This window comes from Neobacillus rhizosphaerae (assembly GCF_937468385.1).
GTDB classification, from domain to species: domain Bacteria; phylum Bacillota; class Bacilli; order Bacillales; family Cytobacillaceae; genus Neobacillus; species Neobacillus rhizosphaerae.
This window is the reverse complement of the sequence record NZ_CALBWS010000007.1, coordinates 1-56855: the sequence shown is the minus strand read 5'-3', so window position 1 is coordinate 56855 and position 56855 is coordinate 1. Positions and strand designations below refer to the sequence as shown.

Genomic DNA, 56855 nt, shown 5'->3' with positions numbered 1-56855 from the left:
GTATTTCATGACACAGGCTATTAACGTTGATGAACATCGCTTAACTGCTCTTCATGCGGCACTTGTGAATGGCGGGGTATTCTTATACGTTCCTAAAAATGTGGAAATTACTGAACCGATTCAAGCTGTTTATGTCCACGATGATGCTGAAGCCAATCTATTTAATCATGTTATTGTTGTCGCAGATGACAACAGTTCAGTAACATACGTAGAAAATTACATTTCTACAATAGAAACATCCAATACTTTAGTCAACATCTTGACCGAAGTGATTGCGAATGTGAATGCGAAGATTCAATATGGTGCTGTTGATACTTTGGCTAAGGGAGTTACCACTTATGTCAATCGCCGCGGTGTTGCCGGCAGAGATGCTAACATTGAATGGGCACTTGGTTTGATGAACGAGGGAAATACGATCTCGGAAAACACAACCAATTTACTTGGCGATGGTTCTAATGGCGATACAAAAACGGTTGTTGTCGGACGCGGGGAGCAAACACAAAACTTCACTACGAAGGTTGTTCATTTTGGCAAACATACAACTGGGACTATCCTAAATCATGGTGTTGTGAAGGATAGTGCAACTTCTATCTTTAACGGAATTGGGAAAATTGAACACGGGGCCTCTAAATCTGATGCAGAACAAACTTCACGTGTATTAATGCTCAGTGAAAAAGCACGCGGTGATGCCAATCCTATTCTCTTGATTGATGAAGATGATGTTGTGGCTGGTCACGCCGCTTCTGTTGGGCGTGTTGACCCAGTACAGCTGTATTACCTAATGAGCCGCGGGATTTCAAAAACAGAAGCAGAACGTTTGGTCATTCACGGCTTCTTAGCTCCTGTGGTGAAACAGCTACCAATTGAAGGAGTAAAGAAACAATTAACAGAAGTGATTGAAAGGAAAGTTCGCTAATGAATATCCAGGATATTCGCAAACAATTTCCCATTTTAGACCAAGAAGTGAACGGCAACAGGTTAGTGTATTTAGACAGTTCTGCTACATCACAGAAGCCACTCCAAGTAATTGAAACGATTGAAAAATATTATCGTGAAATCAATTCCAATGTTCACCGTGGTGTGCATACATTAGGAACAAGAGCAACGGATGCTTACGAAGGTGCACGGGAAAAGGTTCGTAAGTTTATCAATGCCAAATCGACTCAAGAAGTTATTTTTACAAAAGGAACGACGACATCCCTTAATACTGTTGCAGCGAGCTATGCTGCAGCAAACTTAAAAGAAGGCGATGAAATAGTCATTACTTATATGGAGCACCATAGTAATATCATTCCGTGGCAGCAGGTGGCAAGAAGGACGGGAGCTCAATTGAAATACATTCCACTTCAAGAAGACGGAACGATTTCACTGGATGATGTCCGTGCGACCATTACGGCTAACACGAAGATTGTGTCTGTTATGCATGTATCGAATGTCCTTGGCGTGATCAATCCTGTTAAAGAAATAGCTCAGATTGCCCACGAAAATGGCGCTATCATGGTCGTTGACGGGGCGCAAAGTGCGCCGCATATGAAAGTAGATGTTCAAGATTTGGACTGTGATTTTCTTGCTTTTTCAGGACACAAAATGTGTGGTCCTACTGGAATTGGCGTCCTATATGGAAAAAAACATCTGCTTGAAAACATGGAACCAATTGAATTTGGCGGCGAAATGATTGATTTTGTACAATTGTATGAATCAACCTGGAAGGAACTGCCGTGGAAATTTGAGGGCGGAACACCTATCATTGCCGGTGCCATCGGTCTTGGAGCTGCCATCGACTTTTTAAATGATATTGGTTTAGACAATATTGCCGAGCATGATCATAAGCTTGCTGCTTATGCGTTAGAAAAAATGTCTACTATTGAGGGCATGACCATTTATGGTCCACTCGATCAGGCCAAACGAACTGCGATGGTTACGTTTAATTTAGCGGATGTTCATCCGCACGATGTGGCAACTGTTTTGGATGCGGAAGGAATTGCTGTCCGCGCTGGACATCATTGTGCTCAGCCGCTGATGAAGTGGCTTAAGGCTTCAGCAACTGCACGTGCAAGTTTCTATTTATATAATTCGGAAGAAGATATAGATAAATTAGTTGAAGGACTTGTCAAAACAAAGGAGTATTTCAGCGATGTCTTCTAATAATTTAGATACATTATACCGGCAAGTAATTATGGATCATTATAAAAATCCCCGCAATCGCGGTATTCTTGAAGATGGCAGTCATACCATTAATATGAATAACCCGACTTGTGGTGACCGCATTCAATTGACTCTAAAAGTGGAAAATGGAATCGTGGTTGACGCAAGGCAAGAAGGGGAAGGCTGCTCGATTTCGATGTCATCTGCTTCGATGATGACGCAAGCAATTAAGGGAAAAAAAATCGAAGAAGCTTTAAAACTAGCGAAGATCTTTTCTGATATGATGCAGGGAATCGATTACGACGATGATGATCTTGATTTAGGTGATATTGAAGCACTTCAGGGTGTTTGTAAGTTTCCAGCCCGCATTAAATGTGCCACACTAGCGTGGAAGGCCATGGAAAAAGGATTGAAGGAAGAGGAACAAGAATAGGATGAAATAGGACATTTTTAGGTCCTATTCGTTTAAGAAATGGAGGAACTCGACGATGGCGAAAAAAATGCCTGATATCGGTGATTATAAATATGGTTTTGCCGATAAAGACGTTTCCATATTCCGGTCTAAGCGTGGTTTGACACGTGAAATTGTTGAAGAGATTTCAAAGCTGAAAAACGAACCGCAATGGATGCTCGACTTCCGCTTAAAATCACTTGAGCATTTTTACAAGATGCCAATGCCACAATGGGGCGGAGATATGTCTTCTTTAAACTTTGATGAAATTACGTATTATGTAAAACCATCTGAGAAATCTGAGAAGTCATGGGATGAAGTACCTGAGGAAATTAAGGCTACATTTGATAAGCTTGGTATTCCAGAAGCTGAGCAAAAATATCTTGCTGGGGTTTCGGCTCAATATGAATCCGAAGTGGTTTACCACAATATGAAGGTAGAACTAGAAGAGTTAGGTATCGTTTTTAAAGATACGGATTCTGCTTTAAGAGAAAATGAAGATATTTTCCGTGAGCACTTTGGAAAAACCATCCCACCAACAGATAACAAGTTTGCTGCCTTGAATTCTGCCGTTTGGTCTGGCGGTTCATTCATCTATGTACCACCAGGTATTAAAGTGGATACGCCGTTACAAGCCTACTTCCGGATTAACTCCGAAAACATGGGACAATTCGAGCGGACGTTAATCATCGTGGATGAGGGAGCACATGTGCATTATGTAGAGGGCTGTACAGCTCCGGTTTATACAACGAATTCCTTACACAGCGCCGTTGTTGAAATCATTATTAAAAAGGATGCTTACTGCCGTTATACAACGATTCAAAACTGGGCAAACAATGTCTTTAACCTTGTTACTAAGCGCGCGGTTTGTGACGCAAACGCAACAATGGAATGGATTGATGGCAACATCGGTTCTAAGCTGACAATGAAGTATCCAGCTGTTATTTTAAAAGGTGAAGGCGCCCGCGGCATGACGTTATCGATTGCGATTGCCGGTAAAGGCCAGCACCAGGATGCTGGAGCAAAAATGATTCATTTAGCTCCAAATACGTCTTCCACGATTGTATCGAAATCGATTTCTAAGCACGGTGGTAAAGTTACTTATCGTGGTATCGTTCAATTTGGCCGTAAAGCAGATGGGGCCCGTTCTAATATTGAATGTGATACATTAATTATGGATAATCAGTCGACATCCGATACGATTCCATATAATGAAATCTTAAATGACAACATTTCTCTTGAGCACGAAGCAAAGGTTTCTAAAGTGTCTGAAGAGCAGCTCTTCTACCTAATGAGCCGCGGTATTTCTGAGCAAGAAGCGACAGAAATGATTGTTATGGGCTTCATCGAGCCATTTACAAAAGAATTACCAATGGAATATGCCGTTGAAATGAATCGTCTCATAAAGTTTGAGATGGAAGGCTCTATCGGCTAAGGATAAGCAAGATTGTATCAAACCAAATATATATAAACAGTTATTGAATCCGTATATTTTTTCTGCGGATTCTTTTTTTATGGAAAATGGGGTTGGGATTGGGTTTATTTGGTAAAAAAGCCAATAATCCAAGAAAATGAGCCAATATCGTGAAGAAATGAGCCAAACCCATTGAAAAATGAGCCAATAACTTGTAAAAATGAGCCATAATCATCGAAAATTGAGCCAATCAATTTTTCCAAAAGGAATCTGGCCATATTTTAATCAAAAATTGTTTTGCAAACGCGCAAATTAGTGAGTAGTACAAGTAATTCCTTATAAATAACATAAAAAAATATAGAGGTGATGAATAATGACTCAAATTAAAGGAATCGACGTTTCCCATTGGAATGGAAATATCGATTGGAACAAGGTAGCAGGAGATGGGGTTAAATTTGCATTCTTGAAAGCAACAGAAGGAACATCTTATTCGGTTGTATCTTGGTTTAATGAAAACGTACCAAAAGCAATTAGTGCAAGCATCGATGTTGGGGCCTATCATTATGCAAAGTTTGGGACTATAGCTGAAGCTAAAGCTGAAGTAGCCTATTTTCTAAGTGTTATAAAAGGAAACCAGCTTACCTACCCAGCTGTATTAGATCTTGAAGAAAATAAAAGTGGGGCAAGTAAAACGGTCCTAACGGATGCTGCTATTGCTTTCCTTGATGCGTTAACAAATGCAGGCTATGTTGCAATGCTTTATACCGGTAAGGCTTTCTTAGATGAGCAATTGGATGAAAGCCGACTTACCACATATGCGTTGTGGATTGCCCGTTATAATAGCACTCTGGGGAGAAATGCTGATATTTGGCAATATACGAATTCCGGTAAGGTTAACGGTATTATTGGGGATGTAGACCTGGACTGGTCTTACCGTGACTTCGTAGCCTCCAAACCAAATCAAAAACCGCCTACTTCCATCGTTGCCTACCCTGGTTATTTAATAAAAAAAGGTTCAAGGAGTAAAGACGTGGAACGAATTCAACGAGCAGTTGGTGTTACTCCAGATGGTATTTTCGGACCGATAACAGATGCGGCAGTGAAAGCTTACCAAAAACGAAAAGGACTAGTGGTTGATGGAATTGTTGGTCCTAGGACATGGGCAGTCATGTTTTGATTTGGTTATAGCACATCATTTAAAACTATCTAGGCTTGTACAATATTAGAGATGTGTAAGGCTTATACTAATTAATCAGGTTATTATCATTATTTATTGCCCTAGCAGATAGAAGTAAAAAAGTTATGCTAATATTAGTTATGGGGGGGACAGTTATGATCTACATCGGTGTAACAGGCTGGGGCGACCATGACAGCCTATATTCAGGTCAAATCTCTTCTAGAGGTAAATTAAAGGAATATGCAGGCCATTTTCCGATAGTGGAAGTGGATTCGGCTTTTTATGCGATTCAGCCAAAAAGAAATGCTGAGAAGTGGGTCAATGAAACACCAGCAGGCTTCCAGTTTATCGTCAAAGCCTACCAAGGAATGACCGGGCATTTGCGTGGTGAAATCCCATTTGAAAACAGACAAGCGATGTTTAATGCCTTTAAAGAGTCATTGGAACCCTACATAGAAACAAATAAATTGGCCATGGTCCTCTTCCAATTTCCACCCTGGTTTACATGTAAACGAGAAAATGTTGAATACTTAAGATGGTGTAGGAATGAAATGGGGGACACCCCCTGTGCCTTGGAGTTCAGACACCAATCTTGGTTCGCGCCTCAATTTTATCAAAAAACACTTGATTTTATAAAAACACAAAACTGGATTCATAGTATCTGTGATGAACCGCAATCTGGGGAGGGCTCCATTCCAACGGTATTAGAGAACATCAATCCTGATAAAGTTTTGGTAAGATTTCATGGCCGAAACGTTCATGGCTGGCAAAAACGGAATGCCGAAAATTGGCGTGAGGTACGCTATCTTTATCGCTATAACCAACAAGAACTGCAACAATGGGCAAATTCAATTCGAAAATTAGCCAAGGATAGCTTAAATGTTTATCTCCTGTTTAACAACAACTCCGGCGGGGATGCGGCCGATAATGCCAAGGAAATGATGAATCTTTTGCAAATAGAATACCAAGGACTTGCTCCAAGACAGCTGGATTTATTTAAAAGATAAGAAAGTATAAAATTTTCGACTTTGAGAATTGTCCAGCTCCAGCGCCCAGCGGCTAGTGTACTTCGCCCTTTTCCCTACGATAAGTCAACATCGGATCGCTTTCGCTCTCCGTGTTTCCTTTATCTCAGTCAAAGAGCTCCAGTCCATACGCCGCTAAACGGGCGCTTGCGCTTTTCTTATAGGAAGCCGTCCTATCCAAGAAAGGCATGCATTAATATAGGAAGCCGTCCTATTCAAGAAAAGCATGAATTAATTTAGGAAGCGGTCCCATCCAAGACAGCATGATTTATTTTAATAGCCGGCCGCCTGACCTAGACGCCGACTTTTTTTAGTGTTAAGTTACTTAAAGACGTCTTGAGACAGTTGGACAAAACATAAAGCTTCACAACACAGATTTAGAGGGTGAAAACATGGAATGGATTATCTTAGTTATTGTAGGGCTGATAGCGAGCTCACTAGGTTCATTGATCGGCATGGGAGGAGGAATTATTATTGTTCCTACCTTACTTTATTTAGCGACATTATCAACTTTCAGCCATCTTACACCACAGGTGGTAGTAGGAACCTCCCTATTTACAATGATTTTCACAGGGCTATCTTCAACGTTATCCTACATGAAACATAAGACAATTGATTATAAAAGCGGCTTGATTTTCCTAATAGGAAGCGGTCCGGGGAGTATCTTAGGTGCCTATGTCACTGAAAAGCTGGATTTGCACTCGTTTAATATTTATTTCGGAGTTTTTATTCTTTTTGTATCGCTAGTTTTGGTAGTTAAAGAAAAATTAAAACCGATTCCCTATCGAAAAGATAAGGGCATTGTCCGTACTTTTACCGATAATAGCGGCATGAGCTTAGAATATGGTTTTAGTCCGTTCATAGGAATTCTTATTTCCTTTGTTGTTGGATTTTTGTCAGGGATATTTGGAATTGGCGGCGGTTCGTTAATGGTGCCAACGATGATTTTATTGTTTTTCTTCCCTCCGCACGTGGCCACAGCTACATCGATGTTTATGATTTTACCAACATCTATCTTAAGCTCGATCACACATATTGCCTTAGGAAATGTGAATTGGCTCTACGCTTTAGCATTAGTTCCTGGAGCTTGGATTGGCGCAAAGGTTGGTGTATTTTTAAACACGAAGTTAAAAAGTAAAACGATTGTCTGGATCATCCGAATTATTCTTATCGTTGTTGGTATCCGTTTAATCTACCAAGGGATTACAGGGTAAAGCAAAATGGAAACGATCCATATTTATCATACAAATGATGTTCACAGCCACTTTGAAAATTGGCCTCGCATTCAACAGTTTTTATCACAGAAAAATGCCATGCATCAAGAAGAGGGAGAAGATGTTTTCCTGTTTGACATTGGTGATTTTATTGATCGCTGGCATCCATATACAGAGGCGACGAAAGGGCAGGGGAATATTACCCTGTTAAATGAGTGCGAATTTACAGCCGTCACAATTGGCAATAATGAGGGGGTTAACCTTCCCTATGAAAATTTAAATCACCTATATGACGAAGCTGAGTTCGATGTCCTGGTTGCGAACCTTCATAAAAATAAAGAGGAATATCCTAGTTGGATAAAACCTTACAACATCTATCATACGAAAAAGGGTACACGGATAGGCGTTATCGGTTTAACGGCCCCCTTCGTCCAGCTTTATGAATTGCTCGGCTGGAATCTGACAGAACCGCTGTCTGAGCTGAAAAAATGGCTTAATTCATTAAAGGACGATGCTGATGTCATCATACTACTCTCTCATCTGGGGCTTCATGAGGATGAACAAATCGCTGTAGAATTTCCTGACATCGATGTTATTTTGGGTGCCCATACCCATCATATTCTAGAAGAAGGAAAGCAAATAGGCAATACACTCCTCGGGGCTGCAGGGAAGTATGGTTATTTTGTCGGTCATATTACCCTTAGCTTAGATGAACAAAAAGCAATAAAGAGCAAAAGCGCCATACTCTATGACGTTAAGGAGCTACCTCTTGTTCCAAATGAACAAGAGCAAATTGATGCTTATTTAAAAAAAGGGAAGGAACTGTTAAATCAAAAAGTCACTTCTCTTATTAAACAAATGCCGAATGATCCTTTCCAGGAAACGGAGCTATCACTTTTTCTTTGCAAGGCGTTAAGAGAATGGTGTAGCGCCGATTGTGCCATGATTAACGCAGGCTTGCTATTAGGCCCATTAGCAGGCGATGTTACTGATTATGACCTACTTACGATTTGCCCCCATCCGATTAATCCGTGTGTGGTTGAACTGACAGGCAAGGAGTTATTTGAGATTTTGAGGGAATCGAAGGATGAGGGTATACACCATAAGCATATAAAAGGCCTAGGTTTCAGAGGAACGATCTTGGGGGTATTTGTATATGATCGGATTAGCTTTCAAGGGAACACGATTTTTGTAGATGGTAGTGAATTAAACTATGAAAAGACCTACACATTAGCCCTTCCAGATATGTTCACGTTTGGCCATTTTTTTAAAGAAGTCCTTCCATATAAGCAAAAAAAATACTTTCTGCCGGAATTTCTGCGGGATATTTTAAAATGGAAATTGCAAAGGGACCTATGACTTGCCTAGCTTCAACGCCAAGGCGCTGGAGCTTTTATTGTAATACACGCTTTTTTAACTATTATCATAAAGTGGTAGGGAGGAAAGGAGTGTGTGAACCTTTGATTGATCTTTTACCTATTGAAATTAATGGCCATACTTTTTTGGCGGTTTCGGTTTTACTTCCAAAAACAACCTTGCTTGCAGTCTCAAGCGATAAGGGATATATCATGTGCGGTGCCTTAGACGTTGGCTTATTAAATGAAAAATTAAAGGATCGCAAGATTATTGCCGGCCGGGCTGTCGGAGTAAGAACGATTGATCAGCTTCTTAATGCTCCGTTAGAGTCAGTTACCTTGGAGGCAGAGGAATTAGGTATTCATCAGGGTATGATCGGTAAGGATGCATTACTGAAAATGATTTAAAAGTCTGCTTGGGTAGCAGGCTTTTTTTGATATGTTGAGATAAAGGGTGCCGTTTTTTATCATAAAATTTAATAGGCTAGTTCCTCTTCTTCAAGCATACATATAGCAAGAAGGGGTGATTTTCTTGGCGAAGTTTCGTAGACGGCGCAAGTGGCGTGGACAACTGCCTTTCCGCTATGTCCTTCTGTTATCATTTGTTTTTTTTCTTTTCTCCACTGCTACCGGTTTATGGCTCGTCAATAAAGGCATCGAGCCAATACTCATGGGATATGCTGAGTCACAAACCAGAAAAATAGCTTCATTGGTAATAAATAAAGCGATTAGTAAAAAGGCAGTGGACTTTGGGGATGTTAATAATGTAATTGAAATAACTCCAGGCCCTGACGGAAGTGCACCAAGTGCTAATTTAAAAACAGAGATCGTCAATCGGAAATTATCTGAAATAACAAGTCAGATCCAAAAGAACTTAACAGCTGCAGAAAAAGGCGACCTTTCATCGTTAGAGCATGTAACCGATGTGGAAATTGAAACAAACGTCACGAAACACTCAGATGGGATTGTTTGGTATGTCCCAATCGGTCAAGCAACCAATATTGCCTTATTCGGTAATTTAGGTCCTAAAATTCCGGTGAAATTTAATGCCATTGGTGATGTCCGTCCGGATGTAAAAATAGATCCTAAACCTATCGGGATTAATAATACATGGATAGATGTTTCCATTCATTTAGAAGTGTCTGTTCGAATCATTACGCCCTTTGCTACAAAAATAACCAAACTGGACCAAAGCATTTTTGTGGGTGGAACGTTAGTACAGGGAGTTGTCCCACAATATTATAATGGAGGAAACAGCTCTCCACCTTCTCTTCAACTCCCTAAAGATAAGTCTGGAAATTAATAAGGACTGTCCACCGATGGAAGTCCTTATTTCTTCTTCGTATTCATCCGTTCAAGACGCTTCCATTTGGCCAAATGCGGGTAGGGGTCAAACGACCATTCTGTAATCCCATTGTCTTTGTACATCCCATAATGTAAATGGGGCGGGAATTTCCCTGAGGTTCCTGGTGGACCGTACCCGGAGCTACCGACACCTCCAATGACCATGCCTGGCTCGACGATTTGTCCGACCTTCAAATCCTTCGCAAAGCCACTGAGATGAGCAAAATAATGATACGTGTTATTAATGTCACGGATACCGATTCTCCAGCCGCCGAACTTGTTCCAGCCTTTCATTTCAATAATCCCATAGCTGGTAGCTCGAACAGGGACCCCATAGCCGGCAAAAATATCAGTCCCTTCATGGATCCTTCTTCCGCCCCAGCCACGTGCATCCCCCCAGGTACTGCGATAGCTGTGATTTGAGCGAATCGGCACAGGGAATACTTGTTTATCTAAATTAATCCGGCCAAAATGACGATATATTTTTGCCTTTCCCACGATAATTCCTACGGTCTTATCACGGTGATAGTAATTCCATAATCCAATTTTTAGATTATCATCATCGACCCCATATGAAAGAAGATATTTGGCAAACGAATATAAAACATCCTCGTCATTCTTTAAACTCGCTTTTCCATCCCCATCCCCATCGCCACCAATCCCATCAAAAAACTGGATAACAGCAGGTTTTTCCTCCTTAATATTAGGGTTCGTTAAACCGGCCCATTGTTCAGGTCTAAAATAAATGGCAATTGTGCTTTCTGGTTTTGGCAAATCGCGACGGGCAAAGCGGATACTTCTTTCATATTGATCAACGGCTGCTAAGTAATACCAAGGAATTTGCGTAACCGTTTCAATCTTTTGATAAAGCATCATTCTTTCCTGATAGGGAACAGATTCTTTTGCATGAGCATCTCTAACAGCCAATGAAAAGAAAAAGAATAAAAGGAAAGTTCCAATTATGACAGCAGTACGCACCAGGAATCCTCCTTCTAGTTAATGTACAAGTTTAGTTTATGACTTCTAAGCAATTTCATTAGGGTTAATAATTGGTAATCCGAAAGTAAAGCTAGCCTGCTTGTCGTTCTATTTGCAGTATGTTAAAGTGATTCAGAAGAACTCACTTATCCATAAGTAATAATAGAAATTCAAGGGGTGTAAGAATGAGTAAGAAAGAAGAAATATTAAGAAAGCCGGATTGGCTAAAAATAAAGCTGAACACGAATGAAGCTTACACTGGATTAAAGAAAATGATGCGTGAAAAAAATCTTCATACCGTGTGTGAGGAAGCTCGCTGCCCTAATATTCATGAATGCTGGGCCGAAAGAAGAACGGCAACCTTCATGATTCTAGGGGATACATGTACCCGTGCTTGTCGCTTTTGTGCGGTAAAAACAGGGCTGCCGACTGAACTGGATTTGCAGGAACCAGAGAGGGTTGCAGACTCTGTTCAATTGATGAACCTTAAGCATGTAGTTGTTACAGCAGTTGCCCGTGATGATTTAAAGGATGGCGGGGCCGCTGTTTTTGCAGAAACCGTTCGCGCGATCCGTCGCAAAAGTCCATTTACTAGTATTGAAGTTCTTCCTTCCGATATGGGCGGCAAAGAAGAAAATTTACAGCTGTTAATGGATGCTAAACCAGATATCTTAAATCATAATATTGAGACGGTAAGACGCTTGACCCCAAGAGTAAGGGCGCGTGCAAAATATGACCGTTCACTTGAGTTTCTCCGCCGAGCAAAGGAGATGCAGCCAACGATCCCGACAAAATCAAGCTTAATGATTGGACTTGGTGAAACAAAAGAAGAAATTATTGAAGTGATGGATGATTTACGAACAAACAATGTAGATATCATGACCATTGGACAATATTTACAGCCAACAAGGAGTCATTTAAAGGTTGAAAAATATTATTCCCCTGATGAATTTAAGGAATTGCAGCAAATTGCTCTTAGCAAGGGCTTTAGCCACTGTGAGGCAGGTCCGCTTGTTCGTTCTTCCTACCATGCTGACGAGCAGGTTAATGCCGCGGCAAAGCATAAACAATTATTAGGTGAAAAAGAAGCAAAAGAAGCATAAATAGTAAAGAGTTCAGCCCAAAACCTTGGGTCTGAACTCTTTTGATTAGCGTCTTTTTATATTATGGTCATCTGGGGTGAGACCATTTTCATCTTCACTCGCGTTCATTCGCAATCCTTGTGGAGATTTTTTCATTTGGGTAATCAGCCCACTGACCAAATTGCGGGAATTCCTGCTTGTTGAATCCAGATTAGCGAGATTTTCCACATCCCGTATTAACACTTTATTGTCTGTGACGTAAACGTGGTAATATCTAGGAACAATTGACATCGCGGTTTTCTTCACCTGATCCGCTGTTAAATTCCTATCCTTTGAATCGGTTTGATAGGCAATAAGTACTTCCTGATCGGTGACAAGTGTTGCTACATCGTTCACATGGGGAATATTGGTACTGTATTTACTAATGGCATTAGCAACCTGCTCACGGTCTAACGCTGTATAGTGGTTATTAGCTGAATTATCATTCATCAACGGACTCTTTTGGTGACGGACAAAGCCGTAGTTATTGCTAACATTCCGAACGCCACGGCTGGCTCCTTCATTATAAAGATCATGCCTTTTATTGTTGACGTTAATGGTGTTGCCGCTTTCCTCATATACATCACGACCCGCCATATCCTTTGAGCAGCCGGTTAAGGCTGTTAAGGTACATAATCCCATGATTATGATTAATTTTTTCAACTTATTCACCTCCTCTTATTAGAATAGCCAAAGGGAAGATTTTTTTTCTTAGCAATTGATGGGGAATTGGTTATAATGATAGTAGGAATTGTTTGGTAAAAGAGGTGTGAGAAGGTATGTTTGTAATTAATAATACGATGTATGAAATAGTGCAGGAACATCGGAACGGTTTTAATGAAGAAGCTCTTAAAGCAAGGTATAGTGATATATTATCGAGATATGATTATATCGTCGGGGATTGGGGTTATGGACAGCTCAGGTTAAAGGGTTTTTTTGATGACCAAAATCAAAAGGCAACCTTTGATTCAAAAATAAGTACATTAAGTGAGTACCTTTATGAGTACTGTAATTTCGGCTGTGCTTATTTTGTATTGAAAAAAGTAAAAAAATGAAACGAAGGGACTGAACCCTTCGTTTTTTTTGATTCAATTATTTGTCATACGGTTCCTGTTCATCTTTATCCGGGTCATCATGTGTGGGGTGTGCCCCATCCATCTGCCTTGGTAAATCCTGGTGCAGGGATTTGGTTTCATAATTGAAAGCACTATAAGAACGCTGCCCTTCCTTCCATGGAGTGCTTTTATTTTGAACAGGATCGTTAACTCTAATCGATGAACTATAAGGTCCTTCTGGAAATTCTTGTGCAGTCAAGAAATTTTGCTGCTTCTCCACATTCGATAATTCAGTGGATATTTTTGAATCTTTTTCTGTCATGTTTTCACGCTCCTTTTTACCTACTAGTATGCCGGATGCCGCGAAAAACATGAACGGACATTAGACTAATTCCATTAAGAAGGAGCGTAATTCCTCGGCATCTGCTTCATTTAATTGAAACGCATGCTCTAAATAGCCTTCCTCTTGTAAATCATCGTGACCAATAATCGCAAAGCGATTTCCCTGAATATCTAAGACAAGTTGCTTCCCGTAATGGCGATTGCTTTGAACGATGGCTAAATCAAATCGTTGGTTTTCTCCGACAAAGCTGACAAATCTTGTTTTTGTATCCTCTGTATCATCATATAAAAAAAAGCGTTCTTTCATTTAGAAGGTCTCCTTTAATAAATTGACATCTTCTATATAGTAACAAATTAATCAAAGTGATGGGACCTAAAACAAATTTCATGCAAATATTTGAAGAATGTTGCTGTTGAAAAAATACGAAGGATGTCAAATTATGTTATAATATTACTAAATCTCGAATAATGTCCTCTGAGAGGGATGATTTAATGGTCCGTCGTAACATGGAAAAATTTACGAATGTAATGCAATGGGGAAAACTTTTATTACCCCTGTCGTCCATTCGTTTTTATCCTCCCCCGTTTGTTTTACGGAATCCAGTTTTAGAAGGAGTAACATCTGCCATTAATGATGGTTGTGAAGTCGCTGTTCTTGTTTTTAATATAAAAAATATGAACGAATTATCAGAAGAACTAAGTCAATCGGTATTTTTGCATTTTAAAAAGCAGATAAAAAAATTTTTCCGCATCGCTGTTGAATTGGAGATAGAGAAGCAGAATGTCATTACACTTCATGATTTTTATGGTGATAGTTTGACGCTATACATAAAGGTGGACGATGCTCGTCTTTGCCTCTCTGAGATCGATTCTCTTATGAAAAAAATTACCTCTCTTGTGGAGCGGAGTCTGCATAAACATTATCCTTCTATCCAGCCAATATTTGTCACAGGCTATATGTTCGTTGAAAAAAAGTATTATTCACTAAACGATTCCATTGAAAGAGCCCATAGGCAGGCCATTGCAATGGCAGAGAAGAGAGTCAAATCTGAATTTAATGAAATGGTGTTTTCAGTCAAAAGAATTATTTCCAAAAAGGATATTATATTATTAGCACAGCCGATTATTAAAATAGCAACTAAAGAAATATGCGCCTTGGAAATGCTTACCCGCGGCCCCAAAGGAACGCTCTTAGAAAGTCCATTACCGCTTTTTTCCGTTGCCCGGCAGACAGGTATGCTGTATGAACTTGAAATGATTGTCATTGAAAAGGTTTTAGGACAAATAAAGGCAACGAGATGCCGCCAAGATATCTTTGTCAATTGTACACCGCTGACACTTGGAAATATCCGCTTTACCCGCGATTTGAAAAATCTAATGCAGCAATATAAAGGGATTTCAGCTAAGCAAATTACCTTTGAAGTGACCGAAACCGATTCCATCGAGGGCTTGAAGAATTTCATTTATAATCTTAAAATGTTAAGATTAATGGGGTTCCGGATTGCCATGGATGATACAGGAGCCGGCTATTCCAGTTTGAGTACAATTGGTGAAATCATGCCCGATATTATTAAAATTGACCGGTCTGTCATTCAAAACATTGATAAGAATTCATTAAAAGAATCGATGTTAAAGGGAATAATGTTGATCGCAAGAGAAGCGGGTTCATTAGTAGTCGCAGAAGGGATTGAGAACGAAGAGGAAGCATCCGTGCTCATGCGGCATAATGTTGATCTAGCTCAAGGGTATTTTTATGCACGGCCATCTGCGCTGGTAAATAGTATGGCAACTTAGAATGGAGGAAGTGGATGATATGTATTTTGTTGACAGGGAAAAAATTGAAGCAACGTTAATCTATTTAGAAGGACAAGTCACTCTTTTCAGAAACCAAAAGGCTTGGTCAACACCACTCGAAAAAGCAGCATTAGAGCGTTTAAGCCAAATGATGATTGAGTCTGTTTTAGATGTCGGAAATGCCATGATTGATGGTTTTATCATGCGAGACCCTGGTAGCTATGACGACATTATTGACATTTTAATCGATGAAAAAGTTAATTCTGCGGAAACAGGAGAACGTTTAAAAATCCTTATTCAATATCGCAAAAAACTTGTCCAAGATTACATAGCAATCGATCATAGCGAGCTGCATCAGTCATTTTCAACCTATCTTCCTGAATTGGTGACTTTTACTGAAAATGTACGTGATTACCTTGCTAATGAATTAGGGCCGGTATCGGCATTTAAAAACTAATTTCTAGACCGTAGGCGCGGTCTTTTTTTAAATGGGCATGATACTTTTATAGGAGTGATTTTTTTGAAAAATTATAAAGGTTATTTAATTGATTTAGATGGAACCATGTATAAAGGAACAGAGCGGATTGAAGCAGCCTCTGATTTTGTTAAACAACTTCGGGATAGAGGGATACCTTACTTATTCGTTACGAATAATTCATCGCGGACGCCGGCACAGGTAGCTGAAAAACTTCTTGACTTTGACATCCCAGCGGAAGAAAAGCTTGTGTTTACGACAAGCCAGGCAACCGCAAATTACATTTTTGAATTAAAAAACGACGCGTCTGTCTATGTCATTGGTGAAGAAGGAATTCGAGCGGCTCTAGAGGAAAAAGGACTTCGATTGGCAGGGGAGAAGGCGGACTTCGTGGTTGTAGGGATTGATCGCTCCATCAGCTATGAAAAATTAACCGTCGCATGTTTGGCCGTGCGCAACGGTGCGACATTTATTTCTACCAACGGTGACATTGCCATTCCAACGGAAAGAGGACTGCTGCCAGGCAATGGATCTCTAACATCGGTTATTACTGTTTCCACGCAAACAAAGCCGATCTTTATCGGCAAGCCAGAATCTATTATTATGGAGCAGGCATTAAAGGTGTTAGGCACAGCAAAAGAAGAGACGCTGATGGTCGGCGATTATTATGATACCGACATCTTAGCAGGAATGAATGCCGGCATGGACACGCTACTAGTTCATACCGGTGTGACGACGAAAGAAATGCTTGCCGGCTATGAGCGAATGCCGACTTATACAATTGATACATTAGATCAGTGGGAAATATAACAAAAGGATGGGGGCGCCCCATCCTTTTAATTTGACCGAAAAGAAAGGATAACTTTCCTCTCAGGCATAAATGCAACTTCGCATCTGTCTTCGCCAATCGATTATTATTTTTCTTTCTCAGCTCTTGCAGCCCGATGTGCCAGTCTGCTTGATGCCGCAGCTGCTATCGCGCCCACAATATCATCTAAAAAGGTATGACATTCCCCTGTGGATTTATCATTTAAATGCGCTAATATCCCCGGCTTTAGTTTATCGATGTATCCATAATTCGTGAACCCAATGGAACCATAAACATTAACAATCGAAAAGGCTAATATTTCATCAACTCCATAAAGACTCTCATCGCTGCCAATGATCGATTGGAGAGGCTCTTCTAACATTCCTTTCTCAGCAAGCACATCTAGTTGGATTCCGGTGATAATGGCGTTTTGAACCTCTCGTTTAGAAAGGACACGTTCCACGTTTGCCAAACAGTCTTCCATCTTTAAGTTTTCATGATATTTTTCTTGTAAAAAGAAAACTAAATCGGCCATATCCTGAACTTCGACGCCTCTTTCTTTCAGCCATCTGCGTGCGGTTTCTTCGGTAGGATCAACTTTTTTATCGTCAGCCATTCCTTTGATCACCTTTTCTTTGTATTTTCACTATATATACTCTATTTCCATAAGATATGCAATTTTGAGCGTAATAGTCCTATACAAAATATGCCTTTTCCGTGCAACATTCTCTGCGAAAAAAAAGTGAAAACAACAAGTTTTCGAAGGCTAATACATATACATGACTTAAGAAAAGGTTTGAAGAAGAGGTGGGGACTCGGATGCTTCAAAAAATGCTTGAAAATCAGTATGGCATCACGGCACAGGAATATGTAAAATTAGATTCCTTTGATGCACTACGAGGGAATGGCTGGCTGTATATCATTTCGAATCCGGCGGGTAAAGAAGAAGATGATATTATCGAGCTTGGGAAAATTGCCGAGCATTTAAGAAACTATGGGGATCTACATGTCCCCCTATTTTTGCCAACAAAGGATGGCCAATTAATTTCAGAATGGGAAAAAAATAAATATTGTGTACTAGCAAATCGGCAAAGCGATGAACCACGAAAAATAAGGCTTGGGCGGAAGCTTGCCAAATTCCACGCCCGCGGCAGGAGAGTTCCTTTTCAAATCGAGAGATCGAGCAGGATTGGACAATGGAAGTCGTTGTGGGAAAAGCGGTTAGAGCAAATGGAAAAGGTTTGGAATGGTCTACTTTTTCAAACACCGGAAGATGAGTTTGAACGAATGTTTGTTGACTCGTTCCCTTATTATCTTGGTTTAACGGAGAATGCTATTCAATATTTAGTTGATACGGAGCTTGATGATGAACCACTAGAAACGGATAGCGGCACTGTTTGTCATGACCGTTTTTCCCAAAAAACATGGGGCAACCATTATATGATTAAAAATCCGTTTGACTGGGTTTTTGATCATCGAAGCCGTGATTTAGCCGAGTGGACAAGGGAGAGATATTTTCGTAATTTCCAAACCTATGATGTGGACCTAAGGCAGTTTTTTGCAGAGTACCAAAGTATTGAACCGTTATCTTCCTTTTCTTGGCGATTATTATATTCGCGCATCATCTTTCCACTTCACTACTTTGAATGTATTGAAAATTATTATATAACGCGTTCCGAGCAGGAAAAGAAAATCTGTGAGGAGCAGCTAAGTAAGATTTTAAGACAATCAAGCGAGTATGAACGGTTTTTAGCTGGGTTCTTTCAAATAGCCGGAGCGCCAATTAATCGTTTGAACCTGCCCCAGCTAGAATGGCTTTTTAAATAGTCTGCAATCTTTGACGAAAATCCCGATACCATTGTGATAAAATAAAATGAGCTATAAAAATAAAGAAAGGGAATGCAGCATGAGACCTTACATTTATATTACGCGAAAGCTTCCAGACTCAGTAATAAAAGAAATGCAGCAAAAATTTGATGTGGGAATGTGGGACCATGAAGATGTTCCAGTCCCGAAAGAGGTATTGTTGTTAGAAGCAAGAAAAGCGGATGCCCTAATGACAATGTTGTCCGATGCCATTAATGAAACTGTTTTAACGGCAGGGAAAAATTTAAAGGTTGTCGCAAACCTTGCTGTTGGTTTTGACAATATTGATGTAAAGACAGCATGCAGAGAAGGGATTGCCATTTGTAATACACCGGATGTGCTGACGGATACTACGGCTGATTTAACGTTCGGCTTGCTAATGGCAGCGGCACGGAGGATTGTTGAAGCAGCAGAGGTTGTGAAAGAAGGGAATTGGAAGAGTTGGAGTCCGTTATTATTAGCAGGGCATGATATTCATCATAAGACAATCGGGATTGTCGGTATGGGGAAAATTGGTGAAGCTGTTGCGAAACGGGCGAAAGGATTTGAGATGAATATCCTTTATCATAACCGGACGAGAAAGCCCGAGGTTGAGCAACAGCTGGGTGCAGTGTATGCATCTTTTGAAGAGCTTGTTGGAAAGTCAGATTACATTGTCTGTTTAACACCGCTAACGGAAGAAACAAAAAACATGTTTACTCGAGAAGTCTTTAATCAAATGAAACGGTCTGCCATTTTTATTAACGCTTCAAGAGGACCGGTTGTGGATGAACAGGCTTTATATGAGGCATTAGCGGCGGGTGAAATTTCAGGGGCAGGTCTCGATGTGTTTGAAAAGGAGCCAATTAATGCGAATCATCCATTGCTACAGCTTCCAAACGTAGTCGCTCTGCCGCATATTGGCAGCTCTAGTGTAGAAACGAGAACTGCGATGATGCAGCTCTGTATTGATAATATCGAGGCCGTCCTTGAGGGAAACAAGCCAAAAACACTGGTGAATAAAGAGTGGAAGCCCTTAGTTAGGGTTTAATTCGAGATCGAAGAATAGTAAAGCGATTGCCGCTACTGGCAATCGCTGCTTTTTATGGTTTTATTAAAATACTTGTTCTACTTCGACAACGCCTGGAACTTCTTCTAAAAGAGCTCTTTCGATGCCGGCTTTTAATGTGATGGTTGAGCTTGGGCAGCTGCCACATGCACCTAGCAAGCGGAGCTTAACAATACCATCCTCTACATCTACTAATTCGCAATCCCCGCCATCACGAAGAAGAAATGGACGTAATTTATCTAATACTTCTTGGACTTGCTCAAACATTGCTTGTTCTTCCATGTTAATCGACTCCTTTCCTATCTACATTATAATGTCAAAGGTGTTAAAAATCCATTCTCAGAAATTAGGAAAAGACACATTTAAAAACTATTTCTTAGTTTTTACGCTATAGTTATTGTAAAATATAAGAAAAACGTTGGGAATGGTTATATGAATACGAATGAAGTGGAAATTGTACTTTATGGTGCTGAACAATTATGCCCAAGCTGTGTGAATTTACCTTCGTCTAAGGAAACCTATGAATGGCTGGAAGCTGCCATTGCCAGAAAGTTTCCCGAGCAGCCCTTTAAAATGAAATATGTTGATATCTATCAGCCCGTAGGAGATAGTGAAAAAGTTAATTTTGCAAAAAAAGTAATCGAAGAGGATATGTTTTATCCAGTTGTCGTCATTAAAGAAAAAGTAGTTGGCGAAGGAAACCCACGTTTAAAAACTATTTTTGCCGAACTTGAGAAACATGGGTATAAGGCAGTGTAAAAAAGGGACATTCCAGATTCAAATGGAATGTCCTTTTTATTAATATCAAACGGTCGCTTCCGCTTTTCTTTTTACCCATTGTGAAATTTGTACATCCATAGAATTCCTGATTTTAATAAGCGGGCGACGCGTCCTGTGATAGGACGATCGGCCATCATCCCAAAGCCATGCTTTTTCCCAAGGGAACCTAGGATTCCCTTTAATTTAATTTGTGGGAAGGAAGCAGGAGGCTCTTCGCCTTTCCAACGTCTTTTTAAGACTTCAACAATTTGTTCAGCCTGTCCTTCAGCCAATTGGGCACTTGGAGCATGTGGAAGGCTTGCACAGTCCCCGACAATAAAAACATGTTCGTCATAAGGCAAATGGTGGAGCGGGGTGATAATCAATCTCCCCAGTTGATCCTTTTCTTCATCCATATTACGAACAATTTGGTTTGCTTGAATTCCTGCGGTCCAAACAATCACATCACAATCTATTGCCTCGTCGTGATTATATATACGATTTTCTTCCACTTTGGTAATATTGGAACCATTGATAATTTCTACATTGTTTCTAATAAACCAATTTTCAACATATTTACTTAAACGTTCTGGGAACGATGATAGAATATGTTTTCCACGATCAAATAATTTGATGTTTAGATCTTCACGGCTTTCACTTAATTCACTTGCTAACTCTACTCCGCTCAAACCTGCACCAACAATACCGACAACAGACCCTGGTCCAAGATTGTTTAATATAGAGTAGGTGAGCCGGGATTTATCAATGCTTTGGATACTGTAAGTGAATTGGTCTGCGCCGGGAACACCGTGGTATTTGTCTTCACAGCCGAGTCCAATCACTAAATCATTGTAAGCAACTGGTTCTGCATCTTTGATGATTATTTTTTGATTCTTTGCATCGATGCCTGTGACTTCACCGTATTTCACTTCTAAACGAGGATGTTCCGGGAAAGCAACCCGTATTTCTTTATCAGAAATCGTTCCAGCAGCTAATGCATAGTATTCCGTTTTTAAGCAGTGGTATGGAACTCGGTCGATTAATGTAATCGTCACGTCTTCTGGTAAATGGTGTGGAAGAAGTTCGTTTAGAATCTTCATCCCGCCGTATCCACCACCGAGAATCACAAGGTTTTTCATGGTTATTTCCCCTTTGTTTATCCGGTTTTCATATAAAATATATTAGAATAATATTCTGTTTCTTTTCCTCATAAGAGTATATCTAAATTGTGTCCAAATAACAACATTTTTCATGCTATTCTTGACAGTACACTACGGGCATGGTAATTGACCTAGCGGGTTAATTAGGGTAGGATAATTAATTGTGGAGAGGTGAGAGCAATGATTAAACCTATCATTGAATTTTGTATTAGCAACCTGGCAAATGGTGCTCAAAAGGCACTTGAAAAACTACAAAAAGATCCTAACTTGGATATTATTGAATATGGATGTCTCGGATATTGTGGAAAATGTGCCACCACTCTTTATGCTCTTGTTAATGGTGAGATCGTAACTGGGAGCACACCTGATGTGCTGGTCGATAATATTTATCAATACCTGGAAGAAAATCCAATGTTTTAATTTAAAGGGAGCAAGGTCGCTCTCTTTTTATATAGCTGTCATATATTATATTATTGGAATCTAATCAGTTGAGTCCTAAATCCTATGTGTATATACTATATATAAAGCCTCAAAAAAGGGGGAATTATGATGAGTAAAGATGTAGTTATATTAACTGAAGCAGCGTCACTGCATATTAAGGATATGATGAAACATAACGAAGAAGAAGGTGCTCTTTTACGTGTCAGTGTAAAAGGCGGCGGCTGCAGCGGGCTATCCTATGGAATGGGCTTTGACCATGAGGTGAAGGAAGAGGACCTTCATTTTGAGCAGCATGGGATCCAAGTTCTAGTTGATAAAGAGAGTGCCTCTATTCTACAAGGGACGAAAATTGATTATAAAGAATCAATGATGGGCGGCGGCTTTACCATCGAAAATCCAAATGCCATTGCATCATGTGGCTGCGGGTCATCGTTCCGTACAGCAACGGCAACTGGTACACCTGAGGAATGCTAATATACAAAATAAAGGCGCCCGATTTTGGACGCCTTTTACTTTTATTTATTAAACATCGATGAACTGTGCAGAGGCTGAATCTTTGCTTTTGGATCGATAAATGCTTTCGCATTGTTTACAGCTGTTGGTGCTTCACCAAATCCGCAGGCAATTAATTTTACTTTTCCATCATAGGTGCAAATATCTCCAGCTGCATAAATACCAGGTGTATTCGTTTCCATTTTTGAATTCACGACAATCGAGTTCTTTTCGATTTCAAGACCCCATTCTTTAATTGGCCCAAGTGAAGAAACAAAGCCATAGTTACATATAACGGCGTCGACATCAATCGTTTCTTTGCTTTCTCCGTCAACACTTCCAAGGACTACTTGCTTAATGTTGCCATTTTCATCGCCAATCAATTCATCAGGAACAAATGGTGTTTTTACATCCACTTTTGAATTGTACAAGTTCTCAACACTGTGCTCATGGGCACGGAATTTATCCCGGCGGTGAACAATCGTTACTTTTTCAGCAATTGGTTCAAGCATTAAGGCCCAGTCAACCGCTGAATCCCCGCCGCCAAAGACCACTACTTTTTGACCAGCAAATTGATTTAAATCTTCAATAAAATAGTATAGGTTTTTCTTGTCATAATGGGCGGCACTTTCAAGCTCTAAGCGGCGTGGTTGGAATGCACCGTTTCCAGCAGTAATGATAATTGTTTTAGAATAATGGACCTCAGAATTAGTCGTTAGTTTGAAAGTACCATCTTCAAGCTTTTCTAACTTTTCAACAGATTGTTCAAGCGCGACAGCAGGTTCAAACTTGGCCATCTGTTCTTTTAAATTATTGATTAACTCTTGTGCACGAACTTTTGGAAAACCAGCTACATCATAAATATATTTCTCCGGATAGAGCGCCGATAATTGACCGCCTAGCTGTGGTAAGCTTTCAATGATTTTCACGGATGCTTGTCTCATTCCTCCGTAAAAGGCAGTAAAAAGACCGACAGGGCCTCCTCCGATAATGGTTATGTCATAAACTTTTTGATTTTCTTGCACTCCAGATCCCCCCAACTAGTAGTAACAAACTCCACTCACTATAATATCATAAAATAAAAAAATCCTCACATTCTTTATAGGCAAATATTGATACTGGCAATAAATTTTAAATAATTATCAAATACCGGAATGTTAATATTGCTAATATTCTAATGATAATTATTTTATATAAATCACTTGAAAATAGAGTGAAAGTAGCATAAGATGTAATGTGAATATATTGTTAAGATTTTGTGACAAAAAAAGCACATTTCTGTGACCAGTAGAAAAACCATTACAGCTTGTTAAGCATAAGTATTTAATCTATGTCGTTTTCCTATGTGCTTGCGATTAGAAGTTTTTCTGTAGCCCCACTCGTGAATTATATCACATACATTTTTCTACTATGCAAAATAAAAATGGTTAATGCAGTGGAAGATAAGCAAAAGAGGAATTTATAAAAAATACTAAAAAGGTGGAAGAATCACTTTGAGAAAGCCAAAAATTGTTATTATTGGTGCTGGTTACGGCGGACTTATGACAACTGTGCGTTTACAAAAGTTAATTGGTATTAATGAAGCAGATATCGTATTAATTAATAAAAATGACTACCATTATGAAACAACATGGTTACATGAAGCTTCAGCAGGTACGCTCCATCATGATAAGGTTCGATATGATATTCGTGATGTGATTGACCGCAGTAAGGTTGATTTTGTTCAAGATACAGTAGTAGAGATAAATAAAGAAGAAAAGATAGTCATTTTAGAAAAAGGTGAAGTCAATTATGACTACCTTGTTATTGCACTTGGCGGTGAGTCAGAAACATTCGGTATTAAAGGTTTAAAAGAATATGCCTTTGGAATTACGAATGTGAACTCTGCTCGACAATTACGTGAGCATATTGAATACCAATTTGCCACATACAACATGGAAGAAGAGAAGAATGATAATCGTTTATCCATAGTTGTCGGTGGTGCAGGATTTACGGGGATTGAATTCCTTGGCGAATTAGCGAACAGAATCCCAGAATTATGCCATGAGTATGATGTTGATTTCCATAAAGTGAAAATTACCTGTGTCGAAGCGGCCCCGACTGTCTTGCCTGGTTTTGATCCAGAATTAGTTAATTACGCAGTTTCGTTATTAGAGCGTAAAGGTGTAGAATTTTTAATTGGAACGGCGATTAAGGAAGCTACTCCTGAAGGGATTTTTGTCGCAAAGGGTGAAGATGAGCCGCGTGAGATTAAGGCAGGAACTGTTGTTTGGGCAGCGGGTGTTCGCGGAAACTCCATTATTGAGAAATCTGGTTTTGAAGCAATGAGAGGTCGTGTAAAGGTACAACCTGATCTTCGTGTTCCTGGATTTGACGATGTCTTCATTATCGGTGACAGTTCCCTTGTCATTAATGAAGAAATCAATCGCCCATATCCACCAACTGCACAAATTGCAATGCAGCAAGGTGAGCTTGTTGCCCGGAACATCGCCGCATTAGTTCGTAACAAGACAGAGCTTGAAGCCTTTAAGTTTGACAATAAAGGAACAGTTTGTTCACTTGGTGATGATGATGCCATCGGTGTTGTGTTTGGGAAAAAAATTACTGGCTCAAAAGCAGCATTCATGAAAAAGGTAGTTGATAATCGCTCACTTTTCATGATTGGCGGAGCTGGTCTTGTATTGAAAAAAGGAAAATTTAAGGTATTCTAATAATTATTGTATCCAAAGGGACAGAGAAACTTTCTGTCCCTTTTTGGTATGATTGAATAAATGAGTTTTACATTAGGAGTGTGTGTTTTGATGAGCAGTCGGGAAAAACGGGGGAAGGTTTGGTTAGCGGTTTCTGGGTTGGTTAAGTCTAGTGAGGGTCACTGGCTTGTGGTGAAGAAAAGATACGGCGGCTTAAAAGGACAATGGTCCCTGCCAGCGGGCTTTGTCGAAGCGGGAGAAACGGCTGATGAAGCTGTTATCAGAGAAGTAAAGGAAGAAACCGGTATTGATTGTGTGGTAAACGGTCTAATAGGCCTCAGGACCGGTGTTATTAAAGGGGAAATCAGCGATAATATGATTCTTTTCTTATTAGAACCAGTCGGGGAAGAAAGAGTTATTCCTCAGGAAAATGAACTTTATGATGCACGGTTTATCGATCCCGCTGAACTTATGCATGATAAAGGAGCTTCAATTTTATTACGGTATCTCATGAATCAAAATGAATCCACCGTTAATCCGGGAATTGAAGGAATAAACCCTGGTGATCAGTTTGGTTATACAGCTTATAAAATATTTTTGTAATTTTTCGAAAATTTAAGTAACATCATGATAATGAAAGAAAACTTACTATGTATCCGTTTTCTTATGGAATTTTGCAAGAATTTCGCTCTTTTCTTTTTTTAATATTCTTGGTATATTATCAGAAAATTAAGTCAACATTTCCAAGGAGATGATAGGGATGAAAGTTAAGAGCTTGGATACAAAAAATTGTGAATACTGTTCGGGAGTTGGCTATTTTCAATTGGTACTTGGAGGATCAGAAACTTGTTCCTGCTGCGGGGGATCTGGTAAGAAAAAGGATTAATAATAACAGCCATTACTGCTTCTTCGAATTGACTTCGAAGGGCTCTTTTTTTTGTAAACGATAAGTAGTTTGTATTGACTCCCCTTTCGACATTAAGTACACTAAATGTTGGTGCATTAGGTGAAATATCAAACAGTGGGGGATTTTTCCATCCTCAACTGATTGTAATTGAACCAATCGGGCTTTTGTGTATATTATTCTAATTTGATATTGCTCATCATTGAGGTGTGGGTTTAATTTTCTGATAATGCGTGATAAAGGGGGAATTCCAATGCACATGAGCATTGTTGTCTTGATTATATCGATATTGTTATTTTTTGTGTTGTTTTTTGGAATTGGATTTATCTTGAATATGCTGCTAAGAATGTCATGGGTTATGGCGATAGTCTACCCTATTGTGGCTATTTTTATTGTTGATAAAGTGAGTTTTAGTGAATATTTTACAAATAGTAAAGCAGCCTTTCAAGAACTGGGACAGCGATTCGGCTCTTTAGCAACGGCAGATATTCTCATTTTAGTAAGTGGATTTGCTGGAGCAATCGCAGCGGGATTGACGATAAAGCTGTTACGGAAAAACGGCTATCAAATGTTTTAGACTTTTTGCCTACCGGGTAAGAAGTCTTTTTTTTTATTGGAAAAAATTTCTTCACTCCTTTTTTGAATAATTCCCTACAGTTTGGGAATGAATATTTTGGGAGGAGTGAAAATTTTAATGAATAATATTAAAACTTGGACAAAGCGGTTTGCGATGGTCGGCCTTTTCTTTATGGCATTATTTGCAACCTTCCAATCCATATCTGGAGTAAATGCGCAATTGCTCATTAGCCATTTAACGGCTCTGGTTTCGTCAAACCAAACTGTTTCCGGAACACAACCATCATTAGAGGATTCTATTGATTGGTCGAAGTATCCTAAACATACAGTTATTGCTACTGGCTATACAGCGGGAGTGGAATCTACTGGAAAAAGAAAAGGCCATCCGGAATACGGGATTACCTACTCAGGAGTAAAAGTTAAGCGTGATTTATTTTCAACTATAGCAGCAGATTTAACCGTTTTTCCTATTGGTACCATCCTATTTATCCCTGAGTACGGCTATGGAGTTGTTGCTGATAAAGGGGGGGCTATTAAGGGTGACAGACTGGATCTTTATTATGAAACCGTTGAAGATGTTTATACTAAATGGGGTAAAAAAAAGCTAGATGTTTATGTTGTTGAAAAAGGTAATGGGAAACTAACCGAGGAAGCATTAAAAGCGTTAAATGAAGATAAAGCGATGCAAGTATTTCGCCAACAGTATATCAGCTCTGAAAAAAGATAAGGACAGGCCGCTAGCCTGTTTTTCTTTTTTTGTGGTTATGGAAGTGAACTTCTTTTTCCCTTAAAATGAGAATAAATCATTGTTGAAATAAAGGGGAAGGGATTTTCATGGATGATTACCCAATTGAATACTATGAGTTTTTTGTCAGCTTTAATGAAGGGGATTATTACACTTGCCATGATTTACTCGAAGAAATGTGGATGACTGATAAGGATAACTTGTTTTTAAAGGGCCTACTACAAATGAGTGTTGCGATCTACCATTATGAGTATGGGAATGTTAAAGGAGCAAGGATGATGATGCAAACAGCCCATGACTATCTGCAAGCCTACCGCCCGAGATTTTGGGGATTGGATTTAGAAAAGGTCTATCCATTCATTGAACAATGCCAAACCCTTTTTCCAAAGAATATCGACCGCGTACCGTTTGAAAGTGTAGGGAATTTACCCCAACTGCCTCGATTACTGTTATACATGAAAAATGATTAGTTAGTCGAAATAATCACGCATTTCCGGTATAATAAATTCGTATAATACGGAGGTGTATTGGAAATGTTTCATGTAAAAAGTGAATTCGATTTGGCAACTATTCATGAAGGATTGGTCATCGGTCTTTTGGACAAACCCGAAAAATTTTCGGGTTCTTTGGCCAAGCTGGATACACAATTTAATGGTCAGCTTACAGAGCTAGTAAAATCAGGTGATATTTCGGCTAAGTTAAAAAGTATCAGTAAGGTACATAGCTTCGGAAAAATTGGTTCGAAACGGATATGGTTTGTCGGACTTGGAAAAGAAAAGGATTTAACCTTTGACAAACTAAAAGAAGCATTTGGCAAACTGTTTAAGGATGTCAAAGCAAGCAAGCTAGAGGAAACAGCCATTTATTTAGATTCGTTTATTACGGAGAAACTTGATGGTTTGGATGCCGCACATGCATTAAGTGAAGCGTTTGCTCTATCAACTTACCAATTTGAGGGGTATAAGCAAAAGTCAAATGAACCCGAGAGAAAACTGGAGAACCTCACGGTTTATAGTGAAGCATTCGTAGCAGAGGATGTTCAGGTCTCATTAACGGTTGGTGATGCATTTGGTCAGGGAACGAATTCTGCAAGAACACTGGTTAACATCCCTGGTAATTTACTGACAGCTACTGATATGGCCAACTATGCAGTGGAGCTAGCTTCCAGATATGAGTTTGAAGTGGAAATTTTGGACAAAACGGAAATTGAAAAGCTCGGTATGGGTGCCTTCTTAGCCGTTAACCAAGGTTCAACTGAGCCACCTAAAATGATTGTCCTGAAATATCAAGGCAGAGATGAATGGACGGATGTTATCGGTTTAGTTGGAAAAGGAATCACCTTTGATACAGGCGGTTACTCCATTAAAACAAAAGCTGGTATCGTCGGGATGAAAACCGATATGGGCGGAGCAGCAGCTGTGCTTGGGGCAATGGAAATTATCGGTGAAACTAGACCTGAGCAAAATGTAGTTGCTGTAATTCCATCTACAGACAATATGATCAGTGGTAATGCCTTTAAGCCAGATGATGTGATTACATCAATGAGCGGTAAAACAATCGAGGTTTTAAATACGGATGCAGAAGGACGACTTGTATTAGCGGATGCAGTAACATATGCCAAGCACCATGGGGCAGAATATTTAGTGGATATCGCTACATTAACAGGTGGAGTAATCACTGCCCTCGGCCTGCATACAACTGGAGCCATGACGAATCATGAATCCTTATATGAACAAGTTTTAGAAGCTTCGATGGAGGCTGGCGAGCAAATGTGGCAATTGCCATTGTTTGAAAGTGAAAAGGAACGTGTAAGAAACAGTAAGGTTGCTGATTTAAATAATTCCCCTGGCAGTGAAGGCCATGCGATTGTCGCTGGTGCATTTATTGGCGAATTTGCTGAAGGAACTCCATGGGTTCATTTAGATATTGCCGGAACAGCTACCACTTCGAAAGCATATGACCTTGGTCCTGTAGGAGCAACAGGAGTCATGACCCGTACGCTTGCCCTGTTTGTTGAACGGTTTGAACCAATTGAAAAATAACATCATGGCCACCGAGTTCTCCGGTGGCTTTGTTTCTTGTTCTTGAAAAAAAGGCATAGAAATTTAGTTGAAATACAGGTTATCTTGGCAATACTCCGAATCTGAGACAATTTATCCCCAATACCAATCATATATTTTATACAGTTCGGTTCAGTTCATTCTTCGCACTTAAGATGTGCTACCTTTACGATTTAGCCCACTCAAACCTCATCACTTTCGCATATGAAATAGTGTAGGCAAGTATCGCAGAAAAAAGGAGGTAATGCGGCATGTACCCTTATCGAAGCCCGTACCCGGGTGATCAAAGATTTATAGGATTTCTTGGTTGGCCGTTAGCAATAGGGGGGCTCAGCTTTTTAGGGGGATTATTGGGAGGCGGTTTAGGTGCTTCTTTTGCGACTCGTCCATTATACGGCTACCCTGGTGGCTATGGCTATCCACCACCAGTAGGATACCCTCCAGTAGGATACCCCCCAGTAGGATACCCTCCAGTAGGATATCCACCTCCGGGTTATCCAGGTTATTATTAATCCCAAAGTTAAAAACAGCACTTGGGGCTGTTTTTTTCTGATTCAAGAGATAGTTAAAAGGGAAAATCAAGTAAAAAGGAGAATAGGTTATAGGTGAAGTCAAATTACATAGTGGAGGGATGGAAATGATCGAAAACACATTGATTGAAGCCTTAGGTATTGAAATAACCCATTTAGGAGAGGGAAAAGTTGTTGCGACCATGCCAGTTGATGGAAGGACACGCCAGCCATTCGGTTTACTACACGGCGGGGCATCCGTTGCCCTCGCTGAAACGGTTGCAAGTATCGGAGCGTATGAATTAGTAGATAAAGAAACGGAAGCAGTTGCAGGCCTTGAGATTAACGCGAATCATGTCCGCCCAAAAACGGAGGGGGTTGTCACTGCAGTTGGAACCGTTCTGCATCAAGGGAAAACAACAATGGTTTGGGATATTAAAATTACCGATGAGCAGGACCGCCTCATTTGTGTTGCAAGATGTACAATGGCGGTTATGAAACTAAAAAAATAAGATAGTTTCATTTTAAAAGAATGGATATTTACCATTCTTTTTCGGTTTATTATTGAAAAATTGAAAAAATTATCACTAAATTCATGTTATAATGAAAGAAATAAAAAATAGCAAAATAGCACAATTTTTTGTACAGGTTTCTTTATATAATGGTATTAAGGATGGATTAGTTAAGGTGGTGAAATGATGAAGGAAAGAAGGCAATATTTATTCATTGATTTTGAGTTTACGATGCCAGAACGAAATATTCGAACGAAAGACTTTTTTGCGGAAATCATTGAAGTTGGAATCGTTGCGGTCGTTGATAATGAGGTAAAGGAGCAATTTTCATCCTTTGTTTCTCCTCGTAAATACCCGAAACTATCAGAACGCTGTAAATCATTCTTACATATTTCACAGCTGCAGGTTGATAAAGGGCTGTCGATTTATGAACTGGTAAAAAAATTGGAGGAATTCAATAAAAGTCATTATGAGACAACCATTGTTACTTGGGGAAATATGGATATGAAGGTGCTTCGACATAATTGCTTAGAGGCGGGCATTGCTTTTCCATTTAACAACGGCAAAGAATTAGACTTATCAATGGAGTATAAAAGGTTTTTTGGTGACCAAAATCAAACTGGTTTATGGAAGGCTGTTCAGGAATATGGAAAAGAAGGAACAGGCAGACATCACCGGGCACTTGATGATGCATTGACTACCTATAATATATTCAAACTCGTTGAAAAGGATAAACGTTATTTAGAAAAACCAGAGCCAACGACGATTGGTGACAGAATTGATTTTTCTAAGCTATTAAATGAATTCGCATAAAAGGCCAAATCATTAAACCTGATTTGGCCTTTTATGTTAACTAAATTTATAATCTTTTTCGAGTGTTTCAAGCGCTTTTATACTCATTTCAGCCCACTGTGATGCGGTCTCTGCCAGATCCGTTTTCATTTTGGCTACGGCCTTCTTTAAGGATTCCTGATAGTCAGGGATTTCACTCTCAAAGTGTTTAACCATTTGTTTTGGAATGTTGGCTTGCTCCCGAAAGCTGAGCGCACGTCTCTCATGAAAAATAAGTACATCTGCGTCTTTAGGATTGTGTAAGTCACCCTGCATTGGATGTTTAATAACCGCTAAGACTCTTACTAAATAATGTTGCTGGCGTACCTCTGTTAGTTCTCCGATATATTTTCCTGTCTTATAGATTGCAGTGACAATCTCACCAACCTGAAATTCCTCCATCATGACCACTCCTGGCTACCATTTTTTCTTATTCTACTTCTTCCATTCTATAATGAATCATTGTAAATTAAAAACAAAGTGCAAAAAAACAAATTTTCGGTTAAAGTGTAAAAATGGAGGGATGATAAATGAGAAAGAAATGGCAAATGTTATTTACATTATTGACGATTGTTCTAGTCTTAGCAGCATGTGGGACAAGCACGAAGAAAGAAGAAGCAAAACCGAAAACGTCCACGCCAAAAACAGAACAGAAGGAAGGGGATCAACAAGTGTCAAATGCAGTCTATCCTCAGCTTTCCACAGAGGTATCAGAAAATGAGAAACTCATTGAAATGGAAACATCGATGGGAAACATTAAAATCAAATTATTCCCTGAATATGCTCCGAAAGCAGTAGAGAACTTTGTGAAGCATAGTGAAGCGGGATACTATGATGGACTCACTTTTCATAGAGTCATTAAAGATTTTATGATTCAAGGTGGAGATCCGAATGGCAACGGAACAGGTGGTGAGAGCATTTGGGGGAAACCATTCGAAGATGAATTCTCGAAAAATCTTTATAATCTGCGCGGTGCCTTGTCTATGGCTAATTCAGGCTCAAACACTAATGGAAGCCAGTTCTTCATCGTTCAAAGCACGAAACTCGATTCTTCGATGAAGTCGCAAATGGAAAAGGCAGGGTATCCGAAGGAAATTATTGCTGCTTATGAAAATGGCGGAACTCCATGGCTTGACCATAAGCATACTGTTTTTGGCCAAGTGATTGATGGAATGGATGTCGTGGATAAGATTGCCGACACACCAGTAGCTGCCCAGGATCATCCAGAAAAAGATGTCATCATTAAAAAGATTAAAGTTTTAAAATAAGTGAATGGTCTCGGTATGATTAATTGGTATGAAACATTTTTTGTTGCTATAATTAACACTTGAGTAGTTCCTTTAAAGAAAGGGAGATAAGAAATGTTTCTACCATCCGTACTATCCATGTTTCTATACTTTCCAGAAGATAAATCAGAATATATTCCAGCCGTGATTAGTCTGACCATTTTTATGATTGGTGCAGTGTTTACGATGCGCTTCATCATAAAAGTTTCAAAACGTGAGGCACAAAAGGCAAAGGAATTTGAAGAACAATTAAAAAATCAAGATCATACACAACGGAACAGTTAAATAGGCTGTTCCTTTTTTTTCTTTAGCATCACAAGGATTTTGAATAGCGCAATCTTCGTTGGTTTATACTAAAGGCAAATTGTCTTTAGTGAGGGGAATACCTATGAAGAAAACCTGGATGATGATTCCGCTACTTATGCTGACAGGCTGTATGGAAAAGAACATCAGAAAGATTGATGTTGAAATGTTTAATGCAGTCGGAGATTCACTCGGGACGGTAGAAATGGCTGAACAGTCCAGCGGTGTTAAAATGACAGTAAATTTGAAGGGGTTGTCTCCTGGGGAACACGCGATACATATTCACGAAAAGGGAAAATGTGTGGCACCAGATTTCAAATCTGCCGGGAACCATTTTAATCCTGAAAAGAAGGAGCATGGACTTTTGCATACAAAGGGTGCTCATGCGGGTGACCTACCGAATTTAATTGTCGACGATGACGGGTCGGTTAAGGCGGACTTAATGGCACCAAATGTCACGTTAAAGGAAGGAAAAAAATCACTTTTAACAAAAGAGGGTACTTCGATTGTCGTAGATGAATCAAAGGATGATGGCATGACCCAGCCGGCAGGGGATTCAGGTAAGCGAATTGCCTGTGGTGAAATTTCTATAGATAAAAATAAAGCTGGACAAAGGAAAGCTCAGGATGAAAACAAATAGGCTGTCTCTGATGCGGAGCGCCTTAAATTTTTGTAACCATTTAAGTGAAAATAAATTTATAAGATGTAGAACCATTTGCTGGTTCTATTTTTTTTGCCTATTTTTTTATATTTGAAAAGAATCTCAATTTACATGGGTGAAAATCTATGCTTATCCAATAAGCAGACATACACTATCATGAGACTTTTAGGAGGCGATTTCATGACAGAAAGACAAATGCCGGGCGGTTTCCAAGGGCAACCTGGTCAACAAATGGGCTACCCACAAATGCCGGGCGGCTACCCACAAATGCCGGGCGGCTATCCACAAATGGGTGGTTATCCACATACAGGCTATCCACAAATGGGAGGGTACCCGTACACTGGTCATCCTCATATGGGGGGTTACCCACATCATGGGCATTATCACCATGGTGGCTATCCATACGGAATGGGCGGTTTTCCACAAACCGGTTTTCCTCAAGGAATGGGTGGGTTTCCACAAACCGGTCAGGGTCAAATGACGATGCCATATGGGCAGAGAAAAGAAAAGAAGTAAGTTTTTTCTCCCACATTAACGGGCAGTAAGAGCCCCGCTTCAAGACTGTGAAGGAACTAAAAAGGATAAGTGGGATATCAGCCGCCCGTAAAAGCCTGATTGGTTCAACCAACAATCAGTGGGAGTTGGAAAAAAACACTGATCGAAGTTTTACTTTACTGGTCAAGCTACCTGTTCCTTCAACTGAAGGAGCAGGTTTTAATTTTTTTATCATTCAGTTTCCTTGATTTATCGTACAGTATTAACGAAAATAGAAGCATGTAAAAAGACTAATGGAAACAAATAGGAGTGTACAAACAATGGAAAACAAACTGTATTATCAGGATGCTTATATCACAACCTTTTCAGCTATGGTAGAAAAGCAAGCGCAGGACACCGCAGGAAATTGGTATGTGGTGTTAAATCAAACCGCCTTTTATCCGACTGGAGGTGGACAACCCTACGACCTGGGAACAATCGAAAATAGAAAGGTCGTAAATGTTGAAGAACTCGAAGGGGAAATTCGCCACTACCTGGAGGAGCCATTAACTGACAAGTATAAAGAAATAAGCGCTGTGATTGATTGGAGAAGGCGATTTGATCACATGCAGCAACACGCCGGTCAGCATATTCTTTCTGCGGCTTTTGAACAATTATTCGATTATAAGACGGTCAGCTTTCACTTAGGTGAAGAAATCGTAACAATTGATTTAGAGACTGACGCATTATCTGAACGTGAGGTTAAGAGGGTAGAAGAGCTCGCCAATCAAATGATTTTGGAAAATCGGTCGATTGAAACAAAATGGGTAACTGAGGAGGAACTGTCCCTCTATTCATTACGAAAAGAAACAAAAGTAAAAGACAACATTAGGCTAGTGATTATTCCTGATTTTGATGTTAACGGCTGCGGCGGGACCCACCCGAAGGCGACTGGTGAGGTAAGGGCGATAAAAATATTAGATTGGGAAAGGCAACGGAAAAACATCCGTGTCCAATTTATCTGCGGCGAACGGGTTTTGACCCAACTTGGTCAGAAGCAAAGAGTGCTGCTTGAGTTAACGAAGCAGTTAAATGCTCCAGAACTAGGGATGGAACAGGCGGTAAGACGGATGATTGAGAACGGAAAAACACTGGAAAAGGAACTGGAAACCTATTTAGACCAATTGCTGAAATATGAAGCGAGAGATTTACTAGATAAAAATAAGAACAAGATTGTGAGTGAAGTGTTTCAAAATCGGACGATTCAAGCGCTTCAGAAACTAGCTCGAACCATCATCTCAGAAGAGGAACAAACATTGGTTTTCTTCGTTTCCGAAAATGAAAATCGCCTCCAGCTCGTTTGTGCCAGGGGACAAGCCCGCTCGGAAAATATGAAAACGGTACTTGGCTCTGCTCTTCCTTTTATAAATGGAAAAGGGGGAGGAAATGACTCTTTTGCCCAGGGGGGTGGCGAAACATTGATGACAGGTCGGCATATGTTAGAACAATTGCTACAAAGCGTAAATTAGAAACTGGCCTCCAAATCTGGAGGCCAGTTTTTAACTAAAAGGAAAGGATAAATTCAACTACGCCTCTGTCTTCGACCTAACGGACTAACTAACCTGCGAGTTTTCATTTAACAAATGATAATAGGAGTTTCGTTTCTTAGTTCATAAATTCGGCCATAAACCTTAATAGATAGGGAGTCACCGTTCACCCATTTTTTTAAGATCTAGATATTTTTAAAAGGATTCTAGGTTCATCGAAGAGTAGTTTTAAAAAATTTCATATATAATATAGCTATATTGAAATTTTTTTAACACCTTGAAGGGATGGTTTAGATTGGAAAAACAACAAGTAGGGGTCGTCGGAGTTGGAGTAATGGGAAGAAGTTTGGCATTAAATTTTGAGAGCAAGGGCTTCCCTGTCTCAGTGTACGACCTATCAGCAGAGAAAGTTAATGAAATTTTAGAACAAAATAAAGGAAAAAAAATAATTGGAACGACAAATATTGAAGAATTTGTTCAATCATTAGAAAGTCCGCGAAAAATATTACTAATGGTTAATGCCGGAGTAATTACCGATAAAGCAATTGAATCACTGCTTCCCTATTTAGCAAAAGGTGATATTCTCATCGATGGCGGAAATAGCTACTATCAAGATACGATACGAAGGAATAAGGACCTTGCTGAAAAGGGAATTTTATTCATTGGTGCAGGAGTATCGGGAGGAGAAGAGGGTGCATTAACTGGCCCGTCTATCATGCCAAGCGGACAAATGGAAGCATATGATGCAGTAGGCCCGCTGTTAACGGCTATTTCTGCCAAGGTGAATGGAGATCCATGCTGTACATATATTGGTCCGAATGGTGCAGGACACTATGTAAAGATGGTGCATAACGGCATTGAATATGCTGATATACAATTAATTTGTGAAGCCTATCATATAATGAAAGCATTGCTTGGTTTGACTACAGGAGAGCTTCATGAAGTGTTTGAGGAATGGAATCAAGGAGAGCTTGATAGTTATTTAATAGAAATTACAGCCGATATTTTTACAAAAATAGATCCAGAAACAGGTAAGCCGTTAGTAGATGTCATTCTTGATACAGCTGGCCAAAAAGGAACCGGTAAATGGACAAGTCAAAGTGCCCTTGATTTAGCTGTGCCGCTGTCGATTATTACCGAATCTGTTTTCTCCCGCTTTCTGTCGGCGATGAAGGATGAACGTGAGCGTGCAAGTAAAGTATTAAGGGGCCCATCAAACAATAAATTTGACGGTAATAAGAAGGATTTTATTGAGTTGCTTCGAAAAACCTTGTACCTAAGTAAGATTATTTCCTATGCTCAGGGCTTTGCTCAATTGAAAAAGGCTTCTGAAGAATATGATTGGAATCTAAGACCTGGAGAAATAGCGATGATTTTCCGCGGAGGCTGTATTATTCGAGCGGCCTTCTTGCAAGATATTAAAGATGCCTACGATCGTAATCCAGACTTGGATAATTTATTAATGGATGCCTATTTTCAAACGATTGTCGCCGATTATCAGGATGCAGCAAGAGAAGTAGTCTCGATTGCTATCAAAGCTGGAATACCTGTGCCCGGCTTTTCTAGTGCCCTTGCTTATTATGACAGCTACCGCTCAGAGGTCCTACCGGCCAACTTACTCCAAGCCCAAAGGGATTATTTTGGGGCTCATACGTATCAAAGAGTTGATCGGGAGGGTACTTTCCACACAGAATGGTTGGAAAAATAATGGACCTGTCAGGAGTGAATCCAGAGTCTGGCTTTTTAATTAGGTAATTTTGTATAATTGAATAAGAAGAGTGAGAGGGTGAGTAAAATGGGATTTTTAGATGGCTTAATGGGTAATTCCTCAGAGATTAATTCCGCCGAGGTTCAAAGGGAATTTTCGAGAATACTTGCACCAAATGAGAGTATTGAAAAAGCGTATAAGTTAATCCGCGACCTGTTTATTTTTTCGAATAAACGCTTAATCCTTGTGGATAAGCAGGGGCTAACGGGGAAAAAGGTTGAGTATCATTCGATTCCTTATAAAAGCATCACCCATTTCAGTATTGAAACTGCCGGTAACTTTGATTTAGATGCCGAACTGAAGATTTGGATATCCGGAAATGCCCTTCCTTTGCAAAAACAATTTAACAAAAACTTAAATATTTATGAGCTTCAAAGTGTTTTAGCTGAATACGTATTGAAATAAATAAGAAAAGCGCAAGCGCCCGCTGGGCGCTGGAGCTGGACAATTCTCAAAGTCGAAAATTTTATACTTTCTTATCTCATGAAAAAGACGAGCAATTAGCCCGTCTTTTTACTTATTTTAGAGCCTTTTTCAATCGCTCCAGCCCTTCTATTAGATCCGCTTTAGGGCAGGCGATATTCATGCGGAGAAAACCTTCACCGCCAGGTCCATATTTAGTTCCTGGTTCGAGTGCCAGTTTCCCTTTTTGGATAAGAGAATTGTGTAATTCTTGGTCACCTAAACCTAGTTTTCTGCAATCAAGCCATAGGAGATAGGTTCCTTCCGGTTCGATGCAGTTAATTTCAGGCAGGTGCTCCCTTAGATATGTGAAGGCAAACTCTTTGTTTTCTTGTAAATAATCGATCAGGTCCTCGAGCCATGCTTCACCTTCACGGTATGCCGCTTCCATCCCAATAATGCCAAATGTATTTATAGTGAAAAATCCTTGTCGTTTTAACGTTTCATTAAATTGGCCTCGTAATGTCTCGTTTTTGATAATAACTGCTGAGGCCTGCAATCCGGCGAGATTAAACGTTTTGCTTGGGGCAATAAGGGTAATCACACGTTCAGACAGTTCGTCACTTAAAGAAGCTATTGGTTGATGTTGAAAGTTTTTATAAATTATATCGGAATGAATTTCATCGGAAAGAATAAGACAATTGTATTCTAAGCATAACTCACCAATTTTTAATAACTCATCTTTTGTCCAAACTCTGCCACTAGGATTGTGCGGACTGCATAATAAGAAAAGTTTGCAGCCTTCTTGTAAAGCTTTTTCAAAGCGGACGAAGTCAATCTCATATTTTCCATTTATGAGCGTTAACGGCGAATTCACCACTGTCCGGTTGTTTTTATTAATCATTTCGAAAAATGGGGTATAAACCGGCGATTGTAGTAAAACTCGGTCTCCCTCTTTGGTAAACGTTTGGATTGCTGCACTGATGGCTTGAACAACACCGCTGCAATATAAAAGCCACGATGGTTTGATCTTCCATTGTTGCCTTTTAACTAGCCAGGCTTCAATCGCTTCAGCAGTGGAGGAAGGGACAAACGTATAGCCGAAAACCCCGTGCTCTACTCGATTTTGAATCGCTCTTAACACAGCCTGCGGCGGCTTAAAATCCATATCTGCGACCCACATCGGCCACAAATCTTCTTCTCCATAGATTTCCTTCGTTAACTCCCATTTGACGGATGACGTCTTTAAACGGTCAATCTTCTCATTAAATATCGACATACCTTCACCACCTGTAATTTTTAAAGCTGTCTATTCCTATGATAAAATATTTTCATTAAATGTGAAAATAATAGGAGCTAAATTATGAGAAAAGAAATTCAAACTAATTTGCAGTATGTTGATGTTTTAAATGAATGGAATCCCTTTGATTTGAATCATGGCAGCTATGAAACGGAAATTGCTGATGTGATACAAGCCATCCATGAACTTGATGATGCTGCTAAATTGGCCAAGAGAATCCAAACGATATATGAATTTTCATTTGAAAAAATGATTCCGATGCGCCACTGCTTAAAAATGGCCGATGATTTATTAGCCATCAAAGCGAACGAATCTTGCTCTATTTAATGAAAAAAAGCGGACATACCATTTATGGTTGTCCACTTCAAAAAGGGGGGAATAATAGAAAGCTTTATGTTATAAGGTTAGCCAATTTTTTACTATTCTATTCAAGACTTAGAAAAAAATAAAAAAAGCGGTACACTCTACCGCTTTGCAAGCTTCATTATTATGAGTCATTAATCGTTAGGTGAGGAGTTTGTATGAACCTGGTTGTGCTGTAATAACTCTGATGCAGGGATATCAAGAACAGTGGACAATTTTAAGATGGTCTGACTGCTTGGAATTTGTTCCCCAGCTTCATATTTCTCGATCGTATGTGTTCCTACTCTAACCTTTTGTGCCAACTCCTGCTGGGTCATATTACGCATTTCACGGACAGTTTTAATAGTGTGGCCGATTGAATTCATACTGGTCACCTCTCTTAGAAAGGATAGTTACTCACTATTAGTATATCATTAGATAGTTTGCTCTTTTTATTCCTGTTGTGAACAATTTGTTAAGAAGTTCTGATGAATTTCTGATCCATATCCGGAGAACTTGGTTTTCTTACACATTCAGAATTTATATCATAGAACTTTGAGAAATGTCTAGCTCCTTCGCCACTAATCGGGGGCTTCCGCTTTTCTTGTGACAAGCTTTTTTGCTTAATCCTAAATATTGTGATATAATCTTTTAATGCGTATATAAGGGATAAATAATTCATTTACTTAGGAGTGTTTTCATGACAGAAAAGATAGAAATAGGCAGTGTTTTAACAGGTAAGGTAACGGGAATTCAAGCTTACGGAGCGTTCGTAGCACTAGATGAAACTACACAAGGGCTAGTGCATATTTCAGAAATCACGCACGGTTATGTTAAAGATATTAATGAACATCTTAAGGTCGGAGATGAAGTTAAAGTTAAGGTGTTATCTGTGGATGAAAGTGCTGGGAAAATTGGCCTTTCGATTCGTGCTACAGAAGAAGCTCCTGTCCAACAAGCGCCTAAAGCTAAGAAGCCGCGCAAGCGCCAAGCAGCTGCGATTATTCCTGAAGCTGAAGGTCAGCAAGGTTTTAACACATTAAAAGATAAGCTCCAAGAATGGATTGACCAATCACAGCGTGAAGAAATTAAAAAATAATGCCATTAGAAGTCTGGTACCTGCTATTTAAGTAGTAGGGACTAGGCTTTTTTTATTAATAAATAAAAAAGTTTTAAGGAAGTGTTCATTCTTTATTCAGGCTCGGCTACAATAGAATTGTCTATACATATCCTAGGAATGAAATGGAGGAATGATTTATGCCAACAAATATTAATACAAATGAATTAATTGAAAAAACGGAGAAATATGGTGCCAATAATTATCATCCACTGCCAATTGTCATCTCACGTGCTGAGGGTGTTTGGGTGGAAGACCCTGAAGGCAACAAATACATGGACATGCTGAGTGCCTACTCCGCTGTTAACCAAGGTCATCGCCATCCAAAAATCATTCAGGCACTTAAGGATCAAGCGGATAAAGTTACATTAACCTCACGTGCTTTCCATAATGACCAGCTTGGAATATGGTACGAAAAAGTCTGTCAATTAGCGAATAAAGAAATGGTTCTGCCAATGAACACAGGTGCGGAAGCTGTTGAGACAGCAGTTAAGGCAGCACGGCGTTGGAGCTATGATGTAAAAGGTATCGCTGAAGACCAGGCAGAGATTATTGCTTGTATCGGAAATTTTCACGGTAGAACTATGACAGCGGTTTCATTATCCTCTGACGCTGAATATAAACGTGGATTTGGGCCAATGCTTCCAGGTATTAAGCTTATTCCTTATGGTGATTTAGAGGCCTTACAAGCAGCCATTACTCCAAACACGGCAGCATTTTTAATTGAACCGATTCAAGGGGAAGCCGGAATTGTTATTCCACCTAAAGGTTTTATCAAGGCAGCCTTTGATGCTTGTAAGGAAAATAATGTCCTGTTTATTGCTGATGAAATTCAAGCAGGCTTGGCGCGTACAGGAAAAATGTTTGCTTGTGAGTGGGAAGGTATTGAACCAGACATGTATATCCTTGGAAAAGCACTTGGAGGCGGTGTGTTCCCAATTTCTTGTGTCGTAGCCAATCGGGATGTTTTAGGCGTATTTAATCCAGGCTCCCACGGTTCAACTTTTGGAGGAAATCCGATGGCGTGTGCTGTTTCAATCGCTTCTCTTGATGTGCTAGCTGATGAAAAACTTGCCGACAAATCGTTAGAGCTTGGGGAGTATTTTATCAGCAAATTAACAGAGATTAAAAATCCGCTCATTAAAGAAGTACGTGGCCGCGGTTTGTTTATTGGTGTGGAGCTGACGGAAGATGCCCGTAAATATTGTGAGCAATTAAAAGACTATGGACTTTTATGTAAAGAAACACATGACACGGTGATTCGGTTTGCGCCGCCGCTTGTTATCACAAAGGAAGAACTTGATTGGGCAATTGAGCGGATAAACAAAGTATTGGGTTAAAATGAAGCTTTAATCAGTGGGGATCTACTGCCTGTAATTGCAGGGTAAATGTAAAAAACTAGGGGTGCCAAAATGGGGACTACTGATGGAGATGGAAAAGAGAGTTTAAACCTTCTTACATCAACACAGATTGTTATTCACGATGCATTAACAAAACTTGGCTACAACCAAGATATGTACCATTTATTAGAAGAACCATTAAGAACGGTCAACGTCAGGATCCCTGTTCGTATGGACGATGGTTCTACTAAGGTCTTTACAGGTTTCCGTGCCCAGCATAATGATGCGGTTGGACCGACAATGGGTGGTGTCCGCTTTCATCCCCGAATCAATGAAGAAGAAGTAAAGGCTTTATCGATGTGGATGAGCCTGAAATGTGGGATCGCGGATCTACCTTATGGGGGAGGCAAGGGCGGTATTATCTGTAACCCGAGGACGATGTCATCGGGAGAACTTGAACGTTTAAGCCGCGGCTATGTTCGAGCAATCAGCCAAATTGTCGGACCAACAAAGGATATCCCAGCACCAGATATGTATACCAATGCCCAGATTATGGCTTGGATGTTGGACGAATATAGCCGTCTTCGCCAAAATGTCTCACCCGGCTTTATTACAGGTAAGCCACTTGTGCTTGGAGGTTCTGAAGGGCGCGAAACCGCTGGTGCAAAAGGTGTAACCATTTGTATTGAAGAAGCGGCAAAAAAACGAGGAATGCCAATAAAAGGGGCCCGTGTGATTATCCAAGGATTTGGAAATGCCGGCGGTAACATCGCCAAGTTTTTGTATGATTCCGGTGCGAAAATTATTGGGATTTCTGATGTTTATGGGGCCATTTATAATCCGGATGGGTTAAATATTAATTATCTGCTGGAACGTCGTGACAGCTTTGGCACGATCACTACTTTATTCGAAGGTGCGATAACAAACGAAGAACTGCTCGTGAAGGATTGTGATATATTAGTGCCAGCTGCAGTATCCAATCAAATTACAGTTGAAAACGCCGGTAACATTAGAGCTAGTATTGTAGTAGAAGCAGCGAATGGACCTACATCGCTAGAGGCAACAAGGATACTCACAGAGCGCGATATATTGCTAGTGCCAGATGTATTAGCCGGGGCAGGCGGTGTCACTGTTTCTTATTTTGAGTGGGTACAAAATATTCAAGGCTATTATTGGAATGAAGAGGAAATAGCAGAGAAATTACAGAACAAGCTTGTCAAATCCTTCAATGATATTTATGATTTGGCCCAAACCCGAAACGTAAACATGCGCTTAGCCGCTTACATGGTAGGTGTAAGAAAAATAGCAGAGGCATCCTTGTTTAGGGGATGGGTATAAGAAGTCCTTGCATCATCAAATGGTGCCGGGATTTCTTTTTTTTAATCAAGTTTTTTGCAAATTTAAAGATTATCCATAATAATGGAGAATGAAAAGGAAGGTGTTTATTTTGCAAAATTTCACTTTTTGGAATCCGACAAAATTAATTTTTGGAAAAGGTCAGCTTGAACAATTGAAAATAGAAGTACCTCTTTACGGGAAAAAAGTTTTACTTGTCTATGGCGGTGGAAGTATTAAACGAAGCGGCCTTTATGAAAAGGTCACTGGATTATTACATGAAATCGGTGTGGAAGTATTTGAACTTTCCGGAGTGGAACCGAATCCTCGTATTTCAACTGCCCGAAAAGGCGTGGAAATTTGTAAAAAAGAGGGCATTGAATTCCTTCTAGCTATTGGCGGAGGAAGTGTCATCGACTGCACGAAGCTAATAGCAGCCGGTGCTAAATATGACGGTGATGCCTGGGATATAGTTATTAAAAAGGCATTTCCTCGTGAAGCATTGCCATTTGGTACCGTATTGACGCTTGCCGCAACTGGTTCAGAAATGAACGCAGGCTCAGTGATTACCAATTGGGAAACAAATGAAAAATACGGTTGGGGAAGTGCCGTAACATACCCGAAATTTTCAATTTTAGATCCAGTTAATACTTATACGGTTCCTCGAAATCAAACGATTTATGGAATTGTTGATATGATGTCACATGTTCTGGAACATTATTTTCACCTAGAAGAAAATACCGATTTTCAGGATCGGATGTGTGAATCGTTACTTATAACTGTAATGGAAACAGCGCCAAAATTGCTGGCAGACCTTGAAAACTATGAACAGCGGGCTACGATTCTTTACAGCGGAACAATGGCGTTAAATGGTATTTTAAATATGGGTTATCACGGCGATTGGGCGACCCACAACCTTGAGCATGCGGTATCTGCTGTCTATGACATTCCTCATGGAGGCGGACTGGCTATCCTTTTCCCACACTGGATGGAGCATAACCTAAGCGTGAAACCAGAACGCTTCCAGCAGCTTGCAGTCAGGGTGTTTGGGGTTGACCCTGAAGGGAAAAGTGCGGAAGAAGCGGGACTTGAAGGAATTGGAAAATTACGAGAGTTCTGGAACAGCATTGATGCACCTGCTCGGCTAGCTGATTATGAAATTGATGACAGCAAGCTTGAGCTAATGGCTGACAAAGCGATGGCGAACGGAGAGTTTGGCACTTTTACCAAATTAACTCGTGAAGATGTTTTAGAGATTTATCGGGCATCGTTATAATGGAGAGACTCGGGCATTAGCTGCCCGAGTTTTGTATTTATTTTTCTAATGGATTTAGTAAAAAATGTATTTTTAAACAAAACACCTATAAAAAATAGGCAAAATTACGTGAAAAATAGACAAAACTAAAAAAGTAAAAAAAATGCTGAAAATGGGTACGCTTACAAGAGGGACCATCCTTGATAATCCCTTCATCATTCGATAAAGTGGGTAGTGAAAAATAAATTTATGGAGGATCATTCATGACACACGTTCGTTTTGATTACTCGAAAGCTTTGAGCTTCTTTGGAGAACATGAACTTACATATTTACGGGATGCTGTAAAGGTTGCCCACCATTCATTACATGAGAAAACAGGTGCAGGCAACGACTTTTTAGGCTGGATTGAGCTGCCAACCAACTATGATAAGGAAGAATTCTCACGCATTCAAAAATCTGCTGAAAAAATCAAAGCTGATTCCGATGTTCTACTTGTTATCGGGATTGGTGGTTCCTACCTAGGTGCAAGAGCCGCCATTGAAATGTTGCAGCATAGCTTCTATAATGCACTTTCTAAAGAAAAACGTAATACACCGCAAATCATTTTTGTTGGAAACAATATTAGTTCATCTTATATGAGCGATTGTATCGAACTCATTGATGGAAAGGACTTTTCCATCAACGTCATATCTAAATCAGGTACCACAACAGAACCAGCGATTGCCTTCCGTATTTTCCGTAAGCTGCTTGAGGAAAAATACGGTCATGAAGAGGCGCGTAAGAGAATTTATGCTACAACAGACAAAGCAAAAGGAGCCTTAAAAACATTATCCAACGAAGAAGGCTACGAAACTTTTGTCATCCCAGATGATGTTGGTGGTAGATATTCAGTTTTAACGGCAGTCGGTTTACTGCCAATCGCCGCTAGCGGGGCAAACATTGAAAAAATGATGGAAGGTGCGTCCCAGGCACAAGAAGACTTCGGCCATTCAGAGCTTGAAGATAACTTAGCCTACCAATATGCAGCCGTAAGAAATGCACTTTACAATAAAGGGAAAACAATCGAAATGCTGATTAACTATGAGCCTGGGCTGCAGTATTTTTCAGAATGGTGGAAGCAGTTGTTTGGTGAAAGTGAAGGGAAGGACCAAAAAGGAATTTATCCATCTTCAGCCAACTTTTCGACTGACCTCCACTCTCTTGGACAATACGTTCAAGAAGGACGTCGCGATTTGTTTGAAACCATTATTAAGGTGGAAAAATCTCGCCACGAGCTAAAGATTGAAGCTGTGGAAAATGATTTAGATGGTCTTAATTATCTAGCTGGACAAACAATTGATTTCGTTAACAATAAAGCATTTGAAGGGACCATGCTTGCTCATACAGACGGTGGTGTACCAAATCTAATTGTTACCATTCCAGCAATGGATGAATATACATTTGGCTATCTTGCTTACTTCTTTGAAAAAGCCTGTGCGATGAGCGGATACCTGCTTGGCGTCAACCCATTCGATCAGCCAGGGGTGGAAGCCTATAAAGTTAATATGTTCGCTTTATTAGGCAAGCCTGGATTTGAAGAGAAGAAAGCGGAGCTTGAAAAACGCTTGAAATAACTTAAAAACGAGTGCTGATTATCATGGTCAGCACTCGTTTTATTAATTTTCTAATTACTACGGGGTAGGCCAATTCCTTTCCAAGATTAAATTACAGAAGGGTATTGGTGTCATTTAAATAGTAATAACTGGTCGTTTTCCTCAATTTGAAACGAATGGGCAGGATTAAGAATGGTTTCCTCCCCTCTTTTGATCCCAATTAGGAGGAAGTCCTTGTTTAACAATTCCTGGCACATTTCTCTGAAACCTTTTCCAATGTCTGCTTCTTTGACTCCAATATCCATCAATCTACTTTCCTGCAATTGATGGACAACGTTTGATAAAAGACCATCTCCATTGGAATGCAAACTGTTTACCATAAAAACGCTCGTCAATTTATTGGATTGAATCACTTCGTCTGCGCCTGCTCTTAAGGCGTTAATTACCTGATCAGCCGTTAAAATTTCTACAATACATTTTACTTGAGCGCATAAGCCTTTAATCGTGAGCAAGGTTAAAATACTATTCATATCGGCCTGGAGCTCATCATTACCCCGATCGGCTGTAATAAGCACCTTCTCTGCACGTTGGATATCACTTTTGATAATCGTTTCATCAACATGTCCTTTTCCTTTAATAAAATGAACAAATCTCGATTTAACCGGGTTTGCTTCGAGTGTTTCGTCAATCAAGACAATCATCTCTGGAAATTTAACACTGGTCAGCTTACCGATTAATTCTCTTGACCTCTCGTTCCAGCCGATTATGATGATATGACCGGTCCCTTTAAAGGGGATTCTTCCTTCGGAAAAGGCATCTTGTTTGGTAACCGCAGCTGCCGCTAAAGTACCAAAATAGGAAGAGACAAGGCCGACACCAAGTAATATTAGAAATAACGCAGTCAGTCTACCAAAGAAAGAATGGGGAACATAATCGCCATAGCCCACTGTAGAGGCGGTAATAATCGCCCACCAAATGCCATCGAAAATCGATGGGAAGGTGTCGGGCTCTAAAAAGTGAATGGTAATACCAAATGTTAGAAATACTAGAATTGCGAGTAATAGAATGCGAACTAGGAGTGGCAATCGTAAAAAGCTTATATAAACTCTATCTGGCACGACCGTCACCTCATTTCTCGTCCTAAATATTATGGACGAAAGATCTATCTGATAATCATGAATTGGTATTTTTTTACTAGGAAAATATTCATAAAATATACTTATTTTTTTTCTAGCAACTACTTGCTTTTAACTGAAAAAACTAATAAATTATGGTTAATAACATAGTAATAGTTACAATACGGAAAGAGGGATGAAGAATGGAAACTCGGATGAATTCACTGTTGTTGAATATTGAAAAAACGAGGTTGGAAATGATTCATTTAGCTTTTCTTTACGGATATTCTAATCCAAATGTTATACAATGCAGCCAAAAACTCGATTCCCTTTTAAATGTTTATAATAATAAAAACGTAAAGCATTGATCATATGAAAAAAACCTTCCAAATTAATATTGGAAGGGTTTTTTTGTTAGTCATCATTCGCGTCATCAATCCGATAGCTCAGCATAATATAAGCATATTTTGATTTTTTATTTAGCTGCTCCTCACTCAGGCTTGGCAGGCTTGAATCCTCGAAGGTTTCCTGTTGATCAGGTTGTTCGCGAATCGACCTAAACATTCTCCCTTGTGATGTTTCCCATTCTTTTCCTGTCAAAGTGGGCAGACTAATCATTAAATTCACTTGCTTATCAAAGCCTGGCTGCCCCTTTATTAGCTCTGACTCAAGCAACTTCAAGCCTGGTTGAAGTAAATTCATGATTTCTTCCATCATGGTTCCATGATGCTCCTTTAATAAGGCTGCAGTAAACTCAAACCTTTGCCCCGCTATTTCCGATCTTTTATAATATTTTTCAATTAAATTTCCGTGCTGACGCGTTTCTACCAGCTCAAGTAGCCCTGCTTCTTCCAGCTTTTTGACATGATAATAGAGCCGCGATTGCTTCTCATTCAATTCCTCGGCAATTTGGCTGACGGTAACAGGGTCTTTGGCAATGTCTAAAATACTTCTTTTTCTAACATCTAACATCATTTTGGCTATTTCAATATCATCGATTTTTTTCACAAAAACTTACCCCCAAGATTAATTAACGGTAGCCGGCTGTTGTGTTTCAGAAATAGATTCAACTTGTTTGTTATTAGATAGGCTTTTATACCCCTTCAGTAAGGGCATGAATACGGCCACGATAACAAGCAGGCCTCCCGATATGGCTGTTCCATATAAAACGCCGATTTCTTTCGATAACCATCCTCCAAACAAAATTCCGATAATTGAGGAGGTGCTGGCTGTAATTCCTAGCAATGATGAGCCTCTGCCTCTAAAGGCTGCAGGTGTGACTTTTAAAAATATGCTACTCAATGGAACATTTAAAAAGGCGTTCAGTACTCCTACCATTATACTCCAAATGTAGACAGGGAGGACGCCATAAAGTATTTGGAATCCATCCAAGGGGATAATTAGTACCATCAAAATCCCGATGGCGGCAGTACCAAGTAAAAAAATGGTACTTGGTTTGAATTTCTTAAGGGCGACGGGAGCGGCAACGCCGGCACCGACAATGACACCAACTGCTGTAGCAGCTTCCATAAAGCCAAAATGAAATGCAGAAACATGAAATTCATTGGTAAGAACGGCGATAAGATTTGTATTTAATATTCCACAGACAAGGGTAATGGGAATTATCAAGATAAGTAAGAAGCGTAAGGCCGGCACTTCGACAACTTCTTTAACACCTGACCTAATTGACATGAAGTAGGATTCAGACGAAGATGCATGTGCAAATTTATTTTTACCAAGATTGCGTAAGGAGAGGATGAACAGAGCAGAAAGGGCAAAGGTTACCGCATCAATGGCGAAAATAATGTTGTAATTGTTTGTCATCATTAATAATGCTCCTATAGAAGGTCCGATGATATCCATTGCCGCCCTAGTTGATTGTGACAGAGATATGGCCTGCTGGATATTTTCTTCCCCTATAAGGTCAGGTATCGACGAGGAGCGGGCCGGATCAAACAGGGCAGATCCAAGTCCTTGGAAAGCAATTAAGATAATGAGGGCTGTGGCTGAGTGATGGAAGGGGATCATTAAGAAGACAATCACCATCCGATAGAAGTCGGCCCCTACCATTAACCATTTCCGGTTATACTTATCAGCTAATGGACCTAGGAAAATCCCAAAGAAAGCAGTAGGAAGAAGCTGGGCGAATATGACTAAACCAATGGCAAGTGGATCCTTTGTTAATGTCGCTACCAGATAGACAATCGCAATTCTCGTGAATCCGTCGCCTAATTGAGAAACGATTTGTCCTAGCCAAAACCGGAGGTAGTTCCGGTTATGAAGAATTTTAAACATGATCATCACTCTCTTTCGTTAAAATTTATTTATTCGTTAAAATTTATTTTAATGATTAAATTTATTTTAACAGGGAGTTTAGCGAATGTAAATACCTGGAATCGACTATTAAGATAAAAATTAGATTTTCTCCTAAAAAATGTTAATTTTTTTACCGATTTTGTGAGAAAAGGAATAATTTCCAACAAGTAAGCAAAATTTATAACGGACGTGCCCTTTTGAAAAAAAGATTTTGAGGTGTAGAAGAGTGGTTATAGAGATGAAAAAAGAGAAGCGATACATCCTTTTCGCTTTCATTGTTTTAGCGGTCTATCTTTCTCCGCTATTTATTCTACAGGAAAATGCTCATATCCGGGTTCATGATAATTTGGATTCAAACTTGGCGTGGTATAAGGTATTAGCGAGAAGCGGGGAAATGTTTGGCGGTGTAGAGGGGATCATACCGCAAATCATCAATGGACAGCTACCCAGAAATGCCTTTGGGACTGAATATAGCATTATAGTCTGGTTGTATGCTCTCTTTCCGACGATGACAGCCTATGCCCTAAGTCAGGCTATGACCAGAACTGTTGCTTTTTTCGGGATGTATTTATTGTTAAAAAAACATGTTCTTCCTGGTGAGAACTGGCTGTTCATGCAAATTGGGAGTGCACTTGCTTTTGCCTTAACGCCATTTTGGCCGTCGGGGATGCTGAGTACATTAGGGATTCCGCTCGCACTTTGGGCTTTTCTCAACATTCGAAATCGAGAGGCATCCTGGAAGGATTATTTGGTGCTCACCTTGCTGCCTTTTTACGCAAGTATTGTTTTAGGCTTTTTCTTCTTTTTAACTGCTATGGGGATTTTTTGGCTAACGGATGGTCTCAGGGGAAAAGGTTGGAATCTCCGCTTTTTAGTTTCGATTGCTTATATGTCAATTATTTTTATGATAGTGGAATATCGATTAGTTTTTTCATTTCTATTTAAGGGAGAGCCAAATAGCCGGGATGAGTATTTTCACGCGGAACTTCCTTTTTGGAACGCTGTTCGACTTTCTGTCAAAAATTATCTATTAGGACATACCCATGTAATGACCGTACATACCTTATTTATATTGCCAGCAACCTTCATTGCCATTTATTTTGTCTTTTCGAAAAGGCTTTGGAAGCAAGAAAAGTTGTTTGTGTTTTTATTTGGATTAAATATCGTATTGTCACTATGGTATGCCTTTTGGTTTTATGAAGGCTGGCTCCCGTTAACGGAAAGATTTCATTTTATGGATACCTTTAATTTTGCTCGCTATCACTTTTTAAGGCCGCTTGTTATTTATGCGAGCTTCGCCCTAGCCTTAAAAATTATTTTTCTCCAGGGAAAAAGCTTGGCTAGAACAGCGAAATGGCTTATGGTGTTGCAAATTCTCCTTTTGGGGTTGTTTAATGACGAAATTATTTATCGGCAAAAACCAACGGTCAAAGAATTTTTCGCTGAGCCATTATTTCAAGAAATAAAAGAACATATCGGGTTAAAGCAGGAGGAGTATCGGGTTGCTAGTATTGGAATCCATCCGGCTGTCTCACAGTATAACGGCTTTTACACACTAGATACCTACAATAATTTCTATCCATTAAGCTATAAACATCAATTTAGGAAAATAATTGAAAAGGAATTAGCGAAAAATAAAACCATTCGCAAATATTTCGATCAATGGGGAGGGCGCTGTTACATTTTTACAGCACAGATTGGAAAAAGATATATGATCAAAAAGGATTCAAACCGCCATTTGAAAAATTTAGAGTTGAATACGGATATGTTTAAGGAAATGGGCGGTCGTTATATTTTTTCGGCTATTCCAATCGATAATGCAGCGGAAAATAAACTAGCGCTCGAAAAGATATTCGAAGCAAAAACTTCTGCCTGGAAAATTTACTTATATAAGACTATGTAGACATCGGGGGTTTTTAACAGATGATGGAACCAGTCCTTACCATTGTTGTGCCATGTTATAACGAGGAAGCGGCGCTGCCGGAAACGATTATTCAGCTTCAGCAGCTGTTGGAGGAGCTGATCCAAGAAAGGCTTGTTTCAAAGCTAAGCAAGCTTTTGTTTGTTGATGACGGTAGTAAGGATGGCACGTGGGAGTTGATTTATAAGGAAGGGCTACGTAATGGGTATGTCCGCGGGTTAAAATTGGCACGCAATGTCGGCCATCAGAACGCCTTACTTGCTGGTTTGCACGCAGCCGGGGAGCGATCCGATTGTGTCGTTTCCATCGATGCTGATTTGCAGGATAATATTCAGGTCATTCGTGAATTTATTTTGAAGTTCCGTGCAGGCTGTGAGATCGTTTATGGTGTGAGGCAGGGTCGTGCGACCGATACCTTCTTTAAACGAAGTACCGCACAGGGCTTTTATAAAATCATGAAAATACTAGGTGTCAATCTTGTGTATAATCATGCCGATTTTCGACTAATGAGTAAAAGGGCTTTACAGGAACTAGAACGCTTTAAAGAAGTCAATTTATTTTTGCGGGGAATCGTTCCACTTCTTGGTTTCCAATCCGATGTGGTTTATTATGATCGATTGGAAAGACAGGCTGGTGAAACGAAATATCCAATAAAAAAGATGCTTGCCTTTGCCTTTGACGGGATTACTTCATTTTCTGTTTCACCGATCCGGTTTGTTTTATTCATTGGCTTTGTTTCCTTTTTCATGAGTCTGGCCTTTGGGGGCTACTTTTTAACACTTAAATTTTTGGGAAACACTGAGACCGGTTGGACGTCGCTTATCACTTCTATTTGGCTCATCGGTGGACTACAGTTAATTGCCATTGGCTTAATCGGGGAATATGTAGGGAAAATTTATAAAGAAGCAAAGCAGCGTCCTAAGTACATTGTCGACATTGATGCCTTTAACCTCTCAGTGCCAAGGCACCATTTATTTCAGCAAGCGGCAGATGATGAGTCCTTTAGCCTTGAGAATAGAAGTATTTCTGAAAGAAATAAATAGTTAACTTTTAAAAACTATTGTCGTACAAATCCTCTGGCTTGAATAAAAATGAGAAGACAGGCTTTTTTTAAGCTAGGGGGAAAATCGAATGAATATATTTTTAAGCTATATTTTGTTAGGACTATCGCTAGCTGCTCCCATTGGGCCAATTAATGCTGCTCAAATGGATAGGGGAATTAGACATGGTTTTATGCATTCGTGGATTGTAGGAGTGGGCGCCGTTGTTGCCCATGGGATATATATGTTTGTTGTTTACATTGGAGTTGTCCAGTTTCTTGAAACAGCCTATATGCAGACATTTCTTTGGATGTTTGGATGTTTTGTTCTTCTTTATACGGGAATAGAAACGATAATGAAAGCAGGGATAACTTATTTGGAGTATTCGAGAGGAGAGGAACCGCTAATTAAATCGTTTTTTTCTGGGTTCTTTCTATCTATTTCCAATCCACTTACGTTATTGTTTTGGCTTGGTATTTACGGCTCTGTCCTCGCTAGCACTGTTGCTGCTAATGATACAAGTCAATTAATTCTTTACAATAGTGCCATTTTCATTGGCCTTTTCATTTGGGATATAACTTTGGCCGGCGTGGCCAGCAACTTTCGAAAATTTTTAACCTCTAGATTACTGGTTATCATTTCCTTCCTCTCTGGTCTTTCATTAAGCGGATTTGGGATTTATTTTGGAATCCAGGCCATTAAAGCATTTATGTAAATAAGGAAAAATGGAATGCGGATACTTGTCCATCCTGAAATAAAGGAAAAGACATTTTGGATTTTTTATGGAATAAAATGTTTAGTACATAATCAAAGACTAAACAATTGAAAATATAAAGGAATTATCTAAACTGCACCTATTAATGCAAATATAGAATTTGGGAGAAACTAACCCAATATGGTACTAGTGCTTGGAAATGAAAGGGGTTTATCACATGCTATCAACACGGCAGTTAGCTGAGCTACGTTTACAATTATTGCAGGAAAAAGGGGAAGTGGAAGAACATTTGCAACAAAATGATCACTTTGGATTAGAGCGAGGACATGCACATGAATCAGTAGGGGAGTTATCCAGCTATGATAACCACCCTGCAGATGAAGGGACCGAGCTTTATGAACGTGAAAAGGATATTGCCTTAAACGAGCATTATAAATTATTGCTAGGAAATATTAATAAAGCCTTAGAAGCCATGGAAAATGGCAAGTACGGTATATGCGAGGTTTGTGGTAAGGAGATTCCATTAGAACGGTTAGAGGCTTTGCCAAATACGACTTATTGTATCGAACATAGCCCGGATCAAGTGACGTCTCACAAGCGTCCAGTTGAAGAAGGCGTGTTAATGCCGCCATGGGGAAAATTTGCTATGGACGAACAAGATGAAAATGTCGGCTTTGATGCCGAGGATTCCTGGCAGGAAGTGGCAAAATGGGGCACATCGGAAACCCCGTCCGATCTAGCTTTCTCACAGGATGACTACAATGATATTTATATCGATGCGGATGAAAATATCGGTTATGTTGAGGATTATGAAAATTTTGTTGGTAATGATATGTACGGTAATAACGTCAAGGTTTATCCAAATCCGCAGCATGAACATTATGAGGATACGCTCGATGAGGAAGGAATTATGACAACTTTTGGTGATTTGCCGGCATATGAACACGATCCATATACTGATCCGGATGATAAATAGGAAGGAAAAAAGAAAACAGCTTTCGGATTGAGAGCTGTTTTCTCTGATTTTCATTCATATAGGAATAAATCGACTAACCTTGTTGGTTCATATCGTCTGGGGCATCGTCGATTGTGCCTTCCTTGTAGACATCACTAACTTGCTCATGGGTAGTTGCTAATCCTGCTGAAAGATCATCCGTTTCTTGATAGTAACTTGGATGAAAGAAACTTCCGGCAACTTCTTTTTTGGGATTGGCTTTTTTATTGTCCATAATAAATTCCTCCTTCATTGTAGATACAAAGGTATTTTCTTCTGTTTTCAAAAAATTACTCAAAGGACCGTGAAAAATGAACAAAAAGAATGAATTTCCATCGCGAGAAGAATTAGATCAGGCCTTCCATTTTCTCCATGACCAAATAAACATAATTTCTGTTGTCGAAGAAGTAGAAATGATTAAAAAAGACAAAGACGTGCATGAAGAATAAGGACAAAAGGATTCTCGATGACTTAAGTTTTTCGTCAGCCCAACTTATCTTGAACCGCGCAAGACTTTTTCTCTAGACCCATCAAGGTCATTTTTGCTATGATTTCTAGAGGAATTTTAGAGGTGGTTTACTATGGAAATGAGAGAAACTCTAGCCAAAAAAGTGGCTTGGATTAGCGTAATTAGCAATATAATTCTTACATTAGGAAAAATAATCATTGGCAGGTATGGAAATAGTGACGCTGTGTTTGCAGATGGAATCCATTCAGCGGCAGATGTTTTTGCTTCTGTGATTGTTTTGTTGGTAATTAAAATTGCAAATAAACCGGCGGATAAGGAGCATCCATATGGGCATGGCAAGGCTGAGGTAATTGTTTCTGAAATCATTGGAATTCTCCTTTTACTTGTTTCCATCTATGTGGTTTACGAAGGGATTAGTGGTTTCTTTCATGAAGTAGAATCACCCAATTTTTTGGCCATGTGGGTAGCGCTCTTTTCATTTATTACTAAGATTATTTTATATCGAACATCATTAAGGGTTGCAAAACAGAATCAGAGTAAAGCGATTGAAGCAATTGCATTTGATCATAAAGCAGATATTGTCGCCTCGATTGCAGCTGCAATTGGAGTTCTCATTTCAATTGTTGGTGAACGGTTTGATATCCATTTCCTGCTATACGGGGATAAGGCTGCAAGTATTTTTGTTGCCTACTTAATTTTTAAAATTGCGAAAGAAATGTTGACAGAAGCCTTTGACATTTTACTTGAACGGAATATTAACACTGAGACACTTCAGGAATATATTACTATTATCGGTGAATTTCCCGATGTCAAACGGATTGATCGTCTCAGGGCAAGAGAACATGGACATTATATTTTAGTCGATTTACGAATTTCCATTGACCATTATAAAACAATCAAGCAAGGCCATGATCTTGCCAAATCCATCAAAAGGAAACTAATGGAGAAAAATGATAACATCAGAGAGGTATTAATTCATTTAAATCCCTATTTTCCGGAAAACAAGTAATCTTTAAAAAAACTCCTTTGTACTTTCAAACATTAGGGGGTATGATAGGATAGGAAATAAAAATTTTAAGGGAGTTGATATTTTTGAGTTATTCCGTAGACCCGGACCCAAGTAGGCGAGGGGAAGTCAATGTACTCTTTGAATGGATTGAAATGAATAGCAAGAATATCAACTCTAGAAAAGGTTGTTGGCTTCCTCAAACAAAGTGAGTGAGGAGGTTTTTGTATGTTGGAAATTTTTAAGAGCACAGAAGCTAAGGTTTTAGAAAAAGTTGATGTTATTTCCAAAGGCTGCTGGGTTAATATGTATGCCCCTACAGCAGAGGAAATTCACAGAGTATCAAATGATGCTCAAGTCGATGTCGATATTATCAAAGATGCCCTGGATGATGAAGAACGTCCAAGGATTGAACGAGATGATGGCCGGGTCTATATCATCGTCGATTTTCCTTATATCGTCCATGATGAAACGGGTTTTGCCAGTTATGAGACTATTCCAATTGGCATTGTTCTTACTGAAGATTGTATCATTACCGTTTCCTTAAAAGATTCACCGATATTAGAGGAATTTAGGAAAAACAGAGTGAAAGAATTTTTTACGTTTAAAAAAACGCGATTTGCCCTGCAAATCCTGTTTGTCATTTCTTCTTATTATCTTCGGTACTTAAAACAAATTAACAAGAAAACAAATGAAATTGAACGGGTTGTCCACCAATCCTTAAAGAATAAAGAACTATATGCGTTTTTAGCTTTAGAGAAGAGTTTGGTTTATTTTACAACTTCCTTAAAGTCGAATAAAGTCGTACTCGATAAAATATTGCGGTTTAATTATTTAAAAATGTATGAAGAAGACAAGGATTTATTAGAAGACGTAATTATTGAGAAAACGCAGGCAATTGAAATGGCGGAAACATACCGCTCCATCTTGACAGGGATGATGAATGCTTTCGCCTCGATTATTTCGAATAACTTAAACATTGTTATGAAGTTTTTAACTTCGATCACGATCATTTTGTCATTCCCGACAATGGTATTTAGTCTTTATGGAATGAACGTTGATTTACCTTTTCAAAATAATCCACATGCTTTTATCATTACTCTAGTCATTTGTGGAGTTTTATCGACGTTAACAGCGTTTATTTTTTGGAAGAAGAAATATTTCTAGATGGCCAGCCTTTCAACGGGCTGGCTTTTCTGTTGTAAAAAAATCCATCCTAAGACGAAGCATGAATCAAAATGAGTTCAACGGTTTTATATATAATTT

The 56855-nt window shown here is 39.5% G+C and carries 66 protein-coding genes (1 of these 66 running past the window's edge); 51 read left to right on the top strand and 15 right to left on the bottom strand.

The window, feature by feature from the left end; translation table 11 throughout:
* The 10 genes from sufD to yunB form a co-directional block, all read left to right on the top strand.
* Positions 1-916: the 3' portion of a Fe-S cluster assembly protein SufD gene (sufD, locus tag M5A78_RS07870; RefSeq protein ID WP_248734735.1), read on the top strand. The gene continues 395 nt to the left of window position 1, outside the view; only the last 916 of its 1311 coding nucleotides appear in the window; its start codon lies off the left edge, out of view; it ends in the stop codon at positions 914-916.
* Entirely contained in the window at positions 916-2145 is a 1230-nt protein-coding gene (locus M5A78_RS07865; RefSeq protein WP_248734734.1) for a cysteine desulfurase, read from the top strand. Before sufD ends, M5A78_RS07865 begins: the two co-directional genes overlap by 1 nt.
* Positions 2135-2578 carry a Fe-S cluster assembly sulfur transfer protein SufU gene (gene sufU / locus M5A78_RS07860; protein ID WP_248734733.1) on the top strand — a complete coding sequence of 148 codons (444 nt, stop codon included), beginning with the start codon at positions 2135-2137 and terminating at the stop codon, positions 2576-2578. Before M5A78_RS07865 ends, sufU begins: the two co-directional genes overlap by 11 nt.
* A gap of 55 nt (positions 2579-2633) precedes the next feature.
* A complete protein-coding gene (gene sufB / locus M5A78_RS07855; protein WP_248734732.1) occupies positions 2634-4031 on the top strand; it encodes a Fe-S cluster assembly protein SufB in 1398 nt (465 codons plus the stop codon).
* Between the two features lie 352 nt (positions 4032-4383).
* Positions 4384-5187 (top strand): GH25 family lysozyme, encoded by an 804-nt coding sequence (locus tag M5A78_RS07850; RefSeq protein WP_248734731.1) that lies wholly within the window; start codon positions 4384-4386, stop codon positions 5185-5187.
* A gap of 155 nt (positions 5188-5342) precedes the next feature.
* Positions 5343-6194, top strand: a complete 852-nt coding sequence (locus tag M5A78_RS07845; RefSeq protein ID WP_248734730.1) for a DUF72 domain-containing protein — start codon at positions 5343-5345, stop codon at positions 6192-6194.
* Between the two features lie 410 nt (positions 6195-6604).
* A complete protein-coding gene (locus tag M5A78_RS07840; RefSeq protein WP_248734729.1) occupies positions 6605-7426 on the top strand; it encodes a sulfite exporter TauE/SafE family protein in 822 nt (273 codons plus the stop codon).
* A gap of 6 nt (positions 7427-7432) precedes the next feature.
* Positions 7433-8785 (top strand): bifunctional metallophosphatase/5'-nucleotidase, encoded by a 1353-nt coding sequence (locus tag M5A78_RS07835; RefSeq protein WP_248734728.1) that lies wholly within the window; start codon positions 7433-7435, stop codon positions 8783-8785.
* 101 nt (positions 8786-8886) lie between these two features.
* Entirely contained in the window at positions 8887-9189 is a 303-nt protein-coding gene (locus tag M5A78_RS07830; RefSeq protein WP_248734821.1) for a YunC family protein, read from the top strand.
* Positions 9190-9313: 124 nt separating this feature from the next.
* Positions 9314-10084, top strand: coding sequence for a sporulation protein YunB (gene yunB / locus M5A78_RS07825; protein WP_248734727.1), 771 nt, complete (start codon positions 9314-9316; stop codon positions 10082-10084).
* Between the two features lie 26 nt (positions 10085-10110).
* Here yunB and M5A78_RS07820 read toward each other — a convergent pair whose 3' ends face one another.
* A complete protein-coding gene (locus M5A78_RS07820) occupies positions 10111-11103 on the bottom strand; it encodes a M23 family metallopeptidase (RefSeq protein WP_406603678.1) in 993 nt (330 codons plus the stop codon).
* A gap of 152 nt (positions 11104-11255) precedes the next feature.
* Between M5A78_RS07820 and lipA the strand changes: the two genes are divergently transcribed.
* Positions 11256-12206 carry a lipoyl synthase gene (gene lipA, locus M5A78_RS07815; protein WP_264760448.1) on the top strand — a complete coding sequence of 317 codons (951 nt, stop codon included), beginning with the start codon at positions 11256-11258 and terminating at the stop codon, positions 12204-12206.
* 45 nt (positions 12207-12251) lie between these two features.
* Here the strand turns inward: lipA and M5A78_RS07810 are convergent, their stop codons facing one another.
* A complete protein-coding gene (locus M5A78_RS07810; protein ID WP_248734725.1) occupies positions 12252-12887 on the bottom strand; it encodes a YhcN/YlaJ family sporulation lipoprotein in 636 nt (211 codons plus the stop codon).
* A gap of 116 nt (positions 12888-13003) precedes the next feature.
* Between M5A78_RS07810 and M5A78_RS07805 the strand changes: the two genes are divergently transcribed.
* Positions 13004-13279, top strand: a complete 276-nt coding sequence (locus M5A78_RS07805) for a YutD family protein (RefSeq protein ID WP_248734724.1) — start codon at positions 13004-13006, stop codon at positions 13277-13279.
* 37 nt (positions 13280-13316) lie between these two features.
* On the opposite strand, the gene M5A78_RS07800 is transcribed toward M5A78_RS07805, so the two are convergent.
* Both M5A78_RS07800 and M5A78_RS07795 read right to left on the bottom strand, forming a co-directional pair.
* Positions 13317-13601 (bottom strand): cytosolic protein, encoded by a 285-nt coding sequence (locus M5A78_RS07800; protein WP_248734723.1) that lies wholly within the window; start codon positions 13599-13601, stop codon positions 13317-13319.
* Positions 13602-13661: 60 nt separating this feature from the next.
* Positions 13662-13928, bottom strand: coding sequence for a DUF3055 domain-containing protein (locus M5A78_RS07795; protein ID WP_248734722.1), 267 nt, complete (start codon positions 13926-13928; stop codon positions 13662-13664).
* A 185-nt stretch (positions 13929-14113) separates the two neighbouring features.
* Between M5A78_RS07795 and M5A78_RS07790 the strand changes: the two genes are divergently transcribed.
* The 3 genes from M5A78_RS07790 to M5A78_RS07780 all read left to right on the top strand — a co-directional run bounded on the left by M5A78_RS07790 (position 14114) and on the right by M5A78_RS07780 (position 16700).
* Positions 14114-15415 (top strand): EAL domain-containing protein, encoded by a 1302-nt coding sequence (locus tag M5A78_RS07790; RefSeq protein ID WP_248734721.1) that lies wholly within the window; start codon positions 14114-14116, stop codon positions 15413-15415.
* A gap of 19 nt (positions 15416-15434) precedes the next feature.
* Positions 15435-15872, top strand: coding sequence for a DUF86 domain-containing protein (locus tag M5A78_RS07785; protein ID WP_248734720.1), 438 nt, complete (start codon positions 15435-15437; stop codon positions 15870-15872).
* Between the two features lie 63 nt (positions 15873-15935).
* Positions 15936-16700 carry a TIGR01457 family HAD-type hydrolase gene (locus M5A78_RS07780; protein WP_248734719.1) on the top strand — a complete coding sequence of 255 codons (765 nt, stop codon included), beginning with the start codon at positions 15936-15938 and terminating at the stop codon, positions 16698-16700.
* A 104-nt stretch (positions 16701-16804) separates the two neighbouring features.
* Here M5A78_RS07780 and M5A78_RS07775 read toward each other — a convergent pair whose 3' ends face one another.
* Positions 16805-17314 carry a phosphatidylglycerophosphatase A family protein gene (locus M5A78_RS07775; RefSeq protein ID WP_248734718.1) on the bottom strand — a complete coding sequence of 170 codons (510 nt, stop codon included), beginning with the start codon at positions 17312-17314 and terminating at the stop codon, positions 16805-16807.
* Positions 17315-17517: 203 nt separating this feature from the next.
* Between M5A78_RS07775 and yutH the strand changes: the two genes are divergently transcribed.
* Positions 17518-18525, top strand: a complete 1008-nt coding sequence (gene yutH, locus M5A78_RS07770; RefSeq protein ID WP_248734717.1) for a spore coat putative kinase YutH — start codon at positions 17518-17520, stop codon at positions 18523-18525.
* Between the two features lie 79 nt (positions 18526-18604).
* Entirely contained in the window at positions 18605-19594 is a 990-nt protein-coding gene (locus M5A78_RS07765; RefSeq protein ID WP_248734716.1) for a 2-hydroxyacid dehydrogenase, read from the top strand.
* Between the two features lie 63 nt (positions 19595-19657).
* On the opposite strand, the gene M5A78_RS07760 is transcribed toward M5A78_RS07765, so the two are convergent.
* Complete coding sequence (locus M5A78_RS07760) at positions 19658-19894, bottom strand: NifU family protein (protein WP_248734715.1); 237 nt, start codon at positions 19892-19894, stop codon at positions 19658-19660.
* Positions 19895-20044: 150 nt separating this feature from the next.
* On the opposite strand from M5A78_RS07760, the gene M5A78_RS07755 reads away from it, so the two are divergent.
* The gene (locus M5A78_RS07755; RefSeq protein ID WP_248734714.1) at positions 20045-20371 is read left to right on the top strand and encodes a YuzD family protein; all 327 of its coding nucleotides are present in this window, start codon (positions 20045-20047) and stop codon (positions 20369-20371) included.
* 71 nt (positions 20372-20442) lie between these two features.
* On the opposite strand, the gene M5A78_RS07750 is transcribed toward M5A78_RS07755, so the two are convergent.
* A complete protein-coding gene (locus M5A78_RS07750) occupies positions 20443-21510 on the bottom strand; it encodes an NAD(P)/FAD-dependent oxidoreductase (RefSeq protein WP_248734713.1) in 1068 nt (355 codons plus the stop codon).
* A gap of 201 nt (positions 21511-21711) precedes the next feature.
* On the opposite strand from M5A78_RS07750, the gene M5A78_RS07745 reads away from it, so the two are divergent.
* Together M5A78_RS07745 and M5A78_RS07740 are read left to right on the top strand one after the other, a co-directional pair.
* Positions 21712-21951, top strand: coding sequence for a YuzB family protein (locus M5A78_RS07745; protein ID WP_248734712.1), 240 nt, complete (start codon positions 21712-21714; stop codon positions 21949-21951).
* A 129-nt stretch (positions 21952-22080) separates the two neighbouring features.
* Positions 22081-22446: a HesB/IscA family protein gene (locus M5A78_RS07740; protein ID WP_248734819.1), complete on the top strand. Its 366-nt coding sequence runs from the start codon at positions 22081-22083 to the stop codon at positions 22444-22446.
* Between the two features lie 41 nt (positions 22447-22487).
* Here M5A78_RS07740 and M5A78_RS07735 read toward each other — a convergent pair whose 3' ends face one another.
* Positions 22488-23489 (bottom strand): NAD(P)/FAD-dependent oxidoreductase, encoded by a 1002-nt coding sequence (locus M5A78_RS07735; protein ID WP_248734711.1) that lies wholly within the window; start codon positions 23487-23489, stop codon positions 22488-22490.
* Between the two features lie 468 nt (positions 23490-23957).
* Between M5A78_RS07735 and M5A78_RS07730 the strand changes: the two genes are divergently transcribed.
* The 10 genes from M5A78_RS07730 to kapD all read left to right on the top strand — a co-directional run bounded on the left by M5A78_RS07730 (position 23958) and on the right by kapD (position 31273).
* The gene (locus tag M5A78_RS07730) at positions 23958-25175 is read left to right on the top strand and encodes an NAD(P)/FAD-dependent oxidoreductase (RefSeq protein ID WP_248734710.1); all 1218 of its coding nucleotides are present in this window, start codon (positions 23958-23960) and stop codon (positions 25173-25175) included.
* A gap of 90 nt (positions 25176-25265) precedes the next feature.
* Entirely contained in the window at positions 25266-25757 is a 492-nt protein-coding gene (locus M5A78_RS07725; protein WP_248734709.1) for an NUDIX domain-containing protein, read from the top strand.
* Between the two features lie 157 nt (positions 25758-25914).
* The gene (locus M5A78_RS07720; RefSeq protein WP_248734708.1) at positions 25915-26040 is read left to right on the top strand and encodes a YuiA family protein; all 126 of its coding nucleotides are present in this window, start codon (positions 25915-25917) and stop codon (positions 26038-26040) included.
* Between the two features lie 271 nt (positions 26041-26311).
* Complete coding sequence (locus tag M5A78_RS07715; RefSeq protein ID WP_248734707.1) at positions 26312-26635, top strand: YuiB family protein; 324 nt, start codon at positions 26312-26314, stop codon at positions 26633-26635.
* Positions 26636-26752: 117 nt separating this feature from the next.
* A complete protein-coding gene (locus tag M5A78_RS07710; RefSeq protein ID WP_248734706.1) occupies positions 26753-27361 on the top strand; it encodes a 3D domain-containing protein in 609 nt (202 codons plus the stop codon).
* A gap of 107 nt (positions 27362-27468) precedes the next feature.
* Positions 27469-27849 (top strand): DUF309 domain-containing protein, encoded by a 381-nt coding sequence (locus M5A78_RS07705; RefSeq protein ID WP_248734705.1) that lies wholly within the window; start codon positions 27469-27471, stop codon positions 27847-27849.
* Positions 27850-27912: 63 nt separating this feature from the next.
* The gene (locus M5A78_RS07700; protein ID WP_248734704.1) at positions 27913-29421 is read left to right on the top strand and encodes a leucyl aminopeptidase; all 1509 of its coding nucleotides are present in this window, start codon (positions 27913-27915) and stop codon (positions 29419-29421) included.
* Positions 29422-29690: 269 nt separating this feature from the next.
* Positions 29691-29951 carry a hypothetical protein gene (locus M5A78_RS07695; protein ID WP_248734703.1) on the top strand — a complete coding sequence of 87 codons (261 nt, stop codon included), beginning with the start codon at positions 29691-29693 and terminating at the stop codon, positions 29949-29951.
* Positions 29952-30076: 125 nt separating this feature from the next.
* Entirely contained in the window at positions 30077-30460 is a 384-nt protein-coding gene (locus tag M5A78_RS07690) for a hotdog fold thioesterase (protein WP_406603677.1), read from the top strand.
* 186 nt (positions 30461-30646) lie between these two features.
* A complete protein-coding gene (gene kapD, locus M5A78_RS07685) occupies positions 30647-31273 on the top strand; it encodes a 3'-5' exonuclease KapD (protein WP_248734818.1) in 627 nt (208 codons plus the stop codon).
* A 36-nt stretch (positions 31274-31309) separates the two neighbouring features.
* Here kapD and M5A78_RS07680 read toward each other — a convergent pair whose 3' ends face one another.
* Positions 31310-31696 (bottom strand): kinase-associated lipoprotein B, encoded by a 387-nt coding sequence (locus M5A78_RS07680; protein WP_319942264.1) that lies wholly within the window; start codon positions 31694-31696, stop codon positions 31310-31312.
* Positions 31697-31821: 125 nt separating this feature from the next.
* Between M5A78_RS07680 and M5A78_RS07675 the strand changes: the two genes are divergently transcribed.
* From M5A78_RS07675 to M5A78_RS07645, 7 genes are all read left to right on the top strand, one after another.
* Positions 31822-32559, top strand: coding sequence for a peptidylprolyl isomerase (locus M5A78_RS07675; protein WP_248734701.1), 738 nt, complete (start codon positions 31822-31824; stop codon positions 32557-32559).
* A 93-nt stretch (positions 32560-32652) separates the two neighbouring features.
* Positions 32653-32862: a hypothetical protein gene (locus M5A78_RS07670; RefSeq protein ID WP_248734700.1), complete on the top strand. Its 210-nt coding sequence runs from the start codon at positions 32653-32655 to the stop codon at positions 32860-32862.
* Between the two features lie 103 nt (positions 32863-32965).
* Positions 32966-33520, top strand: coding sequence for a superoxide dismutase family protein (locus M5A78_RS07665; protein WP_248734699.1), 555 nt, complete (start codon positions 32966-32968; stop codon positions 33518-33520).
* Positions 33521-33721: 201 nt separating this feature from the next.
* Positions 33722-34057, top strand: coding sequence for a hypothetical protein (locus M5A78_RS07660; RefSeq protein WP_248734698.1), 336 nt, complete (start codon positions 33722-33724; stop codon positions 34055-34057).
* A 272-nt stretch (positions 34058-34329) separates the two neighbouring features.
* The gene (locus tag M5A78_RS07655; protein WP_264760444.1) at positions 34330-35544 is read left to right on the top strand and encodes an alanyl-tRNA editing protein; all 1215 of its coding nucleotides are present in this window, start codon (positions 34330-34332) and stop codon (positions 35542-35544) included.
* A gap of 313 nt (positions 35545-35857) precedes the next feature.
* Positions 35858-37270 (top strand): NADP-dependent phosphogluconate dehydrogenase, encoded by a 1413-nt coding sequence (gene gndA, locus M5A78_RS07650; RefSeq protein WP_248734696.1) that lies wholly within the window; start codon positions 35858-35860, stop codon positions 37268-37270.
* Positions 37271-37357: 87 nt separating this feature from the next.
* Positions 37358-37735, top strand: a complete 378-nt coding sequence (locus M5A78_RS07645; RefSeq protein WP_248734695.1) for a PH domain-containing protein — start codon at positions 37358-37360, stop codon at positions 37733-37735.
* 112 nt (positions 37736-37847) lie between these two features.
* Here the strand turns inward: M5A78_RS07645 and M5A78_RS07640 are convergent, their stop codons facing one another.
* Positions 37848-39011: a MalY/PatB family protein gene (locus tag M5A78_RS07640; RefSeq protein WP_248734694.1), complete on the bottom strand. Its 1164-nt coding sequence runs from the start codon at positions 39009-39011 to the stop codon at positions 37848-37850.
* Positions 39012-39095: 84 nt separating this feature from the next.
* On the opposite strand from M5A78_RS07640, the gene M5A78_RS07635 reads away from it, so the two are divergent.
* The gene (locus M5A78_RS07635; protein ID WP_248734693.1) at positions 39096-39359 is read left to right on the top strand and encodes a DUF1871 family protein; all 264 of its coding nucleotides are present in this window, start codon (positions 39096-39098) and stop codon (positions 39357-39359) included.
* 170 nt (positions 39360-39529) lie between these two features.
* On the opposite strand, the gene M5A78_RS07630 is transcribed toward M5A78_RS07635, so the two are convergent.
* Complete coding sequence (locus M5A78_RS07630) at positions 39530-39760, bottom strand: helix-turn-helix domain-containing protein (protein ID WP_248734692.1); 231 nt, start codon at positions 39758-39760, stop codon at positions 39530-39532.
* A 314-nt stretch (positions 39761-40074) separates the two neighbouring features.
* Here M5A78_RS07630 and yugI point away from each other — a divergent pair, with 314 nt between their 5' ends.
* The 5 genes from yugI (at position 40075) to M5A78_RS07605 (ending at position 46034) form a co-directional block, all read left to right on the top strand.
* Positions 40075-40473 (top strand): S1 domain-containing post-transcriptional regulator GSP13, encoded by a 399-nt coding sequence (gene yugI, locus M5A78_RS07625; RefSeq protein ID WP_248734691.1) that lies wholly within the window; start codon positions 40075-40077, stop codon positions 40471-40473.
* Between the two features lie 158 nt (positions 40474-40631).
* Positions 40632-41831, top strand: coding sequence for an ornithine--oxo-acid transaminase (locus M5A78_RS07620; protein ID WP_248734690.1), 1200 nt, complete (start codon positions 40632-40634; stop codon positions 41829-41831).
* Positions 41832-41903: 72 nt separating this feature from the next.
* Positions 41904-43169, top strand: a complete 1266-nt coding sequence (locus M5A78_RS07615) for a Glu/Leu/Phe/Val family dehydrogenase (protein WP_248734689.1) — start codon at positions 41904-41906, stop codon at positions 43167-43169.
* A gap of 109 nt (positions 43170-43278) precedes the next feature.
* Entirely contained in the window at positions 43279-44442 is a 1164-nt protein-coding gene (locus M5A78_RS07610) for an iron-containing alcohol dehydrogenase (RefSeq protein ID WP_248734688.1), read from the top strand.
* A 242-nt stretch (positions 44443-44684) separates the two neighbouring features.
* Positions 44685-46034 carry a glucose-6-phosphate isomerase gene (locus M5A78_RS07605; protein ID WP_248734687.1) on the top strand — a complete coding sequence of 450 codons (1350 nt, stop codon included), beginning with the start codon at positions 44685-44687 and terminating at the stop codon, positions 46032-46034.
* A gap of 110 nt (positions 46035-46144) precedes the next feature.
* On the opposite strand, the gene M5A78_RS07600 is transcribed toward M5A78_RS07605, so the two are convergent.
* The gene (locus M5A78_RS07600; RefSeq protein WP_248734686.1) at positions 46145-47131 is read right to left on the bottom strand and encodes a potassium channel family protein; all 987 of its coding nucleotides are present in this window, start codon (positions 47129-47131) and stop codon (positions 46145-46147) included.
* Between the two features lie 200 nt (positions 47132-47331).
* On the opposite strand from M5A78_RS07600, the gene M5A78_RS07595 reads away from it, so the two are divergent.
* A complete protein-coding gene (locus tag M5A78_RS07595; RefSeq protein WP_319942263.1) occupies positions 47332-47496 on the top strand; it encodes an aspartyl-phosphate phosphatase Spo0E family protein in 165 nt (54 codons plus the stop codon).
* A 46-nt stretch (positions 47497-47542) separates the two neighbouring features.
* Here M5A78_RS07595 and M5A78_RS07590 read toward each other — a convergent pair whose 3' ends face one another.
* Positions 47543-48136 (bottom strand): winged helix-turn-helix domain-containing protein, encoded by a 594-nt coding sequence (locus M5A78_RS07590; RefSeq protein WP_248734685.1) that lies wholly within the window; start codon positions 48134-48136, stop codon positions 47543-47545.
* 18 nt (positions 48137-48154) lie between these two features.
* Positions 48155-49423 carry an MFS transporter gene (locus M5A78_RS07585; protein WP_248734684.1) on the bottom strand — a complete coding sequence of 423 codons (1269 nt, stop codon included), beginning with the start codon at positions 49421-49423 and terminating at the stop codon, positions 48155-48157.
* A gap of 259 nt (positions 49424-49682) precedes the next feature.
* Here M5A78_RS07585 and M5A78_RS07580 point away from each other — a divergent pair, with 259 nt between their 5' ends.
* From M5A78_RS07580 to M5A78_RS07565, 4 genes are all read left to right on the top strand, one after another.
* A complete protein-coding gene (locus tag M5A78_RS07580; protein WP_248734683.1) occupies positions 49683-51347 on the top strand; it encodes a DUF6044 family protein in 1665 nt (554 codons plus the stop codon).
* Positions 51348-51367: 20 nt separating this feature from the next.
* Complete coding sequence (locus M5A78_RS07575) at positions 51368-52408, top strand: glycosyltransferase family 2 protein (RefSeq protein ID WP_248734682.1); 1041 nt, start codon at positions 51368-51370, stop codon at positions 52406-52408.
* Positions 52409-52496: 88 nt separating this feature from the next.
* The gene (locus tag M5A78_RS07570) at positions 52497-53120 is read left to right on the top strand and encodes a LysE family transporter (RefSeq protein WP_248734681.1); all 624 of its coding nucleotides are present in this window, start codon (positions 52497-52499) and stop codon (positions 53118-53120) included.
* 217 nt (positions 53121-53337) lie between these two features.
* Entirely contained in the window at positions 53338-54096 is a 759-nt protein-coding gene (locus tag M5A78_RS07565) for a yteA family sporulation protein (RefSeq protein ID WP_248734680.1), read from the top strand.
* Between the two features lie 73 nt (positions 54097-54169).
* Here the strand turns inward: M5A78_RS07565 and M5A78_RS07560 are convergent, their stop codons facing one another.
* Positions 54170-54349, bottom strand: coding sequence for a YozQ family protein (locus tag M5A78_RS07560; RefSeq protein WP_248734679.1), 180 nt, complete (start codon positions 54347-54349; stop codon positions 54170-54172).
* 76 nt (positions 54350-54425) lie between these two features.
* Between M5A78_RS07560 and M5A78_RS07555 the strand changes: the two genes are divergently transcribed.
* The 3 genes from M5A78_RS07555 (at position 54426) to M5A78_RS07545 (ending at position 56756) form a co-directional block, all read left to right on the top strand.
* The gene (locus M5A78_RS07555) at positions 54426-54563 is read left to right on the top strand and encodes a hypothetical protein (protein WP_248734678.1); all 138 of its coding nucleotides are present in this window, start codon (positions 54426-54428) and stop codon (positions 54561-54563) included.
* Positions 54564-54695: 132 nt separating this feature from the next.
* Complete coding sequence (locus M5A78_RS07550; RefSeq protein WP_248734677.1) at positions 54696-55592, top strand: cation diffusion facilitator family transporter; 897 nt, start codon at positions 54696-54698, stop codon at positions 55590-55592.
* 225 nt (positions 55593-55817) lie between these two features.
* Entirely contained in the window at positions 55818-56756 is a 939-nt protein-coding gene (locus tag M5A78_RS07545; protein WP_248734676.1) for a magnesium transporter CorA family protein, read from the top strand.
* Positions 56757-56855: the final 99 nt, after the last annotated feature.

Bases quoted from the DNA above. Each gene is read 5' to 3' on its own strand.
- M5A78_RS07865 (WP_248734734.1), top strand. From the start codon at position 916: ATGAATATCCAGGATATTCGCAAACAATTTCCCATTTTAGACCAAGAA.
- sufU (WP_248734733.1), top strand. From the start codon at position 2,135: ATGTCTTCTAATAATTTAGATACATTATACCGGCAAGTAATTATGGAT.
- sufB (WP_248734732.1), top strand. From the start codon at position 2,634: ATGGCGAAAAAAATGCCTGATATCGGTGATTATAAATATGGTTTTGCC.
- M5A78_RS07850 (WP_248734731.1), top strand. From the start codon at position 4,384: ATGACTCAAATTAAAGGAATCGACGTTTCCCATTGGAATGGAAATATC.
- M5A78_RS07845 (WP_248734730.1), top strand. From the start codon at position 5,343: ATGATCTACATCGGTGTAACAGGCTGGGGCGACCATGACAGCCTATAT.
- M5A78_RS07840 (WP_248734729.1), top strand. From the start codon at position 6,605: ATGGAATGGATTATCTTAGTTATTGTAGGGCTGATAGCGAGCTCACTA.
- M5A78_RS07835 (WP_248734728.1), top strand. From the start codon at position 7,433: ATGGAAACGATCCATATTTATCATACAAATGATGTTCACAGCCACTTT.
- M5A78_RS07805 (WP_248734724.1), top strand. From the start codon at position 13,004: ATGTTTGTAATTAATAATACGATGTATGAAATAGTGCAGGAACATCGG.
- M5A78_RS07800 (WP_248734723.1), bottom strand. From the start codon at position 13,601: ATGACAGAAAAAGATTCAAAAATATCCACTGAATTATCGAATGTGGAG.
- M5A78_RS07795 (WP_248734722.1), bottom strand. From the start codon at position 13,928: ATGAAAGAACGCTTTTTTTTATATGATGATACAGAGGATACAAAAACA.
- M5A78_RS07790 (WP_248734721.1), top strand. From the start codon at position 14,114: ATGGTCCGTCGTAACATGGAAAAATTTACGAATGTAATGCAATGGGGA.
- M5A78_RS07785 (WP_248734720.1), top strand. From the start codon at position 15,435: ATGTATTTTGTTGACAGGGAAAAAATTGAAGCAACGTTAATCTATTTA.
- M5A78_RS07775 (WP_248734718.1), bottom strand. From the start codon at position 17,314: ATGGCTGACGATAAAAAAGTTGATCCTACCGAAGAAACCGCACGCAGA.
- yutH (WP_248734717.1), top strand. From the start codon at position 17,518: ATGCTTCAAAAAATGCTTGAAAATCAGTATGGCATCACGGCACAGGAA.
- M5A78_RS07765 (WP_248734716.1), top strand. From the start codon at position 18,605: ATGAGACCTTACATTTATATTACGCGAAAGCTTCCAGACTCAGTAATA.
- M5A78_RS07760 (WP_248734715.1), bottom strand. From the start codon at position 19,894: ATGGAAGAACAAGCAATGTTTGAGCAAGTCCAAGAAGTATTAGATAAA.
- M5A78_RS07755 (WP_248734714.1), top strand. From the start codon at position 20,045: ATGAATACGAATGAAGTGGAAATTGTACTTTATGGTGCTGAACAATTA.
- M5A78_RS07750 (WP_248734713.1), bottom strand. From the start codon at position 21,510: ATGAAAAACCTTGTGATTCTCGGTGGTGGATACGGCGGGATGAAGATT.
- M5A78_RS07745 (WP_248734712.1), top strand. From the start codon at position 21,712: ATGATTAAACCTATCATTGAATTTTGTATTAGCAACCTGGCAAATGGT.
- M5A78_RS07740 (WP_248734819.1), top strand. From the start codon at position 22,081: ATGAGTAAAGATGTAGTTATATTAACTGAAGCAGCGTCACTGCATATT.
- M5A78_RS07725 (WP_248734709.1), top strand. From the start codon at position 25,266: ATGAGCAGTCGGGAAAAACGGGGGAAGGTTTGGTTAGCGGTTTCTGGG.
- M5A78_RS07720 (WP_248734708.1), top strand. From the start codon at position 25,915: ATGAAAGTTAAGAGCTTGGATACAAAAAATTGTGAATACTGTTCGGGA.
- M5A78_RS07715 (WP_248734707.1), top strand. From the start codon at position 26,312: ATGCACATGAGCATTGTTGTCTTGATTATATCGATATTGTTATTTTTT.
- M5A78_RS07710 (WP_248734706.1), top strand. From the start codon at position 26,753: ATGAATAATATTAAAACTTGGACAAAGCGGTTTGCGATGGTCGGCCTT.
- M5A78_RS07705 (WP_248734705.1), top strand. From the start codon at position 27,469: ATGGATGATTACCCAATTGAATACTATGAGTTTTTTGTCAGCTTTAAT.
- M5A78_RS07700 (WP_248734704.1), top strand. From the start codon at position 27,913: ATGTTTCATGTAAAAAGTGAATTCGATTTGGCAACTATTCATGAAGGA.
- M5A78_RS07695 (WP_248734703.1), top strand. From the start codon at position 29,691: ATGTACCCTTATCGAAGCCCGTACCCGGGTGATCAAAGATTTATAGGA.
- M5A78_RS07690 (WP_406603677.1), top strand. From the start codon at position 30,077: ATGATCGAAAACACATTGATTGAAGCCTTAGGTATTGAAATAACCCAT.
- kapD (WP_248734818.1), top strand. From the start codon at position 30,647: ATGAAGGAAAGAAGGCAATATTTATTCATTGATTTTGAGTTTACGATG.
- M5A78_RS07680 (WP_319942264.1), bottom strand. From the start codon at position 31,696: ATGATGGAGGAATTTCAGGTTGGTGAGATTGTCACTGCAATCTATAAG.
- M5A78_RS07675 (WP_248734701.1), top strand. From the start codon at position 31,822: ATGAGAAAGAAATGGCAAATGTTATTTACATTATTGACGATTGTTCTA.
- M5A78_RS07670 (WP_248734700.1), top strand. From the start codon at position 32,653: ATGTTTCTACCATCCGTACTATCCATGTTTCTATACTTTCCAGAAGAT.
- M5A78_RS07665 (WP_248734699.1), top strand. From the start codon at position 32,966: ATGAAGAAAACCTGGATGATGATTCCGCTACTTATGCTGACAGGCTGT.
- M5A78_RS07660 (WP_248734698.1), top strand. From the start codon at position 33,722: ATGACAGAAAGACAAATGCCGGGCGGTTTCCAAGGGCAACCTGGTCAA.
- M5A78_RS07655 (WP_264760444.1), top strand. From the start codon at position 34,330: ATGGAAACAAATAGGAGTGTACAAACAATGGAAAACAAACTGTATTAT.
- M5A78_RS07645 (WP_248734695.1), top strand. From the start codon at position 37,358: ATGGGATTTTTAGATGGCTTAATGGGTAATTCCTCAGAGATTAATTCC.
- M5A78_RS07640 (WP_248734694.1), bottom strand. From the start codon at position 39,011: ATGTCGATATTTAATGAGAAGATTGACCGTTTAAAGACGTCATCCGTC.
- M5A78_RS07635 (WP_248734693.1), top strand. From the start codon at position 39,096: ATGAGAAAAGAAATTCAAACTAATTTGCAGTATGTTGATGTTTTAAAT.
- M5A78_RS07630 (WP_248734692.1), bottom strand. From the start codon at position 39,760: ATGAATTCAATCGGCCACACTATTAAAACTGTCCGTGAAATGCGTAAT.
- yugI (WP_248734691.1), top strand. From the start codon at position 40,075: ATGACAGAAAAGATAGAAATAGGCAGTGTTTTAACAGGTAAGGTAACG.
- M5A78_RS07620 (WP_248734690.1), top strand. From the start codon at position 40,632: ATGCCAACAAATATTAATACAAATGAATTAATTGAAAAAACGGAGAAA.
- M5A78_RS07615 (WP_248734689.1), top strand. From the start codon at position 41,904: ATGGGGACTACTGATGGAGATGGAAAAGAGAGTTTAAACCTTCTTACA.
- M5A78_RS07605 (WP_248734687.1), top strand. From the start codon at position 44,685: ATGACACACGTTCGTTTTGATTACTCGAAAGCTTTGAGCTTCTTTGGA.
- M5A78_RS07595 (WP_319942263.1), top strand. From the start codon at position 47,332: ATGGAAACTCGGATGAATTCACTGTTGTTGAATATTGAAAAAACGAGG.
- M5A78_RS07585 (WP_248734684.1), bottom strand. From the start codon at position 49,423: ATGTTTAAAATTCTTCATAACCGGAACTACCTCCGGTTTTGGCTAGGA.
- M5A78_RS07580 (WP_248734683.1), top strand. From the start codon at position 49,683: ATGAAAAAAGAGAAGCGATACATCCTTTTCGCTTTCATTGTTTTAGCG.
- M5A78_RS07575 (WP_248734682.1), top strand. From the start codon at position 51,368: ATGATGGAACCAGTCCTTACCATTGTTGTGCCATGTTATAACGAGGAA.
- M5A78_RS07570 (WP_248734681.1), top strand. From the start codon at position 52,497: ATGAATATATTTTTAAGCTATATTTTGTTAGGACTATCGCTAGCTGCT.
- M5A78_RS07565 (WP_248734680.1), top strand. From the start codon at position 53,338: ATGCTATCAACACGGCAGTTAGCTGAGCTACGTTTACAATTATTGCAG.
- M5A78_RS07560 (WP_248734679.1), bottom strand. From the start codon at position 54,349: ATGGACAATAAAAAAGCCAATCCCAAAAAAGAAGTTGCCGGAAGTTTC.
- M5A78_RS07555 (WP_248734678.1), top strand. From the start codon at position 54,426: ATGAACAAAAAGAATGAATTTCCATCGCGAGAAGAATTAGATCAGGCC.
- M5A78_RS07550 (WP_248734677.1), top strand. From the start codon at position 54,696: ATGGAAATGAGAGAAACTCTAGCCAAAAAAGTGGCTTGGATTAGCGTA.
- M5A78_RS07545 (WP_248734676.1), top strand. From the start codon at position 55,818: ATGTTGGAAATTTTTAAGAGCACAGAAGCTAAGGTTTTAGAAAAAGTT.